General features: G+C 49.3%; 58 protein-coding genes, 1 pseudogene and 2 riboswitches (1 of these 61 only partly in view). Of the genes and pseudogenes, 12 read left to right on the top strand and 47 right to left on the bottom strand.

Annotated features, from left to right (window positions below; all coding sequences use genetic code 11):
* Window positions 1-383: 383 nt before the first annotated feature.
* The 10 genes from argF to FGB90_RS09870 all read right to left on the bottom strand — a co-directional run bounded on the left by argF (window position 384) and on the right by FGB90_RS09870 (window position 11,615).
* A complete protein-coding gene (gene argF / locus FGB90_RS09915; RefSeq protein WP_438502690.1) occupies window positions 384-1,355 on the bottom strand; it encodes an ornithine carbamoyltransferase in 972 nt (323 codons plus the stop codon).
* On the bottom strand, window positions 1,355-4,591 hold the full coding sequence (gene carB / locus FGB90_RS09910; RefSeq protein ID WP_138810652.1) for a carbamoyl-phosphate synthase (glutamine-hydrolyzing) large subunit: 3,237 nt from the start codon (window positions 4,589-4,591) through the stop codon (window positions 1,355-1,357). Before carB ends, argF begins: the two co-directional genes overlap by 1 nt.
* Complete coding sequence (locus FGB90_RS09905) at window positions 4,578-5,651, bottom strand: carbamoyl phosphate synthase small subunit (protein ID WP_138810651.1); 1,074 nt, start codon at window positions 5,649-5,651, stop codon at window positions 4,578-4,580. The genes carB and FGB90_RS09905 overlap by 14 nt, the downstream gene beginning before the upstream one ends.
* Window positions 5,648-6,841, bottom strand: coding sequence for an aspartate aminotransferase family protein (locus tag FGB90_RS09900; protein WP_246056125.1), 1,194 nt, complete (start codon window positions 6,839-6,841; stop codon window positions 5,648-5,650). Before FGB90_RS09900 ends, FGB90_RS09905 begins: the two co-directional genes overlap by 4 nt.
* Window positions 6,834-7,631: an acetylglutamate kinase gene (gene argB, locus FGB90_RS09895; protein WP_138810650.1), complete on the bottom strand. Its 798-nt coding sequence runs from the start codon at window positions 7,629-7,631 to the stop codon at window positions 6,834-6,836. Before argB ends, FGB90_RS09900 begins: the two co-directional genes overlap by 8 nt.
* Window positions 7,632-7,642: 11 nt before the next feature.
* Entirely contained in the window at window positions 7,643-8,869 is a 1,227-nt protein-coding gene (gene argJ, locus FGB90_RS09890; RefSeq protein WP_138810649.1) for a bifunctional ornithine acetyltransferase/N-acetylglutamate synthase, read from the bottom strand.
* Between the two features lie 48 nt (window positions 8,870-8,917).
* Window positions 8,918-9,955: an N-acetyl-gamma-glutamyl-phosphate reductase gene (gene argC, locus FGB90_RS09885; RefSeq protein ID WP_138810648.1), complete on the bottom strand. Its 1,038-nt coding sequence runs from the start codon at window positions 9,953-9,955 to the stop codon at window positions 8,918-8,920.
* A gap of 232 nt (window positions 9,956-10,187) precedes the next feature.
* On the bottom strand, window positions 10,188-11,057 hold the full coding sequence (dapF, locus tag FGB90_RS09880; protein ID WP_138810707.1) for a diaminopimelate epimerase: 870 nt from the start codon (window positions 11,055-11,057) through the stop codon (window positions 10,188-10,190).
* Window positions 11,058-11,068: 11 nt separating this feature from the next.
* On the bottom strand, window positions 11,069-11,314 hold the full coding sequence (locus FGB90_RS09875; RefSeq protein ID WP_138810647.1) for a hypothetical protein: 246 nt from the start codon (window positions 11,312-11,314) through the stop codon (window positions 11,069-11,071).
* Window positions 11,315-11,378: 64 nt separating this feature from the next.
* A complete protein-coding gene (locus FGB90_RS09870; protein WP_138810646.1) occupies window positions 11,379-11,615 on the bottom strand; it encodes a YuzB family protein in 237 nt (78 codons plus the stop codon).
* 451 nt (window positions 11,616-12,066) lie between these two features.
* Between FGB90_RS09870 and FGB90_RS09865 the strand changes: the two genes are divergently transcribed.
* The gene (locus tag FGB90_RS09865; protein WP_138810645.1) at window positions 12,067-13,134 is read left to right on the top strand and encodes an NAD(P)/FAD-dependent oxidoreductase; all 1,068 of its coding nucleotides are present in this window, start codon (window positions 12,067-12,069) and stop codon (window positions 13,132-13,134) included.
* A gap of 150 nt (window positions 13,135-13,284) precedes the next feature.
* On the opposite strand, the gene FGB90_RS09860 is transcribed toward FGB90_RS09865, so the two are convergent.
* Entirely contained in the window at window positions 13,285-13,632 is a 348-nt protein-coding gene (locus tag FGB90_RS09860) for a YuzD family protein (protein WP_138810644.1), read from the bottom strand.
* Between the two features lie 193 nt (window positions 13,633-13,825).
* Here FGB90_RS09860 and FGB90_RS09855 point away from each other — a divergent pair, with 193 nt between their 5' ends.
* Complete coding sequence (locus tag FGB90_RS09855; RefSeq protein ID WP_138810643.1) at window positions 13,826-14,065, top strand: NifU family protein; 240 nt, start codon at window positions 13,826-13,828, stop codon at window positions 14,063-14,065.
* A 222-nt stretch (window positions 14,066-14,287) separates the two neighbouring features.
* Here FGB90_RS09855 and FGB90_RS09850 read toward each other — a convergent pair whose 3' ends face one another.
* Together FGB90_RS09850 and yutH are read right to left on the bottom strand one after the other, a co-directional pair.
* Entirely contained in the window at window positions 14,288-15,265 is a 978-nt protein-coding gene (locus FGB90_RS09850) for a 2-hydroxyacid dehydrogenase (protein WP_138810642.1), read from the bottom strand.
* 71 nt (window positions 15,266-15,336) lie between these two features.
* Window positions 15,337-16,368, bottom strand: coding sequence for a spore coat putative kinase YutH (yutH, locus tag FGB90_RS09845; protein WP_138810641.1), 1,032 nt, complete (start codon window positions 16,366-16,368; stop codon window positions 15,337-15,339).
* Between the two features lie 197 nt (window positions 16,369-16,565).
* Between yutH and FGB90_RS09840 the strand changes: the two genes are divergently transcribed.
* Window positions 16,566-17,069 (top strand): phosphatidylglycerophosphatase A family protein, encoded by a 504-nt coding sequence (locus FGB90_RS09840; protein ID WP_138810640.1) that lies wholly within the window; start codon window positions 16,566-16,568, stop codon window positions 17,067-17,069.
* A 175-nt stretch (window positions 17,070-17,244) separates the two neighbouring features.
* On the opposite strand, the gene FGB90_RS09835 is transcribed toward FGB90_RS09840, so the two are convergent.
* Both FGB90_RS09835 and FGB90_RS09830 read right to left on the bottom strand, forming a co-directional pair.
* Window positions 17,245-18,012 carry a TIGR01457 family HAD-type hydrolase gene (locus FGB90_RS09835; RefSeq protein ID WP_138810639.1) on the bottom strand — a complete coding sequence of 256 codons (768 nt, stop codon included), beginning with the start codon at window positions 18,010-18,012 and terminating at the stop codon, window positions 17,245-17,247.
* Between the two features lie 18 nt (window positions 18,013-18,030).
* Window positions 18,031-18,477, bottom strand: coding sequence for a DUF86 domain-containing protein (locus FGB90_RS09830; protein ID WP_138810638.1), 447 nt, complete (start codon window positions 18,475-18,477; stop codon window positions 18,031-18,033).
* 212 nt (window positions 18,478-18,689) lie between these two features.
* Between FGB90_RS09830 and glpX the strand changes: the two genes are divergently transcribed.
* From glpX to FGB90_RS09815, 3 genes are all read left to right on the top strand, one after another.
* The gene (glpX, locus tag FGB90_RS09825; RefSeq protein WP_138810637.1) at window positions 18,690-19,664 is read left to right on the top strand and encodes a class II fructose-bisphosphatase; all 975 of its coding nucleotides are present in this window, start codon (window positions 18,690-18,692) and stop codon (window positions 19,662-19,664) included.
* Window positions 19,665-19,687: 23 nt separating this feature from the next.
* Window positions 19,688-19,954, top strand: coding sequence for a DUF3055 domain-containing protein (locus tag FGB90_RS09820; RefSeq protein WP_138810636.1), 267 nt, complete (start codon window positions 19,688-19,690; stop codon window positions 19,952-19,954).
* A 64-nt stretch (window positions 19,955-20,018) separates the two neighbouring features.
* Window positions 20,019-20,288, top strand: coding sequence for a hypothetical protein (locus FGB90_RS09815; protein ID WP_138810635.1), 270 nt, complete (start codon window positions 20,019-20,021; stop codon window positions 20,286-20,288).
* Window positions 20,289-20,458: 170 nt separating this feature from the next.
* Here FGB90_RS09815 and FGB90_RS09810 read toward each other — a convergent pair.
* Window positions 20,459-20,731 (bottom strand): annotated as a pseudogene (locus FGB90_RS09810) (YutD family protein); the annotation flags it as partial.
* Between the two features lie 156 nt (window positions 20,732-20,887).
* Here FGB90_RS09810 and FGB90_RS09805 point away from each other — a divergent pair.
* Complete coding sequence (locus FGB90_RS09805) at window positions 20,888-21,547, top strand: YhcN/YlaJ family sporulation lipoprotein (protein WP_138810634.1); 660 nt, start codon at window positions 20,888-20,890, stop codon at window positions 21,545-21,547.
* A 235-nt stretch (window positions 21,548-21,782) separates the two neighbouring features.
* Here the strand turns inward: FGB90_RS09805 and lipA are convergent, their stop codons facing one another.
* Window positions 21,783-22,661: a lipoyl synthase gene (gene lipA, locus FGB90_RS09800; protein ID WP_138810633.1), complete on the bottom strand. Its 879-nt coding sequence runs from the start codon at window positions 22,659-22,661 to the stop codon at window positions 21,783-21,785.
* Between the two features lie 218 nt (window positions 22,662-22,879).
* On the opposite strand from lipA, the gene FGB90_RS09795 reads away from it, so the two are divergent.
* Window positions 22,880-23,896 carry a M23 family metallopeptidase gene (locus FGB90_RS09795; protein WP_281280033.1) on the top strand — a complete coding sequence of 339 codons (1,017 nt, stop codon included), beginning with the start codon at window positions 22,880-22,882 and terminating at the stop codon, window positions 23,894-23,896.
* A gap of 65 nt (window positions 23,897-23,961) precedes the next feature.
* Here the strand turns inward: FGB90_RS09795 and FGB90_RS09790 are convergent, their stop codons facing one another.
* A complete protein-coding gene (locus FGB90_RS09790) occupies window positions 23,962-25,311 on the bottom strand; it encodes a sodium-dependent transporter (RefSeq protein WP_138810631.1) in 1,350 nt (449 codons plus the stop codon).
* Window positions 25,312-25,590: 279 nt separating this feature from the next.
* On the opposite strand from FGB90_RS09790, the gene FGB90_RS09785 reads away from it, so the two are divergent.
* Window positions 25,591-26,169 (top strand): cupin domain-containing protein, encoded by a 579-nt coding sequence (locus tag FGB90_RS09785; protein WP_138810630.1) that lies wholly within the window; start codon window positions 25,591-25,593, stop codon window positions 26,167-26,169.
* Between the two features lie 126 nt (window positions 26,170-26,295).
* Here FGB90_RS09785 and FGB90_RS09780 read toward each other — a convergent pair whose 3' ends face one another.
* From FGB90_RS09780 to FGB90_RS09745, 8 genes are all read right to left on the bottom strand, one after another.
* A complete protein-coding gene (locus FGB90_RS09780) occupies window positions 26,296-27,858 on the bottom strand; it encodes a Na+/H+ antiporter NhaC family protein (protein WP_138810629.1) in 1,563 nt (520 codons plus the stop codon).
* Between the two features lie 225 nt (window positions 27,859-28,083).
* A riboswitch (Lysine riboswitch) is annotated at window positions 28,084-28,259 on the bottom strand.
* Window positions 28,260-28,345: 86 nt separating this feature from the next.
* Window positions 28,346-29,161 (bottom strand): sporulation protein YunB, encoded by an 816-nt coding sequence (gene yunB, locus FGB90_RS09775; RefSeq protein ID WP_246056124.1) that lies wholly within the window; start codon window positions 29,159-29,161, stop codon window positions 28,346-28,348.
* Between the two features lie 588 nt (window positions 29,162-29,749).
* The gene (locus FGB90_RS09770; protein ID WP_138810627.1) at window positions 29,750-30,235 is read right to left on the bottom strand and encodes a dihydrofolate reductase; all 486 of its coding nucleotides are present in this window, start codon (window positions 30,233-30,235) and stop codon (window positions 29,750-29,752) included.
* Window positions 30,232-31,026: a thymidylate synthase gene (locus tag FGB90_RS09765; RefSeq protein ID WP_138810626.1), complete on the bottom strand. Its 795-nt coding sequence runs from the start codon at window positions 31,024-31,026 to the stop codon at window positions 30,232-30,234. Before FGB90_RS09765 ends, FGB90_RS09770 begins: the two co-directional genes overlap by 4 nt.
* Window positions 31,027-31,144: 118 nt before the next feature.
* Window positions 31,145-31,429 (bottom strand): YunC family protein, encoded by a 285-nt coding sequence (locus tag FGB90_RS09760; RefSeq protein WP_438502689.1) that lies wholly within the window; start codon window positions 31,427-31,429, stop codon window positions 31,145-31,147.
* Between the two features lie 137 nt (window positions 31,430-31,566).
* The gene (locus FGB90_RS09755; RefSeq protein ID WP_138810624.1) at window positions 31,567-32,958 is read right to left on the bottom strand and encodes a bifunctional metallophosphatase/5'-nucleotidase; all 1,392 of its coding nucleotides are present in this window, start codon (window positions 32,956-32,958) and stop codon (window positions 31,567-31,569) included.
* Window positions 32,959-32,976: 18 nt separating this feature from the next.
* A complete protein-coding gene (locus FGB90_RS09750; protein ID WP_138810623.1) occupies window positions 32,977-33,804 on the bottom strand; it encodes a sulfite exporter TauE/SafE family protein in 828 nt (275 codons plus the stop codon).
* 166 nt (window positions 33,805-33,970) lie between these two features.
* Window positions 33,971-34,822, bottom strand: coding sequence for a DUF72 domain-containing protein (locus FGB90_RS09745; protein WP_138810622.1), 852 nt, complete (start codon window positions 34,820-34,822; stop codon window positions 33,971-33,973).
* Window positions 34,823-35,143: 321 nt separating this feature from the next.
* On the opposite strand from FGB90_RS09745, the gene ymaG reads away from it, so the two are divergent.
* Window positions 35,144-35,419, top strand: coding sequence for an inner spore coat protein YmaG (gene ymaG, locus FGB90_RS09740; RefSeq protein ID WP_138810621.1), 276 nt, complete (start codon window positions 35,144-35,146; stop codon window positions 35,417-35,419).
* A gap of 79 nt (window positions 35,420-35,498) precedes the next feature.
* Here the strand turns inward: ymaG and sufB are convergent, their stop codons facing one another.
* The 20 genes from sufB to FGB90_RS09655 all read right to left on the bottom strand — a co-directional run bounded on the left by sufB (window position 35,499) and on the right by FGB90_RS09655 (window position 55,510).
* Window positions 35,499-36,896 (bottom strand): Fe-S cluster assembly protein SufB, encoded by a 1,398-nt coding sequence (gene sufB, locus FGB90_RS09735; RefSeq protein WP_138810620.1) that lies wholly within the window; start codon window positions 36,894-36,896, stop codon window positions 35,499-35,501.
* 332 nt (window positions 36,897-37,228) lie between these two features.
* On the bottom strand, window positions 37,229-37,675 hold the full coding sequence (gene sufU / locus FGB90_RS09730; protein WP_138810619.1) for a Fe-S cluster assembly sulfur transfer protein SufU: 447 nt from the start codon (window positions 37,673-37,675) through the stop codon (window positions 37,229-37,231).
* Entirely contained in the window at window positions 37,662-38,885 is a 1,224-nt protein-coding gene (locus FGB90_RS09725) for a cysteine desulfurase (protein ID WP_138810618.1), read from the bottom strand. Before FGB90_RS09725 ends, sufU begins: the two co-directional genes overlap by 14 nt.
* On the bottom strand, window positions 38,885-40,189 hold the full coding sequence (gene sufD / locus FGB90_RS09720; RefSeq protein WP_138810617.1) for a Fe-S cluster assembly protein SufD: 1,305 nt from the start codon (window positions 40,187-40,189) through the stop codon (window positions 38,885-38,887). Before sufD ends, FGB90_RS09725 begins: the two co-directional genes overlap by 1 nt.
* A gap of 29 nt (window positions 40,190-40,218) precedes the next feature.
* Window positions 40,219-41,001 carry a Fe-S cluster assembly ATPase SufC gene (gene sufC / locus FGB90_RS09715; RefSeq protein ID WP_138810616.1) on the bottom strand — a complete coding sequence of 261 codons (783 nt, stop codon included), beginning with the start codon at window positions 40,999-41,001 and terminating at the stop codon, window positions 40,219-40,221.
* A 335-nt stretch (window positions 41,002-41,336) separates the two neighbouring features.
* On the bottom strand, window positions 41,337-41,477 hold the full coding sequence (locus FGB90_RS20120) for a YuzK family famiily protein (RefSeq protein ID WP_497706972.1): 141 nt from the start codon (window positions 41,475-41,477) through the stop codon (window positions 41,337-41,339).
* Window positions 41,478-41,819: 342 nt separating this feature from the next.
* A complete protein-coding gene (locus FGB90_RS09710; RefSeq protein ID WP_138810615.1) occupies window positions 41,820-42,197 on the bottom strand; it encodes a carboxymuconolactone decarboxylase family protein in 378 nt (125 codons plus the stop codon).
* A 345-nt stretch (window positions 42,198-42,542) separates the two neighbouring features.
* A complete protein-coding gene (locus FGB90_RS20115; protein ID WP_281280032.1) occupies window positions 42,543-42,674 on the bottom strand; it encodes a hypothetical protein in 132 nt (43 codons plus the stop codon).
* A 38-nt stretch (window positions 42,675-42,712) separates the two neighbouring features.
* Window positions 42,713-43,540 carry a MetQ/NlpA family ABC transporter substrate-binding protein gene (locus tag FGB90_RS09705; protein ID WP_138810614.1) on the bottom strand — a complete coding sequence of 276 codons (828 nt, stop codon included), beginning with the start codon at window positions 43,538-43,540 and terminating at the stop codon, window positions 42,713-42,715.
* 362 nt (window positions 43,541-43,902) lie between these two features.
* Window positions 43,903-44,571: a methionine ABC transporter permease gene (locus FGB90_RS09700; RefSeq protein ID WP_138810613.1), complete on the bottom strand. Its 669-nt coding sequence runs from the start codon at window positions 44,569-44,571 to the stop codon at window positions 43,903-43,905.
* Entirely contained in the window at window positions 44,564-45,589 is a 1,026-nt protein-coding gene (locus tag FGB90_RS09695; protein ID WP_138810612.1) for a methionine ABC transporter ATP-binding protein, read from the bottom strand. Before FGB90_RS09695 ends, FGB90_RS09700 begins: the two co-directional genes overlap by 8 nt.
* A gap of 190 nt (window positions 45,590-45,779) precedes the next feature.
* Window positions 45,780-45,887, bottom strand: a riboswitch (SAM riboswitch).
* A 90-nt stretch (window positions 45,888-45,977) separates the two neighbouring features.
* Entirely contained in the window at window positions 45,978-46,322 is a 345-nt protein-coding gene (locus FGB90_RS09690) for a hypothetical protein (RefSeq protein WP_138810611.1), read from the bottom strand.
* A gap of 58 nt (window positions 46,323-46,380) precedes the next feature.
* Entirely contained in the window at window positions 46,381-47,649 is a 1,269-nt protein-coding gene (locus FGB90_RS09685) for an MFS transporter (protein ID WP_138810705.1), read from the bottom strand.
* A gap of 316 nt (window positions 47,650-47,965) precedes the next feature.
* Window positions 47,966-48,286 (bottom strand): DUF2553 family protein, encoded by a 321-nt coding sequence (locus tag FGB90_RS09680; protein WP_138810610.1) that lies wholly within the window; start codon window positions 48,284-48,286, stop codon window positions 47,966-47,968.
* A gap of 359 nt (window positions 48,287-48,645) precedes the next feature.
* On the bottom strand, window positions 48,646-49,029 hold the full coding sequence (gene gcvH / locus FGB90_RS09675) for a glycine cleavage system protein GcvH (RefSeq protein ID WP_138810609.1): 384 nt from the start codon (window positions 49,027-49,029) through the stop codon (window positions 48,646-48,648).
* 123 nt (window positions 49,030-49,152) lie between these two features.
* On the bottom strand, window positions 49,153-49,512 hold the full coding sequence (locus FGB90_RS09670; protein WP_138810608.1) for an arsenate reductase family protein: 360 nt from the start codon (window positions 49,510-49,512) through the stop codon (window positions 49,153-49,155).
* Window positions 49,513-49,619: 107 nt separating this feature from the next.
* Window positions 49,620-49,775 (bottom strand): hypothetical protein, encoded by a 156-nt coding sequence (locus FGB90_RS19655; protein ID WP_171051769.1) that lies wholly within the window; start codon window positions 49,773-49,775, stop codon window positions 49,620-49,622.
* A gap of 187 nt (window positions 49,776-49,962) precedes the next feature.
* Window positions 49,963-51,744, bottom strand: coding sequence for an acyl-CoA dehydrogenase FadE (locus FGB90_RS09665; RefSeq protein ID WP_138810607.1), 1,782 nt, complete (start codon window positions 51,742-51,744; stop codon window positions 49,963-49,965).
* A gap of 180 nt (window positions 51,745-51,924) precedes the next feature.
* On the bottom strand, window positions 51,925-53,103 hold the full coding sequence (locus FGB90_RS09660) for an acetyl-CoA C-acetyltransferase (protein WP_138810606.1): 1,179 nt from the start codon (window positions 53,101-53,103) through the stop codon (window positions 51,925-51,927).
* 16 nt (window positions 53,104-53,119) lie between these two features.
* Window positions 53,120-55,510, bottom strand: coding sequence for a 3-hydroxyacyl-CoA dehydrogenase/enoyl-CoA hydratase family protein (locus tag FGB90_RS09655; protein ID WP_138810605.1), 2,391 nt, complete (start codon window positions 55,508-55,510; stop codon window positions 53,120-53,122).
* Between the two features lie 295 nt (window positions 55,511-55,805).
* Between FGB90_RS09655 and FGB90_RS09650 the strand changes: the two genes are divergently transcribed.
* Entirely contained in the window at window positions 55,806-56,066 is a 261-nt protein-coding gene (locus tag FGB90_RS09650) for a hypothetical protein (RefSeq protein WP_138810604.1), read from the top strand.
* A gap of 19 nt (window positions 56,067-56,085) precedes the next feature.
* Window positions 56,086-56,436: a spore coat protein gene (locus tag FGB90_RS09645; protein ID WP_138810603.1), complete on the top strand. Its 351-nt coding sequence runs from the start codon at window positions 56,086-56,088 to the stop codon at window positions 56,434-56,436.
* 126 nt (window positions 56,437-56,562) lie between these two features.
* On the opposite strand, the gene FGB90_RS09640 is transcribed toward FGB90_RS09645, so the two are convergent.
* Window positions 56,563-57,276, bottom strand: the 3' portion of a protein-coding gene (locus FGB90_RS09640) for a sodium:solute symporter family protein (protein ID WP_138810602.1). It continues 939 nt past the right edge of the window; only the last 714 of its 1,653 coding nucleotides appear in the window; its start codon lies off the right edge, out of view — the gene reads right to left on this strand; the stop codon is at window positions 56,563-56,565.

Below are 57,276 nucleotides of genomic sequence, written 5' to 3'. Positions count from 1 at the left end.
AGCCTGTTGGCCGGTATACTTTTTCAAGTTCCCCGCCATAGGGCAAATCCTCCTTCACGTTTTTTGTTGATTGTCCAAAAATCACGAGACGCCTGCGGGAAAAGCAAGAGCTGCGAGCGTTTACATCCTGTAAATACTTCGAGCTGCTTCGACGCAGACAGCTTCGAAGAGCTACTTGCAGAGAAAGAAGCAGAAGTGCCCCCGGTTAGCTGAAGCCTTGCCCGCGGCAGCGAGTGTATTTTTGAACAATCAAACATTAAAATACTGTATACAAAAAAGAGCTCTCACCGCTGGTGAGGGCCCTTCTTATAAGCTGGTTTTGGTCCCAGCCCCTTTCTTTATTTTCATCACGCTGGATTACTGCAGAAACTTCTGCTTTGAAATCAGTCACACAGGAGCATTTTCAAAAGAGCCTTCTGGGCGTGCAGCCTGTTCCCGGCTTCCTCGAAAACCACTGAATGGGGACCATCGATAATCTCGCCGGTTACTTCCTCCCCGCGGTGTGCGGGCAGGCAATGAAGGAAAATGTAATCGCGGTCTGCCAGCCGGCACAGTTCACGATTTACCTGATACGGACGGAATGCATCCATCCGCTCTGCCTTCTCGGCCTCCTGCCCCATGCTGGTCCACACATCAGTGACGAGTACGTCTGCGCCTGCTGCGGCTTCCTCAGGACTGCGTGTAAGTGAGAGTTTCCCTCCGGACTCGTCTGCAAGGGCTTGGGCCCTGCTGAAAACAGCCTGGTCAGGTTCATATCCTTCTGGCGCTGCCAGAGTCATATTCATCCCTGTCAGGGCGGCCCCTTCCAGAAGGGAATGGGCAACATTGCTGCTTCCGTCTCCGACCCAGCCCAGTTTAATTCCTTTCAGTTTTCCTTTCTTTTCTTTTATCGTCAGTAGATCTGCCAGGGTCTGAGCGGGGTGGTGGAGATCTGTCAGACCATTAATAACCGGTATTGACGCATATGCTGCCAGCTCCTCCACTGTGGCGTGGGCAAATGTCCTGATCATAATCGTATCAGCGTACTCCGATAATACTCTGGCTGTATCTGAAAGGGACTCGCCTCTTCCCAGCTGTAAATCTTTTGAGTTCAGGAAAATCGCATGTCCTCCCAGTTGCGTCATGCCTAATTCAAAGCTGATCCGGGTTCGCGTGGATGATTTTTCAAAAATCATTGCAAGTGATTTCCCCCGGGCATACTCGTGTGCAATTCCCTGTTTCTGTTTTCTTTTTAAATCAGCAGCTTCATCGAGGAGAGAGTGAAGCTGTGCCGTCCCCAAATCGGCTAAAGTCAGAAAATCCCGTAATTCACTCTGCGTAACCATGGATGCCGCTTTCTGTTTCAAATCTGTCATTACCATGCCATCACTCCATTCTTCATTTCTGCTGAATTTCTGTATTCACTCATCCGCCGGGGGGTTAGCGGCGTCTTCGGTTTTTGAGCTCCGAAACGCTGCCAGAACCGTGCAGTATCGAGGTTCGTAAAGTAAGGAACATTATATTTGACCGCACATGATCTAAGGGCAAACCCGAACGTTTCTCTGGACTGCCCCTTTCCGGCGGTACAGATCACGGCGTGCGGCTGTTCTTTTCTGAAGAGATGTTCAAGCAGCTCCTCATTATCCGGAATTACCCCCGTATCGATCCCGGCTCCCCAAAGCATACGGGCCGTTCCAACTGTGGCCTTGACAGTCCACCCGAGATTGGACAGCTCTTTTATCAGGGGAATACTTTCCTCTTTCTCATGATCCGCAATGGAGCAGAGCAGTACAGATTCATCTGCCGGATCTTCCTTCACCGCGATTACCTTCTGTACGGCTTCTTCAAGAGATCTGCCGCAGCCGAGAATTTCTCCTGTGGATTTCATTTCAGGTCCCAGAACGGTATCTGCTCCGGGCAGACTTGAAGCGGAGAAAACCGGTGATTTGACTGTATAGAATCCCGGTTCATCCATCAGTCCCTCTATGTCTGAAACATCTTTCAGTTTTTCACCAAGCTGGATCCGCACTGCCCATTCAATCATCGGAACACCAGTCACCTTGCTCATAATCGGTACGGTTCTGGAGGCTCTCGGATTGACCTCCAGTACATATACAGTCCCGCCGTGAATCACAAACTGGATGTTCATTATTCCTTTAACCGGAGCGGTCGTGGCAATTTTACCAGCGTATTCGGTCATCGTCTGTTTCTCCTCATCAGTGAGACTGAAGGGCGGAAAAAGTGCCGTGCTGTCTCCCGAGTGCACCCCTGCACGCTCCACATGCTCAAAGATTCCCGGCACAGCAATGGAAGATCCGTCGCTGATCACATCCATTTCACATTCCCGACCCGGAATAAAGGAATCCAGAAGAAGCGGCCAGGTGCGTTTGTCCTCTGTCTCCATGAATCTGTCAACATACCTGTGCAGATCTGCCGGAGTATAACAGACCTCCATTCTGCTCCCTCCGATAACATAGGAAGGTCTCACCACTACCGGATAACCGGTCTTTTCGGCTTTTTCATACAGCTCCTCCCTGTTATGAACGGTCTCGCCTGGGATATGAGGGATGTGAAGGTCATTAAGCAATGCGTAAAAGCCTTCCCGGTCCTCCAGTGTGTCAATTGCTTCAAGGGACGTACCCAGAATGGGAATTCCTTCATCAGCAAGATCCTGCGCTGTATTAACGGCAGTCTGACCGCCGAACTGGACAAGTACCCCGGTGACTTTTTCCTTTTTTGCAACAGCCAGAATATCCTCTACCGCCAGAGGTTCAAAGTAAAGACGGTCTGCAGCGGAAAAGTCGGTGCTTACCGTTTCCGGATTATTGTTCATCACGACCGCCTCAAAGCCTTTTTGTTTCACAGCCTCTGCCGCCTGCACAGAACAGTAGTCAAACTCGATGCCCTGCCCAATACGGATTGGCCCCGAACCGACGACGAGGATCTTTTCCGATTTCGATTCCATGACTTCGTCCTCACCCTGCCAGGTGGAATAGTAATACGGCGTAACTGCATCAAACTCGGCTGCACACGTATCCACCAGTTTAAATCCGGGAGCAAGATCAGCAGTTTCAAGCTTTCTTCGTACGCTCTTTTCGTCTGTACCGGCAAGCGCTGCGAGCCGGCGGTCGCTGATATTCATTCTTTTCGCTTTCCTGAGGACATTGTACGGAAGCCGTTCCCAGGAGTAGGCGGCAACCTCATTTTCACAGTCCACAATGTTTTTTACCTTCCTGAGGAACCAGCTGCTGATGTCCGTGGTATCTGCTGCTTTTTGGACGGTCCACCCTCTTCTGAAAGCCTCGGCTATGGCATAAAGGCGAAGATCAGAAGGGTTTTGCACAGCTTCCGTTAGATCCTCATCCGCCATACCGAGGCACGCAGGATGCTGGAGGCTGTACACACTGTTTTCCATTGACCGCAGGGCTTTGTTCAGAGCTCCTTCGAACGAGCGGTCAATCGCCATCACTTCCCCGGTTGCTTTCATCTGCGTCCCCAGCGTGCGGTCAGCCTCAGGGAATTTGTCAGATGGAAACCTTGGGAGTTTGACAACAGTGTAATCGAGAGCCGGCTCAAAAGAAGCAAACGTAGTACCGGTAATCGGGTTTATAATTTCATCCAGCCGGTACCCAACTGCACACTTGGCAGCGATTCTTGCAATCGGATATCCCGTCGCTTTTGATGCGAGAGCTGACGAACGGCTCACCCGTGGATTCACTTCGATCACGCAGTACTCCCCGGTCTGCGGATGAAGAGCAAACTGGACGTTGCATCCCCCGATCACGTTGAGAGCACGGATAATTTTCAGAGAAGCATCCCTCAGCTTCTGATACTGAACATCGGACAATGTCTGTGACGGAGCAGTAACAATGGAATCCCCCGTATGAACCCCAACCGGATCCATGTTTTCCATATTGCAGACGATCGTACATGTGTCATTTTCGTCCCGCATCACTTCGTATTCGATTTCCTTCCACCCTTTAATGCTTCTTTCGGCCAGCACCTGGTGGATCGGACTCATGGAAAGGCCCCGCTGAAGCACCGTTTCGAATTCCGCCATATCATAGGCAAACCCGCCCCCGGCACCGCCGAGGGTATAGGCCGGCCTGATGATGACGGGAAAACCGGACTCTTCTGCAAAGATAACGCCTTCCTCAAGACTTTCAACTGTCCGTGATTCCGGTACCGGTTCCCCGATGTCGAACATCAGGCTTCTGAACAGATTCCGATCCTCCCCTTTCTGAATGGAGGCTGCGGAAGTTCCAAGCAGCTCAACACCGAACTGATCGAGGATCCCTTTTTCATACAGGGCAATCGTCAGGTTGAGCCCTGTCTGTCCTCCGAGAGTTCCAATCATTCCGTCCGGTTTTTCCTTTGCTATAATGGCCGTGACCGTCTCTGTGGTCAGCGGTTCAATATAAATATGGTCTGCCACCGTTTCATCAGTCATAATTGTTGCGGGATTACTGTTTACAAGAACAACCTCAATCCCTTCCTCTTTCAGCGAAAGACAGGCCTGGGTTCCAGCATAGTCAAACTCTGCTGCCTGACCGATCACGATAGGTCCTGACCCGATGACCAGTACTTTCTTCAGATCGTTACGCTTTGGCATAGCGGATTCCTCCTGCCTCTTTCATCTGTCTGACAAATACATTAAACAGGTAATCAGTGTCACTCGGACCGGGATGGGCTTCAGGATGAAACTGCACAGATGAAACCGGAAGCGAATTATGGCAAAGGCCTTCAACTGTACCGTCATTGACATTGCGGTAGGTTACATGGAAGCCTTTTCCAGTTATCCCATTCTCCCTGACAACGTAACCGTGGTTCTGGGAGGTAATATGAACTTTCCCCGTGAGAAGTTCCTTTACAGGGTGGTTGCTCCCTCTATGGCCGTTTTGCTGCTTTTCCGTCCCGCCTCCAAAGGCAAGCGCCAGCAGCTGGTGACCAAGACAGATCCCGAAAGTGGGCCATTTTTCTGCCATAAGTCTGATTTTCAGAAACTCTCCTTCAAGCTGTGTGGGATCGCCCGGGCCATTACTGAGAAGGATGCCGTCCGGATTAAGCATTTCCACCTCGTCAAACGGCGTTGTATACGGCAGCACCGTAACAGCACACCCACGTTTAAGCAAAGCGTGAAGGATGGATTTTTTATAACCGTAATCAATGAGAACCACGTGGGGACCGTCATTCGGAAAGTACTCTGCGCTCTCTACAGCTACCTGGTCGACAAGGAGTCCTTCCCTGGCCGGCTGCACCGGTCCGGTGACTGGATCAGCAGCGATCCAGCCGGTGACTGTCGGATACTTCCGGATCTTTTTAACAAGAGCTCTTGTATCCACTCCCATAAGCCCCGGGACCCCGGCTTCTTTCAGCTGATCCGGGAAACTGCCCGTATGCAGGTACTCTTCAGCGTCATCCCACACTTCTCCCGTAACTACGCCTGATACTGCTGTGTTTTTACTTTCATTTGCATTTTTGTCTAAACCATAGTTGCCGATAAGAGGGTAACAGAACACAAGAATCTGTCCTGCATAGGACGGATCCGTGCTCATCTCCTGATAACCTGTCATACTCGTAGTGAAGACAACCTCTCCCGTTCCGGGGAAATCGGCACCAATCAGTTCTCCCTCAAAGATGTCTCCGGTATCGAGTGTTAAATACCCTTTCATACTGCTGTAGCCTCCCGTCTTCTAAAAATATCTTCCAGTACGGAAACTGCTCTGTCGGCTTCTTCCGGTGAAATCGTAAGTGGAGGCAGAAGCCGCAGTACGTTCTTTCCTGCTGTTAGAACGAGAAGGCCGTTTTCCCTTGCTTCTGTTACAATGTCCGCTGCTTCAACTTCCAGTTCCAGTCCGAGTAGCAGGCCCTTCCCCCTCACTTCGGTTACTTCAGTCAGTTCTTCAGCCAGTCTGTTGAGCTTCTCCTTCACTCGGTTTCCGCAAGCCATCGCTTTTTCCGGTATTCCTTTCTCTATCATTTCCTCTATTGTCGCTATACCCGCTGTACACGCCAGAGGGTTTCCCCCGAATGTCGTCCCGTGAGTTCCGGGCCCGAAACTGGCCGCTGCTTTACTTCCTGCAACAACAGCACCGATCGGAAAACCCGAGCCGAGCCCTTTGGCAAGTGTCATGACGTCAGGCGTAATGCCGTACTGTTCATAGGCAAATAAACTTCCCGTTCTTCCCACCCCCGTCTGCACCTCATCTGTCATGAGAAGAATGTTATGCTTCCGGCAGAACTCCTCCAGCTCCCTGATCCAGGCAGGGTCTGACGGAATCACCCCGCCTTCTCCCTGTACAGGCTCCAGCAGAACCGCTGCTGTTTTTTCAACGTCGATACCTTTCAGGGACTCGGAACAGTTAAAGGGGATATGACTGAACCCTTCCGGAAGAGGTGAGAAGCCTTCTTTTACATGATCCTGGCCGGTAGCGGTCATCGCCCCCATCGTCCGGCCATGGAAGGAACGTGTAAAGGTGACAATCTCCGTGGCACCGGCTCCCTTGACTTCCCGGGCATGTTTTCTGGCCAGTTTGACCGCTGCCTCATTCGCCTCGGCACCACTGTTACAGAAAAACACCTGATCCCCGAAGCTGTTCTCCGCAAGCAGGGAGGCGAGCTTTTCCTGGGCCGGAATATGGAACAGGTTGGAACAGTGCCACAGCTCTTCAAGCTGGGAGGCAACTGCTGTTTTCACACGATCCGGAACATGCCCCAGGCTGCAGGTGCCGATCCCGGAGGTGAGATCGAGATATTTTCTCCCCGTCTCATCCCAGACGTAACTCCCTCTGCCACGGGTAATCGTAAGGGGAATTCGTTTATAGGTGTTCATAAGAGGCTGAAAAACTGCTGTTTCAGACACGGGCAGTCACCTCCCCGGCAGTAATGCGCGTTCCCGGGATCTGGGTATTTTGAAGAAGCGCCCTGAGAGCACTGGAATCCAGACCATTGATGACAGAGACTTCAGGAACGCCGCTCTTCAGACCTTCTACGGCCGCTTTGAGTTTTGGTACCATTCCCCCTGTCACTTCTTTCTTTTCAAGCAGACTTTCCGCTTCCGGAACGGTTAAATGTTCAAACCATCCTCCGCCCCCGCTCCGGTATATTCCGGGGATATCGCTGATAAAACTGAGCGGCGCCCCGAGGGCCTCTGCCACAGCTGCAGCAGCCGTATCACCGTTAATGTTGTATTTCTGCCCTGTTGAAGGGTCTGCACTCACAGGGGAAATGACCGGGATCTGGCCTCTCGAGAGAATTCCCCTGACGACTTCTGTATCCACTTTACAGATTTCCCCTACAAAACCGAGACTGTTTCCGGCAGGTTCTGCTGCCATGAAATAACCGTCCGCACCACTCAGGCCGAAAGCATTTCCGCCGGCAAGCTGAATTCTGTTCACCAGCTGTTTATTGACCGAACCGCTCAGAACCATTTCCACTACTTTAAGAACATCTCCGGTTGTTTTACGGAGTCCGTTTACAAATTCCGTTTTCACACCGGTCTGTTCGAGCAATTTGGAAATAAGAGGTCCTCCACCGTGAACAATCACCGGACTGCAGACACCCTGTTCATGGGAATGGACCAAATCCACGAAAAACTCCTCCGGCAGCTCTTCCAGACTGCTGCCGCCGCATTTTATAACGATTTCTCTCATACTTACACTCCCTATGTCCGGTAGGATGCATTGATTTTGACGTAGTCGTAGGTCAGGTCACATCCCCAGGCAGTTGCTTCGGCTTCACCCTGACCCAGATCAAGAAAAATCCGGATGGTATCCTGTTTTAAATACTCAGCTCCTTCCGCCTCATCAAAGGGGAGAGGCATTCCCTCTCTTACAAGTGGAAGATCTCCAAGTTTTACGCTGATTTTTTCAGGTTCCACAGATTCCCCACTGTAACCTGCAGCACAGACAATTCTCCCCCAGTTCGGATCAGCTCCGAACACCGCTGTTTTTACGAGATTGGAGGAGATAACGGCCTTGGCTGCCCGCCTCGCCGCCTCCTCTGTTAAAGCTCCTGATACCGTCGTTTCAATGAGTTTTGTTGCCCCTTCTCCGTCCCTTGCGATCTGTTTAGCAAGCATCATACAGACCTCCTCCAGAGCAGAGACAAAAGTTTCCCAGTCCGGGTGCTCTTCGTGAAGCTGAATGTTTCCTGCTCTTCCATTTGCCATAACAAGCACCATATCATTCGTACTTGAGTCGCCATCCACCGTAATCATGTTAAATGTCCGGTTAACAGTTTCCCTGAGCGCCTTCTGAAGTGCCTCCGCACAAATGTCAGCATCTGTTGTGAGAAAGCCCAGCATTGTAGCCATATCCGGATGGACCATGCCCGACCCTTTGGCCGCTCCGCCAACCGTGATCACCCGGCCACCTGTTTCAAACTGGACCGCCGCTTTTTTTTCGCAGGTGTCAGTCGTCTGTATCGCGGTTTCAAAACGGCCGGATATATGATTGGCCGCCTCACCGTAACCTTTGATTCCTTCTTTTATGTTTTCCAGTGGGAGCAGGGGCCCGATGACTCCTGTTGACCCTACAGCCACAAGGTGCTCCTCAATACCCAGCACTTCGGAAAAAGCCCTTCGCATCTGCCGCGCATCTTCCAGCCCCCGATTTCCCGTACATGCATTGGCCACTCCCGAATTTACCAGAACAGCCTGAAGCTTCTGTTCGTACCCGATACTTTCCCGGGTTACGGAAAGCGGTGCTGCCCTGAAACGGTTTGTTGTGTATACACCAGCTGCTGCGGCCGGTGTTTCTGTGAAAAGCCAGCCAAGGTCGAGCTTTTTCCTGCGAATCCCGCAGTGAACGCCTCCCGCCCTGTAGCCCGCAGGCGAAGTTACGCTTCCGTCGTGAAGCACGGAAATTCCGCTGTTAACTGCTGTCTTCATCCTGTTCCTCCCTCTATCACGTTTTTTTTCGGTACAATTTTCAACTTTTTATGGATATACCGGTACCTGGATCAGGCCGGTCCTCTCATCCCAGCCGCACAGGACGTTGATATTCTGAATGGCCTGACCTGCAGCTCCTTTACCGAGGTTATCGATGGCACTTACAATCGTCAGCCTTCCGGTTCGTTCATCGGCGTAAAGTCCGATGTCGCAGAAGTTGGTACCGTAGACGTTTTTCGTCGATGGAAAACAGCCTTCATCCATCACTCTTACAAATGGATCTTCACTGTAGAATGACCGGTAGTAATTGATCACCTGACTGGTACTGACTGCTTCCTGAAGAACAAGTGAGACTGTGCACATTAACCCGCGCGTCATTGGAACAAGGTGAGTGGTAAATGAAACCGTTACGTCTTTCCCGTGTTCTCTGCTCAGGACCTGTTCAATTTCCGGGATATGCTGATGTTTTCCAACTTTGTAGGCTTTCACATTTTCGTTTGCCTCACTGTAATGGGCATTGAGTGAAAGCCCCCTTCCCGCTCCGCTGAGACCTGACTTACCATCTATGACGATGGAGGAAGGATCGGCCCAGCCGTTTTTTATTACCGGTACCGTACCAAGCAATGCCGCCGTCGGATAACATCCGGGATTGGCAATGATCCTGCTTTCACAAATCTCATCTTTGTAAAGTTCCGTCAGTCCGTATGCTGCCTGGGATGCAGCATGTTCCGGAGGCGGTTCCTGGTTATACCACCTGCGGTTCACTTCTTTTCCCTCAAGCCTGAAGTCCCCGGACAGATCCACGCACAAAAGACCTGCTTCAATGCACCGGGGAATCAGATCCTTACTCACACCAGAAGGTGCCGCAAACAGGACAACATCTGCCTCCTTCTGTATTTTTTGAATATCATATACATCCATTGTATAGGAAACAATTTCTGATAAATGAGGGAACACGTCTTCAACCGGTATTCCGCTCTGTGATTTTGATATAACAGAAACAAGTTCAATACAGGGGTGTTGCTGGATAATCCGAATTAGTTCGATCGCTCCGTATCCCGTTCCACCTACTACTGCAGCTTTCATTCATGATTCCCTCCATTCCCGAATTAATTAATTATTATACTTAAAGTTAAATTTTTATTCAACAGTGAATTTTAATTTTATCAAAAAAATGCGGAATTCAGCATCACACCACCAGGGAGGATCATGAAAAAAGTTTCAGACGGAGCTTTCTGATGCAGGCTTCCCTGAAAAAATGAACAAAAAAAGAACCTGAAAATCGGGTTGATTTTCAGGTCCTGGTTAATCGTTATATTTATCTGTCATCCCGGGGTGTATAAACACCGTCACAAATAACTTCTGCCGGTCCGGTCATCCATACTTCCCCCTGCTCATCCCAGCGGATGCTCAGATCCCCGCCCGCAAGATGAACGGTTATTTCTTCATTTCTGCTACTGAATCCGTTCAGGACGGAAGCGACTGCCGCGGCGCACGCCCCCGTACCGCATGCCTGGGTAATGCCCGATCCTCTCTCCCAGACACGGAAATTCAACTCTTTTGAACTCACTACTTCCACAAACTCGGCATTGACCCAGTCAGGAAATCTCCTGTCTTTTTCAACTACCGGCCCAAGCGTGGTAAGAGGGGCATCCTCAATCTGGTCAACAAAAAAAACGGCATGAGGGTTGCCCATGGAAACAGCGGTCACATAAAGTTTCTCCCCGTCTGCCTCAAACTCCTCATTTACTACCAGCTCTGTATCAGGTCCGGCCATGGGAATCTGGCCACGCCTGAGAATCGGCTGCCCCATATTCACAGTGATATCTGCTACTGCATCACCGTCGAGGTGTATTTCAGCTGTGACATTTCCGCTTTTGGTTTCTATTGTCATCGCTGTTTTGGAGCCGGCAAGCCCTCGCTCATAAGCAAATCTTGCCACGCAGCGAAGTCCGTTCCCGCAGTTTTTCGCCTCGGATCCGTCATTGTTGAAAATACGCATCCGAACATCGGCGGATTCCGAAGGCCCAATCAGGATCATCCCGTCTGATCCGATTCCCCGGTGCTGATCAGCCAGCTCGATCGCCAAGGGTGCGAGCTTCTCTTCCGGCAGAGGGGTTTCAAATTCATTAATGTATATATAATTATTTCCCAGTCCGTGCATTTTCGTAAATGGTATTTTCATTATGTGTCCTCCGTTCATCGCTGCTGTCTGAGCGGCTCATCTGTCCAGAAGTAATCATCATCCGCTTCAAGAATGACCATCGTCTTATTGCAGCACGGCATATGAAGCCTGAATTTCACATGCTCCTTCGCCCGCTTCAGATCTCTTGTTTTCATGTTCGTCAAGACGTTTTCCTCCCCGCAGTACGGGCATTCGGATACGTAAATATCACCCATCTGCAGCTCGTAGGGCCACGTATTTTCAAAAGGGATCATTTTCATTGTATTCCCTCCACGTTTATGTTGTAAAAAACCTTACTCCTTCGCTGCGGAGTAAGGTCTCATGTTAAAACATCGGGTTTTCCTCCAGATGTTTGTAGATATTATCATATAACTCATCGTTCGTGCCGCCGGTGACAATGTCTCCGTTTACCAGAGCGAAGCGTGTACGGGCACACTGTCCGCAGAAACTCAGGCAGCCATACTCAATCACGTCCAGATTCGGATCCTGTTCCAGGCGCTCACGAACTTCCTGTGTTCCGCTGGCCAGATTACTGACACAGAACTCGATAATCGGTTTCATTCGTGCATCACCTCTTTTTGGTCATTCATAATCCTATCGTCTCACTAAATCCCTGTCAACATTCCTGCCTGAAACAGAAGGTAATTATTCTTAAAAATGTTGTTATTTCGACAAAAAGTTGATAGAATTTAAGGGGTACTAAAACGTTTACATATGCATTGTACTGCCGTTGGATTTACCCTGCGGCATACGATATATTCTTATTTAAAATGGCTTTTTTTCGTATAAATGGCTGCTTTTTATATGGAAACATATGGAGCGATAGGCAGCAGCTTCTGCAGTAGAAGCATTGACCGAAGACCTGTCGGGAATGGTTTTTAACCGATGAGGCTGAAGTGGCATCCGCGAAATGCGGCCGCCTGCAGCGGTCATTTTTTTAACGGCAGCAGCATTTACGGAAAGAGCGCTAAAAAAGATAGAATCGCGCCACATCAAAGAGGAGGCTGATCGTGTGAGAGAGTTAGTAGTATTGGGCGGCGGCTACGGCGGGCTGAGGATTATTCAGCGGCTGCTGGCAGCAAAAGACCTGAAGGATGTCCGGATTACCCTGATAGAAAGAGAAGCCTATCACAGCCTGAAAACCGAGTTTTATGCTCTTGCAGCCGGGACCGTTGCTGATAAAAATCTTCGCGTCAGTTTTCCGAATGATAACCGGCTTGTAATGAAATATGAGACCGTTACAGCCATCAGCCTTGAAGATCAGCAAGTGAAACTTTCTTCAGGTGAAACGGTCCCCTATGATGACCTTGTCATCGGACTCGGATGTGAAGATAAATACCACGGAGTCCCTGGTGCCGATCAGTACACACTCAGTATCCAGTCCATGAGACGTGCCCGGAAAACAAATCAGGTGATCCAGGCAATCCGAAACAACGGCACGGTAGCTATTGTGGGCGGCGGTCTGAGTGGTGTGGAAGTGGCAAGCGAGCTGCGCGAAAGCCGTCCGGACCTGAACGTGAAACTGTTTGACCGCGGTGAAACAATCCTCAGCATGTTCCCGCCAAAGCTCTACAACTACGTTACAGAGTGGCTTCAGGACAATGACGTCGATATTATCAATAAAGCAAACATCACAAAAGTGGAAGAGAATATTCTGTACAACCATGATGACCCGGTCCATACTGATGCAATTATCTGGACAGCAGGCATTCAGGCAAACAAAGTGGTTCGCGGTCTCGACGTGCCCCAGGATAATCAGGGGCGTGTGAAAGTGACCCACCACCATCACGTTCCGGGATATGAAAATGTTTTTGTTGTCGGTGACTGTGCCCGTCTCGACCAGGCGCCTTCTGCACAGCTGGCAGAAGCACAGGGTGAGCAGATCGCCATGCTTCTTCAGCAGAAATGGAACGGTGAGTCGTGGCCTGAAAAACTGCCGCGAATTAAACTTAAAGGTGTTCTCGGCTCACTTGGCAAAAAGCACGGCTTCGGACTCATGGGTGAAAAACCCCTCACCGGCCGCGTGCCGCGTGTCCTGAAATCAGGTGTACTGTGGATGTACAAATATCATTCAGGGTAATAGAGTGCATACTATTTCGCCGTCCGGCTGCCGGGCGGTTTTTTTGTGTGCAACAGGTACAGCAGGCTGGTCTTTCACGCTCTGCCGGTCTGGTCATGAGAAAACCTCCGCAGCACCCTTACAGCAGGCACTCCGGAGGCTCATTCATTTTCAGGCACGGGCCTGACCAGTACCGGCCGCCCCGGTCTGTTCAGCCAGCAGCTGTTCTATTTTTCTGTATATGACCGGCAGACGCGGATCCCCTTCTGCCGTTACTTCCCCGTTAACGACAACGAGCGGGTAAAAATATTCGTCATTCAGAATGAGTTCAGCAAATTTCTCCTGTTCTTCTCCTTCAGGTGCTTCAATGTCACAGTAAGCAAATGATACCGGTTCTTCAGGAAATTTCCTGGCCACTGCTGCTTCAAGCCATTCTTTTGTTTCAAGGGCTGATGGAAGATTAATACAGCTTGCACATTTTTCCTCTGCCCCGTATACGGTAATTAAAATTCGAGACATCCGATCCCCTCCCTGGGGTTAAGCGTTTTCTTTCTGCCCCCTTATTTTATCATAGATTTATGTTATACTCGGGGTGAATCCCGTGACCGGGAGATGTAAAGAAACCCAATTGCAGAAAATGAAGCACGTTCATGGATTTTTCCGAGTATGGATATTATAATGAAACATAAGGATATTGAAAGGAGTGTTTTACATGGCTACAGAAACAACCATGGAAGAACAAGTACAGGAAGTCCTCGATAAACTCCGCCCGTTCCTTCTTCGTGACGGAGGAGACGTTGAGCTTGTAGGAATCGACGAAGGTGTCGTAAAAGTACGCCTTATGGGTGCATGCGGCTCCTGCCCAAGTTCCACAATCACTCTTAAAGCCGGGATCGAGCGCGCCCTGCTTGAAGAAGTACCAGGCGTCACAGAACTCGAACAGGTATTTTAAGCAGCTTACAGCTAAACCCTCTGCCGAAATCGGCAGAGGGTTTTTTGCATCTTTTCTGTTTGGGTGTTTTCCTAAAGATTGCTGTTACAAAAATTATTGATGGAGCAGAAGGCGTGCCTCCTGCGGAAAATGCAGCAACCGAAGACTTTGCAGGACGGTTTTTTCCAAAGGAGGCTGAAGTGAGGTCTTCGGAAAGAGTGAAAGTACCTTCCGCATGACGGGTCACTCCACCCGGTTCACAATCGCTTTTGGCCGGTAGCCCTTCAGGACATGGGCAATATTCCTGCTCGCCATGCGGGCCATCTCTTTTCGGGTATCCACCGAGGCACTGCCGATATGAGGAAGTACTGTCACGTTTGGAAATGAGAGGAGCGGGTGTCCGGGATCGATTGGCTCTTCCTCGAACACGTCCAGACCGGCCCCTGCGATCTGTCTCTCTTCCAGCGCTTTAACGAGGCCTTTCTCATACACAAGCCCGCCGCGGGAAGCATTGATAAAAAATGCCGTTTCTTTCATTCTGCGGAACTGCTCATATGAAAACATCCGCTTCGTTTCTTCTGTCAATGGCGCAAGACACACTACAAAATCCGATTCCTGCAGCAGTTCTTCCAGCTCAACCCACGACGCACCGGTGACGGACTCCGTTTCCTTTTTCCTCGTCCGGTTGTGGTAAAGAATGTTCATGTTAAATCCGGAAGCCCGTTTGGCTACAGCCGTTCCGATTCTTCCCATTCCAACGATACCGAGTGTTTTCCCGTATACGTCGCGGCCTGCCATGAGCATCGGTCCCCATTCCTGCCAGCTGCCGCTTCTTACGAGCTCACTTGCCTCAGTAATCCTCCTTGCAGAGGCCAGGAGCAGTGCAAACGTTAAATCCGCAGTCGTTTCCGTCAGGATGTCCGGCGTGTTGCAGACAAGAATGCCAAGTTCATTTGCTGCTTCAAGATCCACGTTGTCGTAGCCGACCCCCATGTTGGATACCACTCTTAGATTAGGTGCTCCTTCAAGAAGTTCTCTGTCCACCGGATCACTGACCATCGTCAAAAGAGCATCAGCTTCAGCGGCTTCCACTTCAAGGCGCCTGCGTGTGACAGGCCTGTCCGACTCCTCCCACATGGAGACCCGCGCGAGGTCCAGAAGCGGTTCAATCGTACTGTCCGGCAGTTCCCGGGTAATAAATACATAAGGTTTTCTTCTCATTTACAAAACCTCCGTTCGTTCTGCTGGTTCTTATGTAGAAAAAGAACAGTCCGGTTATTACTGTTCTTTTTTCATCCTATCCAGACGGGCATCCTCATTCTTGTACGTTCATCGAGCAGGTAGTGCTGCAGTTCCGCGACCCGCTTCTCGTAAAAGTCACTGCCGTTCTGAATCATAATAAATTCATCTGCGTACATCTGCTTCTTCTTCTCATCCACTGTCTGATAATAATTTTCAACTGTATCAAAATAGTGCACCGGAAACATAAGCCTGGCAACCATCAGCTTTCTATCCACAGCTGTCAGGGGACGCTCCTGTTCATAGTCGGCAAGGAAAGTGTAAAAGTCGGTCTGCCTCTGCAGGGAAACGGCATTTTGTACAGCTTCCCTGAATCGTTCCGTAAGATCCCTTGAAAAGTGATCGTATACAAACTCTCCGGGAACTTTGATGGCTGAAGGGTATCTGTGATCAACCGTCAGCCAGGTGCCTTCCCTGAATCTGCGGTGACAGATTGTATTGCCCTGATCCATCGCAGCATACCCGTCGTCCATTCCGATATCGTTCATGAGCTGTATGGCATTCTCGCTCATCCCCATAAAGTAGGAATAGGTTATAAGAAAAGACTCATCAAAAGGACTTTTAAAGCGCTCGTTCCTGATATGGGTGTACCACGATTCCATCTGATCGAGTCTTTTTTCCCACTTTCCCTTCCAGTACTGCGCACCGTTTTCACCTTTTCTATTCCCTGCCGAGGGATAATACATGCCTCGCTGATGAAAAACAGCGAGCTTTTTTCCGGGTGACAGTTCAGAAGCTTCGCGAAGCTGTCCTGCTGCAGGTAAATGGTAAAGAGCCATTGTAGTACCGTCTATATCAACAAATGATTTACCATGATCGGTCCGGACCAGTTCCGGAACCCCTTCCTCTCCCTGCGAACGGAGCCACTGTGCCATTTCGGACTGTCCCTGAACCCGGCTCTGGTCAGAGGGCACAGGCATTAAAAGGTACGTTTCCCCGCCTGCTTCTATGACCGTCAGCTCATAGGCATGCATCACATTTTCCGCATAAAGGCGGTAGTGATCAAACAGCGATCGTTCAAGCATCCGACTTCCTCCTCGTAAGACTGTCGTAACAGATTATGCAGGCGGGAGCGGAAGGGTGAAAATACCCGGAGACCTTATTCCGGTTTTTCCTCTGCGTCTAAATCGGCTCAATCCTGGATATGACTAGTAGGACACAGTACACATAACCGGCTGGAAAGACATATGATACCCCAAAGGAAATGAAGGTGATGAAGCATATGAGCGAAAATGAAAAAGATATTACGGAGCAGACAGCACGGGAATGGCTTACAAACAGAGGCGTGAAGATCGAGGATATAGCAGAACTCGTCTACTACCTCCAGGTAAAGTATTATCCGGACCTTACGATGGACCTCTGCATCAAAAACGTAAACAGGGTTCTCTCCAAGCGGGAAGTGCAGAATGCGATACTTACCGGCATTCAGCTCGACAAACTTGGAGAGGAAGGAAAGCTCGAGCAGCCGCTTCAGGGAATTATTGAACGGGACGAAGGTCTTTACGGAGTAGATGAAATTGTTGCCCTTTCTATAGTAAACGTCTACGGATCCATCGGCTTTACAAACTACGGATACATTGACAAGGAAAAACCCGGAATTTTAAAGTATCTTAACGATAAAGACAACGGATGCCATACGTTTCTTGACGACATTGTCGGGGCAATTGCCGCCGCTGCCTCAAGTCGTCTGGCCCACAGTGCGGAAGCTGCGGAAGCCGGGGACTGAATAGCTGAAAAAGGATGCTCCCTACATTTGGCAGCATCCTTTTCTTTTTCCCTGTTCAGAAATTATCGACTGATATCAGGAACAGCAGCGTTTTTCCCAGGAGGCTGAAGCGATGCCCGCGCAAAGCGTCCGCCTGCAGCGGAATAAAACAATAATCTTTCCAAAAACAGCTTTTTTATATAAACTTCCATTCATCCAGTCCGTCTATGGAAAACGTCGGCTGGATTTCCTTTTTCCCCAGGTGCTCTTTCGGAGTCACCCCGGTATGTACAATCACCGTATCCAGTCCGCCGTGAATGCCGGCAAGAATATCCGTGTCATAATTGTCCCCGATCATGACCGTATCTTCTTTTGCAGTGCCGAGCACCTCAAGCGCGCCATCGATAATGACCGCTTCCGGCTTGCCGATAAACCTGGGCTTTACACCGGTGGAAACAGTGACTACAGAAGTGAGGGAACCGTTCCCCGGCAGGAGACCGCGTTCTGCAGGGATTGCCACATCCCCATTTGTGGAAACAAACGATGCACCGTTCCGGACAGCAAGACAGGCGGTACTGAATTTCTCATAGGATATCTTTCGGTCGATCCCCATCACCACGTAATCGGCCTCCTCCCCTCCACGAACGAGTCCTTCTTCCTCAAGGGCACGGGCGAGCCCTTCCTCTCCGATCATATAAACCGAGGCTCCCGGCTTTTGTCCGGCAATGTAGCCCGCTGTTGCCATGCTCGTCGTATATACGTGTCCGGGAGTGGATGGAATGCCCATGGAGACGAGCTTCGCTGACACCTGCTCCGGCGTCCGGGACGAATTGTTCGTCACAAACAGATACGGAAGCTCTCTTCGTGAAAGTTCATTAACAAATTCAACCGCTTCGGCAATTCTTTCAGCCCCGCGGTACATTGTTCCATCAAGATCAATCAGATAGCCTTTGTAATTTTTCACAGTGGTCCCTCCGGTCATTCAGTCGGTTTTGTGCGGCAGAAAGGCCGAAACCGGCCCCAGTTCGTTTTCCAGATACATACGGATTTTTCCCGGAAAACGGAGGAGATACGGCATTTCCTTTTCATAGGCAGTTTTAAGTTTCTGATGATCAATTGCCGTATACTCCTGTAAGAGGGTTTTTCTCCACGGCAGCAGACGCTTAATGGCCTGCCCCTCCTCGTCAGAGACGACCTTCTCATCGAGAAGGATATCTACAATGTCCTCAAAACTCCCCGGATCCCGCATAATGAATCCGTCGATCATCTGGTTCGACGTATCCATCATAGCCTCAATAATCATGTGGCCTGTCCGCTCAAGTACAAGTTTTGAATCCTCTTCCTCCCCGGTCTGCTCAGCCATCCTTCCAAGCAGCTTTTCCAGGTAAGCCAGCCTCTTTTCAATCAGTTCACGGTCTACAAAATACACATTTCTCACCTTCTCAAAACAAAATAGTATAACACATTAAAAACAGGAATATACATCCTTTCACAAATTACCGTTTATTTAGTACGTAATATTTGTTATTATGATGAAGGATTTACGGTACCACCGAACGTTGTCCTTCGGGTCATATTATACAGCTTTTATCTTCATTTGGCATTTTATCACTTCATAAATACAACTGGGGGAATCTACACATGGATCGCGAATTAGCACTAGAAATTGTACGGGTAACAGAAGCAGCAGCACTTGCATCGGCACAGTGGATGGGGCGCGGCCTCAAAAACGAAGCAGACGATGCAGCCACAACCGCCATGCGCACGATGTTTGACTCAGTTAACATGCAGGGTACCGTCGTGATTGGAGAAGGCGAACTTGACGAGGCTCCCATGCTTTATATTGGGGAAGAGCTCGGCTCCGGTGCGGGCCCTGAAGTGGACATCGCCGTGGATCCTCTCGAAGGGACGAGCATCGTGGCCAAAGGCCATCCGAATGCAATGGCTGTCATTGCCATTGCGGATCGGGGGACTCTCCTCCATGCACCTGACATGTACATGGAAAAACTTGTTGTAGGCCCTGAAGCAGCAGGCCTCGTCCGCCTTGACGATCCGATCGAAAAAACGATCGACATCGTAGCCAAAATGAACAATAAACGGGTACGTGACGTCACCGTTATCATCCAGGAGCGTGAGCGTCATCAGGAGCTTGTGGACCGGATCCGCGCCAAAGGAGCCCGCGTAACACTCTTTGGTGACGGAGATGTTGGCGCGTCGATAGCAACGGCCATGCCCCGCACAGGAATTGACCTGTTTGTTGGAACAGGCGGAGCTCCAGAGGGTGTGATTTCGGCTGCAGCGATTAAATCACTGGGCGGAGACATGCAGGCACGTCTTGTGCCGATGAACGATGAAGAAGAGGAGCGCTGCCGCAAAATGGGTGTAGAAGATACGAGCAGAGTGCTCCAGCTTAACGATCTTGTAAGAAGTGACGACGCAATCTTTGCTGCAACCGGAGTATCCACCGGTGAACTTCTTGAAGGTGTCCGTTTTCTCAGCGGAGATCACGTGGAAACCGACTCCATCGTCATGCGTGCAAAAACCGGTACAGTACGGTATATTAAGGCACAGCACCGTCTGAACCAGAAACCTCACCTTCAGCAGGATCAGGGGTAAAGATCAGGGAAGGAAGGATGAGCATGTCCGAACGTTTCTACCTTTACGACGACACGGAGGAAACCAGAACCCGTTTCGTAAGTTTTATGGGAGAGGAACAGCGATTTGATCTCGCTATAACCACGTCCTCCCGCTATTACGGAAAAAAACTCGTCCTGAACACACTGTCCAACCGCTTCGCCATCATTGGCCCGGATGACCTTGAGGAGCCCGGTTATCTGGAACAGGCCTTCAGCCTTGAAGCAGCGGAAGCCGAAGAACTCCGTCAGTTTTTATATGAAGTGATCTGATAATATCTTCCTGAACGAAAACACCTCCCTGAAGGCATACTAAGTGCCGGGGAGGTGTTTTATTATGTCTGAAAAAGACAAAAGGAAATACTCGGATTTTACTGTTGTGGAAAACAACCGTAATTACGTTCTGCCCGAAATTACGCCCGAGGGTCCATACGGATCTCCAATCGAGCGGCCACTGGGAAAAAGCTCAGCGTGGCATGAAGGCCAGCGCTCATACAGCGCCTTTAACTACGAATACAAGAACCTTCACGAAGGGCTCGACCGGAAAGTCCCCGGTTCCCACCCCACTCATGATGACAAACGTTATAACGGCGGAGGCAGACAGTGATGACTGCAGGTATCCACTGAATCCCCCCGGTTATTCCTCACGGGAATGCGAAAGGCCGCCTGCAGGTTTGCAGCAGGCGGCCTTTTTCATGTATATCATTTACCTTGCAGTAGCTTCCTGCCCGGTTTGTTTCTTTTCTTTTTGTTCTTTCGTGTCCTTTGTGTCTTTTTTTCTTTCACTTTTTTAATCACAAAGTAAGGACAGCCGAAATTACAGTATTCATAGAGATACTCCGGAAGAGAACTGATCTTTGATTCGAACGGGGCTTTCCGGTGCTGATCCTCAAAGAATCCTTTGAGCCTGAGCTGGTTATAGCCCCAGTCCCCGACAATATAGTCATATTTATTCAGAACGTCACTGTAGCGGGACTTGAAATCCTCTTCCACGAATCCGCCTTTGACATCCTCAAGGATCTCATACTGATTCCCCTGAACACGGATCATCGTTACCACCTCTCTTTACTTCTTTTATCTTGCCTTATTTTTAGGAAAAATTCAATATTTTCACCGGGGTTTACCGTCTCTTAAGCAAAAACGGCACAAATTACCGCTCCTAGGAACAGCTAAAACGGTAAAACCTATACGCAGGAGGTGGAAAAAATGAAACGTATGATTGCAGCATCACTGCTTTTAACCGCCGCCCTGGCCGGCTGCGGAGGAGAAATGGAAAACCTGACAAGTCCATATGGACAGGGTCAGCAGAATGATGGCAAAGCTCACGGTCAATGGACCCCGATGGGTACGGGTAACACCCAGGAAGGGTACAATGTCATTAACCGTGAAGGCGGCGCCAATCACGACGAATTCAACCGGTTCGGGTTTGTTACCGAGACCAAGGAATCCGCCAGTGCGAAAGAAGCACCGGGCTACGCTGTTTATGACAGAGAGCTTCTGGCAGATTCCATCAGTGAAATGGCTGCGGTAATCCCTTCAGTTAACGGATGCTCAACACTCGTGACAGACGAGCAGGTGCTTATGGTTTACGACCGTGACGAAAACTCTGACAAAAGCCGGGATGAAGTAGCTGACCAGGTACGAAAAACAGCGCTCTCAGTCGTTCCGTCCTATTACGAAGTATACGTAAGTGACGACACAGCACTCGTTGAGGACATCGAACGTTTCGCCGACCTTTCACCGGAGGGTGAAGAGTATGACGAAACAATGGATCAGACAATTGAGCAGTTTAAAGCCTACCCGCAGGGTGAGCCGATCAGTGAAGACGAAATGCATTCAGACAACGACGACTATAAAATGAACTGACTTTCTTAGCAGGGTAAAGCAGGAGGAAACTTTTGCGGTACCCTCTTTTTTTGTTTTAGGGGTGCATCGTGTGCAGATTTTTACTGTTCTTAATTTGAAGTTATCTGTACTTAGCGGGGAACTTACTTGTGCTTAATTACTACTTCCACTCGGCCCGGCAGCACAACGGGCGGTTATCGTAATCCCGACACAGGCCGAAAAAACGGCTCCCCTTTGCGGGGAAGCCGTTTTACAGTCAGGACTGGGCTGCATTGACCTGCTCGTCCGCGTGGTACGAGGAACGGACAAGAGGGCCGGATTCACAGTGCTTGAATCCTTTGCTGAGTGCAATCTCCTTAAGTTCGGCAAATTCCTCAGGGCTCCAGTACTTTTTAATTTTAAGGTGTTTTTTCGTCGGCTGCAGGTACTGGCCGATCGTCATAATATCCACATTGGCTGCGCGGAGGTCATCCATCGTTTCGATGATCTCTTCCTTCGTTTCACCAAGGCCGATCATCAGACTTGATTTGGTCGGAATGTTCGGGTTCATTTCCTTGGCACGCTTGAGGAATTCAAGCGTACGGTCGTATGTAGCACGTGCACGAACCCGTGGAGTAAGACTGCGTACCGTCTCAATATTATGGTTCATAATATCAGGCTTCGCATCCATAAGTGTTTCCAGGTTCTCATAACGGCCCATCATGTCGGATGGAAGAACTTCCACCGATGTGAATGGGCTTTTTCTGCGGATCGCACGCACAGTTTCCGCAAATACCGCTGCTCCACCGTCTTTCAGATCGTCACGGGCTACAGCTGTAATAACGGCGTGCTTAAGCCCCATAAGTTTCACCGAGTCTGCCACTCGTTCAGGCTCGTCCCAGTCCAGTTCAGACGGGAGTCCGGTTTTAACTGCACAGAAACGGCATGCCCGTGTACAGATATCTCCCAGAATCATAAATGTAGCCGTCTTACGTTCTGCCCAGCACTCATGAATGTTTGGACAGCGTGCTTCTTCACATACAGTGTGAAGTTTCTTCTCACGCATCATTTTTTTAAGTCCTGTATAGGACTCGTTTGTATTCAATTTAATTTTCAGCCAGTCCGGCTTGCGGATATGTTCTTCTTTTTTTGCCATAAGGTTCACTCTCCCGGTCCGTATTCCTTAACCCATTGACACTGCTGTTTTAAGTATGTTTTCTGACTTACATAATCATTAGTAACTTTAACACGAAAACGTGTTTTTCTCAAAGTGCCGGCCTGCTGGAAGGATTTTTCCCGAATGGTTTTTAAAGCGTCTTCAAACACTACCTGTAACCCATGTAACGAGACCGTTTATAGAAAGGAGGAATGAAGGTGAAAAAAACGGCAATTTTGACTCTCACTGTATTGTGTACGGTGTTTTTCCTCGCATTTCACCCTGCCCATGGCAATGCTTCCGTGCTTGAAGAACTGTCTGCGGAAGAGATTTTCCAGGGCCGAATGGCACTTTACAGAAAAACAGAAGCAATCACCGGAATTCCCTGGTATTACCTTGCAGGCGTTGACAGCTATGAAAGAGGGCTGCGCCGGGCCCGGAACGATCTCCCTGACGAAGAAGGCTTTATCGGCATTTATTTTCCCCCGGATAAATGGACGGGGGCGGAAAACCCGGACAAGGAAGACAATGACCCACTGGCCATCTCACTGTTTAACGGAATGGGGCTTGACGGAAACGGAGACGGTCTGGCCGATCAGAACAACGATGAAGATGTCCTCTTCACTTTTGCCTCCTATCTTGCTTCCTACGGTACAGACAACGACAATTTCCGGATCGGGCTGTGGAATTATTACCAGCGGGATAAGGCAGTTGAACTGATTACAGGGCATTCAAAGGTCTATCAGAAATTCGATACACTCGACCTCAGTAAGCGGATGTTCCCTCTTCCCCTGCAGTACAATTACAGCTACCAGAGTACATGGGGGCACAGCCGCGGATGGGGAGGACGCCGAATGCACGAAGGTACCGATCTGTTTGCCGGTTACGGTACCCCGGTGCGCTCCACCACATTTGGCATTGTAGAGCTGAAGGGGTGGAACAAGTTCGGAGGTTGGCGGATCGGAATCCGCGATACGAATAACGTCTACCATTATTACGCTCACCTGACCGGTTTTGAAAAGGGTGTGGAGCGGGGCACGATCGTTGAACCGGGCACAGTCGTCGGCTATGTGGGCAGCTCAGGCTATGGAAAACCCGGGACCCAGGGAAAGTTCCCACCACACCTCCATTACGGAATGTATAAGGATAACGGATACTTTGAATGGTCATTCGACCCGTTCCCTTCACTTAGAGCATGGGAACGTATGGAACGGCAGGCCCGAAGAAAAGGGTGATTACGCATCCTGCCCAGACAAAAACCGCTCCGGCTGTAACCGGAACGGTTTTTTTGTCATCGGTATTAACCTAAGATATTCAACAGAAGGATTCCGAGGATACCAAGAGGAGATACGATACGAAGGAACCAGATCCAGATGGCTCCGACTGCTGTATCGGTCAGGCCTGTTTCCTTAAGTGCATCAACTTTATTCCATCCCCAACCTACAAACAGGGCAATGACAAAGCCGCCGAGAGGAAGGAAGTACTGATCCGTAATCGTGTCCATCAGATCAAGGAACGGCAGTCCGAAAACGGTGTATTCCGTGAGCGGGCCTCCCTGACTGAGTGCGGAAGGAATCCCGAAAAGTGTTACAACCGTACCTACTGCAACAGCAGCAAAACGGCGTGACCAGTTAAACTTTCTCATCACATAGGCTACACTCACCTCGAGCAGGGAAATCGCAGAAGACAGAGCCGCTACTGCAACGAGGAAGAAGAACAGTATACCGAACATCGTGCCGGTACCGCCCATGGCGTTAAACACTTCCGGAAGCGTAATAAACACCAGACCCGGACCTGCATCAGCCACATCAAACTGAGCAAAAGTAAATACTGCCGGGAAGATCATGATTCCCACAACTACGGCAAACAGCGTGTCCAGTGTAACGACGGTTCCCGCTGCACTCGGCAGCTTCGTTTCCTTAGGCAGATAGCTGGCGTAGGTAATCATCGCCCCCATACCGAGTGACAGTGTAAAGAACGCCTGCCCGATCGCTGCTGCGTAGATTTCAGGGTTTCCAAATGCCGAGAATTCCGGTCTGAACAGGAAGGCAAGCCCTTCTGCCGCCCCGTCAAGAGTCAGGGCGTAGGCAGCGAGGAATAAAAGGATCGCTGCGAGTAAAGGCATAAACAATTTGTTGGAAAGCTCAATTCCCTTTTTAACACCGAAGAATACAATCGCTGTCGTAACAGCCATAAACAGTACCTGCCAGAACACAGGACCTGCTGCCCCTCCGATAAATCCTCCGAAGAAATCTGCATATTCCCCCGTGCCTACATTGGCTGTGGCTCCACTTAAATAACTGTAAAGGAAGTAAACGACCCAGCCGGCAATAACACCATAAAAAGATAAAATAATGAATGCTGAAGCAACTCCGAGTATACCGCCAATAGCCCATGGCTTCTGCGGGGCAATGGCATTAAAGGAGCCGACTACGTCCTGCTGGCCTCTGCGGCCGATTGAAAATTCCGCAAGAAGTACCGGAAGTCCAATCAGGAAAATACACAGCAGGTAAACAAGCAGAAATGCTGCCCCTCCATTCTCACCGGCTACATAGGAAAAACGCCATACGTTACCCAGTCCGACGGCAGAGCCGACAGCAGCCAGAATAAAGCCAAGTTTTGTAGCAAACCTTTCACGGCCATTACTCATGTTTCATTCTCCTTTCTCTCTTTGAATGATCACGCATAGCTAAATGTCATTATTTTCTGACATATAGCTTCTAAAAAAAGAAGCAAACGGAATAGATTGCTCTTTTGACAAAATTCGACGAAACGTGATTACGTTGTCTTATTATAAATAGCCTAGATGAAAAAGTCAAAGGGATTTTCTGAAAATTTTATATAGAAAGACTATCCAGTTTTTCATAGATGCATATTAGAAGTGGTATAATTGAACTAAATATTCAGATAAAAGGAAAGGAGTATATTCATGCAGATTCAGAAAAATGCCAACCGCTCCATCACTCATGTCTATACCGGGGAAGTCATTACATTTCTGGAACGCCCTGAAGAAACAGATGACAGCAGTCTGCTGATTGAAGTTACCCTGCCTCCCGGGGGAAAAGGACCTGACCTTCATTACCACCTGAGATTTGAAGAAGAGTTTGAAAACATCGAAGGCAGCCTGTTCGTTCAGCTTAACAAAGAAGAACACATCCTGGGAATCGGTGAGCGTGTCATAGTTCCCAAAAAAGCCCACCACATGTTCAAAAATGCCTCCGAGTCTGAACCCGTTACATTCCGAGTCCGTCTCAGTCCAGGACACCACTTCGAAGACTCGATGCGGATATTATACGGGCTTATGGAAGACGGCCTTATCTTGAAAGCCGGCAAGTTTAAGAGCCTGTACCACGGTGCGGTAATTCTGGATATGCAGGATACCAAACTTGCCGCTATGCCTGTTTTTCTCCAGAAAGGGATGTTCGGTCTCCTTGCAAAACGTGCCAGGAAAAAAGGGATCGATGAGGAACTTAAAAAGAAATACTGCATCAGGGAAGATGGAGAATAGTGTAAAGCGGTCACAACTATTACAGGGGCAATCAGTCAGGAGGACGGATTATTAAACCTGCCTGCACCTTCGCGAACACAAAAAAGCAGGAGCCCGATTTGAACAGGACTCCTGCTTTTTATATTCCTAGGCCTCTATCGGCTTCACAGTTAACTTGAGAATGGTAATGATCAGTGCGAACGCCACAATGGACGCCAGCAGCGCCAGCATGTAGCTTCCAGTCAGGCCAATAACGAGGAAACCGGCTACGGTCACCACACCCACAAGAAGCGCATACGGAAGCTGCGTATTTACGTGGTCCGTATGATGGCTTCCTGCTCCTGTAGAGGAAAGAATCGTTGTATCCGAGATCGGTGAACAGTGGTCCCCGAAAATCGCACCGGCAAGTACAGCAGCCAGTACAGGCAGAAGCAGCGTCGGATCTGTCTGCACTGCAATTTCACCGGCGATCGGAAGCATGATTCCGAACGTTCCCCATGACGTCCCTGTAGTGAACGCCATGAATCCGGCAATGACAAACAGTACGACCGGCAGAAACGCCAGGTTCATGTTGTTGTTTACAATTTCAGCAAGGTACGCTCCCGTACCCAGCTCTCCGATAATCTCAATAATCGTCCAGGCAAAAATCAGAATGTAGATGGCAGGCAGCATGGATTTCACACCGGCCCATAGACCCAGACCGAATTGTTTTGCCGGAACTTTACGCATAATCGCAGTCACGAATGTTACAGCAAGACTGACGAGACCACCGTAAACGAGTGAGGCAGCAACGTCGGTGTTTTCAAATGTCGCAAGGAGGGTAGTCTGGCCTTCGGTTCCCTGAATGCCTGTAACGATCATGAAGAAAACAGTAGCTGCAATCAGCGTTACGATCGGCCATACAAGATCTCCAACCCTCCCGCTCACAACCGGCTGGGCATCTTCACTCTCACCCGGTACAGGCCCTTTTTCCTTGTCGTACACTTCCCCGGTCTGAATGGCACGGAGCTCGTGTGCACGCATCGGCCCGAAGTCGAGCTTGTAGTACGCAACTGCAAAGACCATCGCAATGGCAAACAGGGCGTAGAAGTTCATTGGCGCGATCATGAGAAATGCCTGAAGCGCACCATACTCCGTTACGCCGTTTTCAAGCAGAACATCGTTTCCAATCAGTGTAATGATGTAGGCACCCCAGCTGGAAAGCGGCACAATCACACACATTGAGGCGGCTGTTGAATCCACCAGATAGGCAAGCTTAGCACGCGAGATCCGATGACGGTCCGTCAGAGGACGGCTCACGTTACCTACCGTAAGACTGTTAAAATAGTCGTCAATAAAAATGATAATACCGAGAAATACCGAAACAAACTGCGCTCCGACCCGTGTTTTCACGCGGCTCAGCGCCCATTCACCAAATGCCCGGCTTCCGCCCGTCATGGTAATGAAAGCGGCAATGATTCCAAGGATGACAAGGAACAGCAGGATGTAGAACTCCCACGTATTAATTCCTTCTCCCGGAACATAAAATATACCTGTTACGATGGCCAGCACCTGGCTCAGTGCTTCGTTCACAAACATGTCTTCATTCTGGTTCACCATTAAGGCTCCAACAATAATCCCGACCCCGAGTGACAGAAGCACCCGGCGTGTAATGATAACCATTACAAGAGCCAGAATTGGCGGCAGTAATGATAATGCACCATGATCCATCTTTGTTTCCTCCCTTTTTATGCCGGTCCGGTCAGCCTTACTGCCCGGCCGTCTGTATGCTGATCAGCTTGATAATTTCTTTATTGCCCTGTGAGGATTTACTGAACTATTCTTCATTATGAACGTCTCTTCCTTCAGACTTGTATGAACGCACAAAAAAAAGACAGCTGTGGACGGATGTCCAGAAACTGTCTTTCAGTCATTTGAACGATCCCCACCAAGAGAAGAGTCAGTAGTTCTCCACTGCGGTTTCCCGAGTGACAGTGCTGTACCTGTTAGATACAGCCCCAGCCGGGCAGCCCCGGCCGGACTGCCTGCTTCGGCGAAGATTCCTTTCTGCATCCGTCAAAGGTGACCGCCTCGAAATGCATACTTTTAAGCTTCGCGCCTCTACCCCACCCACATCGTGATGAGGTATCTGTTAGATTACCGATTCAATTATCAAACCGAGATTGATTGTATCAGACACTCCCGGACGACGCAACCATTAATCACCTTCCAGATTATTCTGTTCGGTTTCGGAAGGTCCTGTCTGCTCCCTTTCAGGTTCATGAATCACAGAGGGCATAATGCCGTTCCCGTAGAATTCCGGTACCTCTCCCGGAATAAATTCCATGGCAACCGGAATCGACGTCCGCACCACTTCCGTATCCGTGGCAAAAGGGATAACAACTTTCACATCCACTTCAATGTCAACAGATACACTGATCCACGTATTATTAATTCCCGTTGCCACGACTTCGTCACGGAGCTGGGATTTTACATCCCCGATTGCCGACAGTCTGACCGGGACTCTTGGCCCCAGGTGGGCAAGAAGGGCATTGTTCGTCGCCTGTCCCAGCGGAATCATGTGAATAATCCCGTCCTCTGTAAACGAAGCCCCTTCCCTCTCTACATCCACATCCGACGGAATCCCGATATCCCTGACTCTTCCATGCTCAATATCGTTCAGATACGACTGCACCCGGTGCGTCGTTTCCTGCAGCACGCGGTTATAAATAACCGGATTAATACTCATGTTGGTAACCTTGCCGTCAGGCCCCATTTCATATTCGATAATGTCTTCCATGTTCGTATTTTCAAGGATTTTTTTCGAGATCGCATCATTAATTGCCAGCGTCCCAATCCGTTGTGTTTCCGTCTTGGCAATTGCGATTATCGTTGGCCTGATGCCTTTCTCAACAATTACGAGCCCCTGGGCTGTCATAAGACTGAAAACGAGGAATGATATTAAAAACACATAACGAAAAGGCAGAGGCCCCTTCCGCCTCTTCGGTTTCCATGTACGAAACCTCCGCTTCACATCAGCTGCCCCCTTTCCCTCTTTCATACCTATGCAAAAAAGAAGGGGGACAGACCAGACAGGCGTGGACTACAGCTTATTTCCCCTGGCGTTTTAGTTCGATTCGGCGTTTTTGGTATTATTACTTTCCGACTGCTGTGCGTTTTAATATGATTCTGCTCTTATCGGGTTAGAACTCCTGTGCTGCTGCGCGTTTTAATTCGATTCCGCTCTTATCGTATTAGAACTTCCTGGCTGCTGCGCATTTTAATATGATTCCGCTCTTTTCGTATTAGAACTGGCTGACTGCTGCGCATTTTAATATGATTCCGCTCTTTTCGTATTAGAACTGGCTGACTGCTGCGCATTTTAATATGATTCCGCTCCTATCGTATTAGAACTTCCTTTGCTTCAACGCGTTTTAATATGATTCTGCTTCTATCGCATTAGAACTCCCCGGCTTGTGCACGTTTTAATTCAATTGGCACCTACTCAAATCAAAATCCTCACTTCTCCTCCTACAGTTCCGCTTCTTTATACGCTGCCCGCTGCCGGCTGAACAAAGAAAAAGAACCGTCTCACGCTTGAGACGATCCTTTGGAACTCCTGCTATTTTTTCCGCTCGTAAACGTAAAAGGTGTGGGCATACTCATTATCAGCGTCCGTTTTCCCATCATACGTCTGCGCCACTTCCCAGATCTGGGCTGATATTGGCGGGAAATAGGTGTCACCCTCAAAGGTGTGGTGGATACGCGTCACATAAAGGCGATCGGCAAAATCAATGAGCTGTTCGAAGATTTTCTGTCCGCCCAGAACCATCACTTCCTCTTCTGTCTGCGAAAACTGCTTGACCTTGTCAAGATCATGCCAGACTTCCACGTCCTCCGCCTCAAAATCCTCGTTGGAAGTCACTACTATATTTTTCCGATTCGGCAGTGCTTTGCCGATTGATTCAAACGTTTTGCGTCCCATTACTACTGTGTGACCGGAGGTGACTCTTTTGAACCATGCCAGGTCGTTCGGAAGATTCCACGGCAGGTCGTTATTTCGGCCAATTACATTATTTTCGTCCATTGCAGCAATCATCGAGATCATACGCTAACCTCTCCTTTAATGTGCGGATGAGGGTCGTATTCCACTAACTCAAAGTCTTCAAACGTGAAGTCTTCCACCCTTTTAACTTCCGGGTTCAGCTTCATCTTCGGCAGGCTGTGGGGCTCCCGTGTCATCTGAAGTTTCACCTGCTCTACGTGATTGTTATAAATATGCACGTCACCGAATGTGTGGATGAATTCACCGTACTCCAGTCCGCATTCCTGGGCAACCATCATTGTGAGGATGGAATAGGAGGCGATGTTAAACGGCACCCCGAGGAACAGATCGGCACTGCGCTGATAGAGCTGACAGGAAAGCTTACCGTCCGCCACGTAAAACTGAAACATGCAGTGGCACGGGGAAAGGGCCATTTTGTCCAGTTCTCCGACGTTCCAGGCATTCACAACGAGCCTGCGGGAATCAGGGTTGTTTTTTATCTCCTCTATGACGTTTCTCAGCTGGTCAATCGTCGTTCCGTCCGGAGCAGGCCAGCTGCGCCACTGTCTGCCGTATACCGGACCGAGGTCACCATTTTCATCTGCCCATTCGTTCCATATTCTCACGTTGTTTTCCTTGAGATAGGCAATATTGGTGTCACCTTTTATAAACCACAGCAGCTCATGAATGATCGCTCTGAGTGAAAGCTTTTTCGTCGTGAGAAGCGGAAAGCCTTCTGCAAGATCAAACCTCATCTGATAACCGAAAGTACTGATTGTTCCCGTTCCGGTTCTGTCGTCTTTTGACGTACCGTTTTCCAGTACGTGTCCGCACAAATCAAGATATTGTCTCATAATAGACAAACCTCCTTCAGATTATGTAATCGTGTCTATTACAGCATGTCCAGTTTATCAACGCCCGGAAGAAGGCTGCCTGCCGTCCCGCTCCAAGCAGAACGGCAATCTGCCCATACTAAGCCATCCGTAAAAGCGCTTCTTTTCCTGTCATGCCTTTATAAATTCCAAGAGCTTCTGCTTCATATGTCACAGATTCAAGCGGTGCCTCCAGCAGCTCCTCAATTGTCCGAACGCCTACAGCGCGGCCAGCAATAATTTTTCTTGCCGCCAGCTTATCATTTAAGAGAGCCACATCAAGCGCTCCGCACATAATATATCCATTTTCATTTGTCACAGCCATAAAGTTTGTTTTTGGAAGCTTTACGGTGACAGCTGTAAACGGTTTTCCTTCAATAAACATCGGCTTTACGTCAATCACAGTTTTCTCCCGCCTCTCTGCCATTATTCGATCGGTTCATTGCCTAATCAGTGCAGAACAGCACGGATGCAGGCTGGTATAGTGTATGACAGAAAGGAACAGAAAGTGAGCCGGTACAGCTACTTTGCGTAACGGGAGAGACTCCAGGCAAGGACATCGCGCAGGAACTCGGGCATGAAGTATTCTTTCTCCTTAAGTGTACTGATCGAAGGGTACAGCCAGCCAAAAGTGAACATATCCACTGTCGCTACTTCATAGACCCGGTCCCTGTCCAGGGGCTGTCCTGATATATACACATCAGACGGCTGCAGCACCTGACTGCTTCGTCTTACCTCAATGCCGTCGTAAACCATGGATCCGAGTATTTTTCCTCGAAAGCCAAAGCCTTTAATCTTTTTTTCGATCATTTCCTCTTTTTCCGCTTCCCGGATAAATTCAAGAAGACGCTCACCCGAAACAGAAACTTTCGCCGGGTTAATGGGGTGCGGACAGATTTCATGGAGTCGTTTTCTCGTAACCGGCCCCTTTTCCAGACCATCAAGGAGTACTCCTGAACTCATCATGGCTGCTTCTGCCGAGCACCATTCCCTCAGTCCACGGACAAGAAGGTCCGACAGAGGAGAATGACTGCGCCAGTCCACCGGCCAGGGTTCAGGAAGTTCGGTGACAACTTCAGACAATTTTTCATCAGCCTGCTGCTTCATTGTTACAAGCATTTCCCCTGTTTTAACGTCTTTTTCAAGTCTTTCCGGATCCACACGGTGCGTGCGTACCTGCATCGTCAGCCCGGCCTCTGCGGCATCTGCTGTTACACTGACTTCACCCAGGTAGGCACCTGATCGTCCACACTGGTGAATCCATGTTCCGTTGACCAGCTTACCATCTTCAAGAACGTGATGGGTATGGGAACCAAGGATCAGATCGATCCCCGGAAAATCCTCGGCCATCCGTTCGTCATCGTGCAGTCCAAGGTGGGAGAGGCAGACAAGCACATCTGCTTTTTCCCTCAGTTCCCGGACCTGCTGTTCAATCAGAGTGAATGGGTCAGCGATCTGCCAGCCCAGTGCCTCATAAAAAAGCTTATACGCAACTGTCACTCCGAACACAGCCACCTTAAGACCGGATGCAGTCGTAAAAATACGGTTCGCTTTTGCCCAGTCCGGAAATGACCCGTCCGGATTTTTCAGGTTCCCTACGAGTACGTTAAAATCAGCCTCCTCATAGAGGCGGTTAAGCTGGTCTTTCGAAAAGGTCATGCCTTCGTTGTTTCCGATTGTAACCGCATCGTACGCAAGTTCGTTCAGAAACGACACATTACCCTTGCCGGACAGACCCTCTGTAACCGGATTTACCCGGTCAGCGTGATCTCCGATATCAAAAAGAAGAACATCCCTCCCTTCTTTTTCCGCTTCTGCTTTAATCTGCCTGATCCGCGTGACCACATATGGCCACTGATCGAGCTGGCTGTGAAGATCATTTGTATGAATAATCGTCAGTTTTTTTGCGTTCATTCTGTCACCGCCTCTGCCTTACAACCCTGTTATACCTTGGTAAATCAGTCTGATTCCGATAATCACGAGCATCAGTCTGAGTAAGTTTACTACTGTATCGCCCTTGAGGCGCCGGTTAATTTTAGCCCCGATAATTCCGCCAAACCAGGCGCCGGGAATGAGGGCTGCCGCATAAAGCCAATCCACGTTTCCAAGTGATATATGTGTCACTGAACTGACCAGCGCAGACAGAAATACAAGGAACATGGATGTTGCCACTGCGATATGTGCGGGAAAACCGAAGAGAAGAAGCATGGCAGGTACCATTAGCGACCCGCCGCCGATGCCAAAGAGTCCGGAGCACATTCCGACCACAAAGGCGATGGCTATGCCTACAGCAGGCTGGTAGCCGTATTCCACCAGTTCCCCTTCTGAATTGATATACGACCTGCGGACACCGCCTTTTTTAGCAAGCCGGATTGGTTTCACATATTTTCTTACCATCAGAATAAACGAAACAAGAATAATAAAGGCACCAAATATAATAAGAAACACGCTTACGTTGATATCTTTATTCAGCCACACCCCAAACAGGGCGCCCGGACCGCTTCCGGCAAAAAAAAGGAGCCCGCTTTTAATATCCACTTTTTTATGCTTAACATATGCAAGGGTGGAGGAAAGACCGGTAAAGATCATAACGACCAGTGAAGTTCCAACGGCCACCTGGGGAGTTATGCCTTCAAGGATGGCTGCGTAACCGCTTAGAACCATCAGGGCCGGTACAATCAGGATCCCGCCCCCAAGTCCCATAATACTGCCCAGAATCGCAGCCACGAGTCCGAGCACGAGTAAAAAAATCCATTCCATATAAATACGCCGCTTTCTGCTGAAAATCCCAGCTGCATTTTTTAGTAAAAGGCTCTGTTAAAGCTTAATGTAGTGTTTTTAGTAGTTGATTGGAGCGAAGTAAGCGATAATCAGTAACAGACTTTAACAGAGCCGGGTAAAGAGCCGAATCAGTCTGTTATTATTATCAGTCAAACAGGTCCAGTTGTCGAGGGGCCAGTCCGCGATAGTCGAGCCCGAGTATGTCGATCATTTTTTTTGCATTTCCGGCTGCGTGACCGCCGGAATTGTTATTAAACAGGACATAGGTATTTTTCACCCTCGCCGATACGTTTCTCACATGTTCAGCAAGTTCCCTGAGTTCCTGTTCCGTGTAGTCATAAAGATAACGAACCTCGCGCCACTCTTCTCCTTTTGACGGTCCCGTCCAGCCCGCTTCATTACGGCCGTGAAAGCGGAACAGGACCTCATCCTGCCCAGCCGGATCCGGTACAAGAGGAATGGACCGCGCTCCGGCCTGAGGTTCATCACAGATACTGTGAATCCAGTTTTCCTCTTTTATAAACGAAAGGGTCTGTTCCCGAAACGGTTCGGCGTACCATGACTGATGCCGGAATTCCAGCGCGCACGAAAAATCCTTAAGGTACTCACGGCACACACGCAGATACTGGACGTTTTCCTTTTTGCACTTGAACCACGGTGGAAACTGGCAGAGAACCATTGCCAGTTTTCCTGCTTCTTTCATTGGCTTCAGTGAATCGGTGAATGCCTCAAACATTTCCTCCCGTGTTTCAAAAGGTATTTCCCCTCTTTCATGGCCCGTCATCCCCTGATAGGCTTTGACGACAAAGCGGAATGCTTCGGGGGTTTCCCGGGTCCACTTCTCCATATTACGCAGGGGCTGAACGGCATAGAAGGTGGAATCCACCTCAACAGTGGGAAAATGACCTGAATAAATCTCCAGCTTATTTGCAGACTGCTTCATTCCTTCATACAGGGTATCATGGTCTCCCCAGCCCGTTAATCCGATATTGATCATCTGTTTCTCCTCTCCTGCCGCCCCATAGGCTCTTCAGATAAAAGTAAAAGGGCGTCCGTATTTTTTCCTATGTAAGAGTTTCTGATCATGGGTGTTTCAGACTGACGTTTATGGTGATTCCGTTACATGATTTAATAAACCGGCACCAGCCCTGAAAACCTGGGATAATGCCTATACGCAATCTATTTTAGTACATATGCTGATGTGTGAATACCCTTTTGCTTTTCCTGCCCCATTTAAGGCAGGAGACGTTAGGGGGCAGACTGGAACAACTCCGGAAAATCCTATGATCGGGGTGTTACATTGAAAGGGGTTAAATGAATGAATCATCAGCCTTATGAAGGAACTTATACACAGTACAGTCCTGACTTCAGCCGCAGACGCCCAGGATGGGGCGGTGGTGGCGGCTGGCATGGTGGCGGCCGGCCGAGACCCGGATGGGGTGGCGGCTGGGGTGGCGGATTCGGCGGCCCGTTCCTGGGAGGGTTTGCAGGAAGCCTTCTCGGAAGTGCGCTGTTCAGCGGACCAGGCTACTATTACCCGCCTTATCCGCCTCCCTTCTACTCTTACCCTCCCTACTACTACTACTACTACTAATGATCCGCTGGGGAGGATGACAAAACGAAGGCCCGGAGAATTACCCCCGGGCCTTCGATTATTGTGTTAACCGTCTGGATTAACCGATTGAACCTTCCATCTCGAACTTGATAAGACGGTTCATCTCAACGGCATATTCCATTGGAAGTTCTTTTGTGAACGGCTCGATGAAGCCCATCACGATCATTTCCGTTGCTTCCTGCTCGGAAACACCGCGGCTCATCAGATAGAAGAGCTGCTCTTCGGAAACTTTCGATACAGTCGCTTCGTGCTCAAGCGTAATGTCGTTGTTGAAGATCTCGTTGTACGGAATCGTATCTGAAGTGGACTCGTTATCCATGATAAGCGTATCACACTCAATCTTGGATTTTGATCCTTCAGACTTACGTCCGAAGTGACAGATTCCGCGATACGTTACTTTACCACCCTGCTTGGAGATGGATTTTGAAACGATCGTGGAGGAGCAATCCGGTGCCAGGTGGTGAACTTTCGCCCCTGCATCCTGGTGCTGTCCTTTACCTGCAATCGCAATGGAAAGGATGTTTCCGCGGGCGCCGCGGCCTTTCATAACGACGGCGGGATATTTCATCGTCAGTTTGGAACCGATGTTACCGTCAACCCACTCCATGTTGGCACCTTCTTCAGCCACCGCACGCTTCGTTACGAGGTTGAATACGTTAGGCGCCCAGTTCTGGATAGTTGTATACCGGCAGTAGGCATTCTTTTTAACAATGATTTCAACAACCGCACTGTGAAGAGAGTTCGTTGTGTAAACCGGAGCCGTACAGCCTTCAACGTAGTGTACAGAGCTGTCTTCATCGGCAATGATCAGTGTACGCTCGAACTGTCCCATGTTTTCGGAGTTAATACGGAAGTAAGCCTGAAGAGGCGTATCCACTTTAATTCCTTTTGGCACGTAGATGAATGATCCACCGGACCATACAGCTGAGTTAAGTGCCGCAAACTTGTTGTCAGAAGGCGGAATCACTTTACCGAAGTGCTCGCGGAAGATTTCCTCATCCTCTTTCAGAGCTGTATCTGTATCTTTAAAAAGTATTCCCTGCTCTGTGAGCTCTTCTTTCATGTTGTGATATACAACCTCGGATTCGTACTGGGCAGATACACCGGCAAGGTATTTCTGCTCTGCTTCAGGAATTCCGAGTTTGTCAAAAGTGTTCTTAATTTCCTCAGGTACTTCATCCCAGGAACGCTCGGACTTTTCAGACGGCTTTACATAGTACGTAATCTCGTCAAAATCGAGCTCGCTGAGGTCACCGCCCCACTGAGGCATTGGCATTTTATAAAACTGTTCAAGAGACTTCAGACGGAAATCGAGCATCCACTGAGGTTCTTCTTTCATACGGGAAATTTCCTCGACGATTTCTTTTGTCAGTCCGCGCTTTGAACGGAAGATCGACACGTCCTTATCGGAAAAACCATACTGATATTCCCCGATTTCAGGCATTTTCTTTGCCATGTAAAATTACCTCCCTTTTTGATTCTGTCAAACAGACCGTGCTTCCTACACCCGACATCACTTGTTCAGTCATAAAGGGAAGCTTTCTTATGACCGGGTCATTTGTTTCTATTTTACACGATAAGGTGCTGTGAGGCTACCCGGGGGGACTGATAAACACCATAAATAAACGCTTCGCTGAACGCCCTCCGCTCGCTTTCCGCGGCGGTGCCGGTGAGCCTCCTCACCTTCGGCTCCGGGGTCTCACCCTGGCCCCCACTGCCGCAGGAGTCTCGCTGCGGGCGTTCAACTGCGCTGTGATTCAGTTCCTAATGATGGATGCACAGGCACGCTTATTCGTTTTCTTCTTCCTTGAGGCCTTTCTCCATTGCTTTCCACGCGAGTGTGGCGCATTTGATTCTGGCCGGGAATTTGGCGACTCCCTGAAGCGCTTCAATATCGCCCAGGTCCATGTCACCGACATCGGGATCCTTTCCGAGCATAATGTCGGAAAAGACACCGGAGAGATTCAGAGCGTCATCGACTGGCAGCCCCTTTACCGCCTGCGTCATCATGGAAGCAGAAGAGAGACTGATGGAACAGCCTTCACCGGTAAACTTGGCTTCGGCGATTTTTCCGTCTTCAACCTTCATCTGAAGCTGAATCCGGTCACCGCACGTAGGGTTGTTCATGTTTACGGTGAGGGTATCTCCGTCGAGTTCGCCCCGGTTTCTCGGGTTTTTGTAATGATCCATGATCACTTGCCGATAGAGTGTATCAAGCTGGTTACCCAAAGACATCTCCGAAATACTCCTTTGTTTTTATTAGCCCTTTGACGAATGTATCCACATCGTCTTTCGTGTTGTACAGATAAAAGCTTGCACGGGCTGTAGCCGTCACATCAAGCCACTTCATGAGCGGTTGTGCACAGTGGTGGCCTGCGCGGACAGCAATGCCGTCTGCGTCGAGTACAGTAGCCACGTCGTGGGGATGAACATCATCACAGTTAAAGGTGACAATGCCTGCACGCTGTTCAGGTCCGTAAACCGTTACACCGTCCACTTCACTCAGCTGCTCGATCGCATACTTTGCCAAATCGTGCTCGTGTTTCTCAATTTGTTCAAGTCCGATATCCTCGAGAAAATCAATTGCGGCACCAAGACCGATTGCACCGGCAATGATTGGTGTACCACCTTCAAATTTCCACGGGAGCTCTTTCCAGGTGGATTCATGAAGGCCGACAAAATCGATCATTTCACCGCCGAATTCCACCGGCTCCATTTTTTCAAGTAGTGCCTTCTTCCCGTACAGGACACCAAACCCTGTCGGTCCGCACATTTTATGAGATGAAAAAGCGAAGAAATCGCAGTCGAGATCCCGTACATCAACCCGCATATGCGGAGTACTCTGGGCACCGTCCACGAGCATGACCGCGCCGTGGCTGTGAGCGGTCTGTGCCAGTTCCTTCACAGGATTGATTGTTCCAAGAACGTTTGACACCTGCATTACAGCCACAATTTTTGTCCGGTCTGTGATCGTTTTCTCCACTTTATCCATATCAATCGTGCCGTCAGGCTTCAGCTCAAGATACTTAAGCGTCGCGCCGGTTGCTTTTGCAAGCTGCTGCCACGGAATGATATTGCTGTGGTGCTCCATTGGTGTAATAACGATCTCATCATCAGGACCTACATTGTCACGGCCGTAACTCTGTGCCACAAGGTTAATCGCCGTTGTCGTTCCACGTGTGAAAATGATTTCCTCCGTGGAGGAGGCATTGATAAAGCTGCGGACTTTTTCACGGGCACCTTCATAGCCGTCTGTTGCCAGAGTCCCCAGGGTATGCACACCCCGGTGAACATTCGAGTTATAGCGGCGGTAATAGTCGTCAAGCGCTTCGATGACCTGTACCGGCTTCTGTGAAGTTGCGGCACTGTCAAGGTAGACAAGGGGCTGACCGTTCACTTCCTGATCGAGAATCGGGAACTGTTTACGGACCGCACTTACATCCATTAGTATACTTTCCTTTCGATTACCTCAATCAGCTGGTCTTTAACAGATTCAATAGGAATCTCGTTAACAACAGGACCGAGGAATCCGTGAATGATCAGACGCTCAGCTTCATGGCGGGAAATTCCGCGGCTCATGAGGTAAAACATCTGAAGCGGATCGATTTTACCGACGGAAGCGGCGTGGCCGGCTGTAACGTCGTCCTCGTCAATCAGAAGGATCGGGTTAGCATCCCCGCGGGCTTTTTCGCTGAGCATAAGCACACGTTCAGTCTGCTCACCATTGGCTTTAGTAGCGCCTTTTTCGATTTTGGAAATTCCGTTGTAGATAGAGCTGGCGGAATCTTTCATTACGCCGTGCTTAAGAATCTGACCGTCGGAATTTTTTCCGTAATGTTTAATAAGTGTAGTGAAGTTCTGGGACTGGTTTCCGCGACCAATGGAAACGGTCTTGGAATCTGCATAGGAACCTTCACCCACCAGGTAAGTCGTGTTGTCGGATACTGTGTTTCCATCGTTCATCTGGCCAAGGGACCAGTATAGTTTGGCATCATGGCCCGTAACCTGTCCTCGGCGGTTCACGTACGTTGTTACTTCAGGTGCAAGGTTATCAACAGCACCGAAGTTTACTGTAGCGTTATCAGCAGCGTACACTTCCGCAACAATGTTGGCTACAGTTTCTTCACTGTTTTCAGATGCATAGTTTTCAAAGTACGTAACGGAGCTGTTTGCTTCAGCCACAATCAGTACGTGGTTAAAGAGGCCTGCGCCGCCTTTCTGTACGTAGATCGCCTGAAGCGGCACGCTTACTTCCACATTTTCCGGCACGTAGATGAACGTTCCTCCGTTTACAAGTGCTGCATGAAGAGCTGTAAGGCGGTTTTCGTCCGCTGTTACCGCTTCTTTCATAAAGTACTTTTCAACAAGGTCGCTGTGCTCTGTTACAGCAGTCTGAAGGTCGGTAAAAATAACACCCTGTTTCTTCAGATCTTCCTGAGTCCGGGAAAAGATCGTCGCCCCGTTTTCCTGTACAAGAATCGTATTGGCGTTTTCCTCTTTACCCACCAGTCCTTTTACTTTATCGGACAGGCTGTCATATGGTGTATCAGCAGTCTCGGCTTTTTCGTGTCTGAAAGACGTAAAATTCCACTTGCTGATGTTCGTTTTATCCGGTTTTGGCAGATCAATTGCCTCTGCTCGCTCTAAAGACGACAGGCGCAGGCTTGTGAGCCACTGAGGCTCCTGGCGGTCTTTAGAGAAGTTCGTCACATATTCCTGATCGAATGGTAGCTTCGTATCCACTGACATACTCTTTTCCTCCTCCTTAAAAACCGCTATTATTCCTGACCTACAGTCTCGTCTTCGATACCGAGCTCATCCTTAATCCAGTCGTAGCCCTGCGCTTCAAGCTTTTCAGCAAGCTCAGGTCCACCGGATTTCACAATGCGGCCCTGCATCATTACGTGAACCTTGTCCGGTTTGATGTAGTTAAGCAGACGCTGGTAGTGGGTGATGATCAGGCAGCCGAAATCGTCGCTGCGCATGTCATTGATTCCTTTTGCAACAACTTTCAGTGCGTCGATGTCAAGACCGGAGTCAATTTCGTCAAGAATGGCAATTTTCGGCTCAAGCATAAGCAGCTGAAGAATTTCGTTACGCTTCTTCTCACCGCCTGAAAAACCTTCGTTCAGATAACGGTGCTGGAATGATTCATCAATTTCAAGCGTTCCCATTTTATCATCCATCTTACGGATGAATTTCATAAGGGAGATTTCGTCGCCTTCTTCTTTGCCCGCGTTAATGGCGGAACGGATGAAGTCTGCATTAGTAACACCGCTGATTTCAGACGGATACTGCATCGCAAGGAAAAGCCCTGCGCGAGCACGCTCGTCAACTTCCATTTCAAATAGGTCTTCTCCATTGAAAGATGCCTTACCGCTTGTTACTTCATATTTAGGATGTCCCATCAGAGCAGAAGCAAGGGTGGATTTACCGGTACCGTTAGGTCCCATGATCGCATGGATCTCGCCGCCTTTAACTTCAATTCCAAATCCTTTCAGGATCTCTTTCTCTTCAATGGATACATGAAGATCTTCAACTTTTAAGTTTGGTGCAGTCATTTGCTCTAACCTCCATTTATTTTTTCATGGCCGCGCTGATTTACGCACCATGGACGGATGAACGTGTGTAAGAATGCATTAGACCCATTCTCAGTTTATTCTCATTACAATTTTAAATCAAATGAAAAGTGAGTTCAAGGGCAAACGACACCCTGTCCTATATTCAAACATATTTAGCGAAGGTTATTCAATTCAGCGGCAATCTTTAAGTATTTTTCCATCGAATGGACGGTTCATACCTTATACTGAACTCAAAACCTGAAAGGCCGGTATGCTTAAGCTGCATACCGGCCCTTTTTAGTCCCTTTATGTTGGTTGTTGATTATGATTTATGTTCAGGTCTTCAGCTGGCCAAGGTGCTCCTGGACGATCTTATTGCTCTCTTTATGATCCTTCTCACGCTTCAGTTCCACCTTCATTACGTTATCAAGGGTTCTCCCGTATTCCGCGTAACTCATACCGTGTGCCTGCTGCATTCCTTTTTCCATCTCGCTCGTGTGATTCATCTGAATCTGATGGATAATAAATCAATCCTTTCAAATTTTTTGGTCAGAAGATCTGACAAGGTACAACTACCACATTAGGTATTGCTGTAAACTTGTTTTTTTGATCTCCATTGTTTGTGACCTTCTTAACACATCATATTGTATCACGGTATCCCCTGTGCACCAACGAGGGTAATCAGGGCTCTCGCCTTGAATTGACTGAAAATTCGGTGCCCATTTTCCTCACCACCCTCACACCTACAATATCCCTTAAATGCATAAAAAAACACCGGATCCCTCGAATAGGACCCGGTGAATGGCATGTCAGCGTGATTAATGCGTCTGCTGGTCAAGCTCTGTCAGGCACTGTTCCACAAGGGTAAAGGCCTGGCTCATGGCTGCACCACCGCCAAAGGCACCGGTAACCGCCACAGCTTCAAGAATTTCCTCCTGCGTACATCCCTGATCCAGACATCCTTTTGTGTGGTAAATGATGCAGTACTCATCCTGTGAGTAAATGCCGATTCCGAGAGCGATGAGCTGCTTTTCCTTTTGCGTCAGCTTCCCCTCCTCGAAGCATGCTTCTGTGAACTCCGCGTATTTATGGGCAATTTCAGGCATCTGTCTGCTGAACTGTCCGAATCCCGCCTTGTAGTCGTGAAGGGCTTCCTGAATGTACGAGCCTGTCTCTTTGTGCTGCTGATGTTCCATGGGTTCATCTCTCCTTCTTTTCATTTCACAGCGTTTAGTCTTTGCAGAGAGCGTGATGATTATGCCGGCTTACTTTTTTGTGTGTGAGCGTCATGGTAAGGAATGTGCGGGCCGGACAGGACGGAGGTTTATCAGCTTTTATCAGGATTTTCTGTTCTTAGCGGGAAGCTGTTTTCGGAAAGATTGTTGTTTTATTCCGCTGCAGGCGGACGCTTTCCGCGGGCATCGCTTCAGCCCGCAACAGATGTTAGCGTGCTTCTTCCTCTTCCAGTTTCGCTTCGAAGTGTCTGCGTCGAAGCAGCTCGAAGTGGATTCACGATGTAAACGCTCGTCCCTGCGGGGTCTTCACCTGATGCTATTCCCGCAGGAGTCGCCGCCTTTCGCTGCATAATTAATTTGGTCAATAACAACAATGTATACGAACACACCCTGGCGGGAAATATCCATGTACTCCGTACCAGCAGGTTTTTCAGGCAAAAAACGCCCTCCCGAAAAGGGGAGAGCATAAAAATACATTATTCACCTGCCGGTACAACCGCACCGTTGTACTCTTCCTCGATAAAGTCCCTCACTTCTTCAGAGCGGAGAACGTCAACAAGGGTCTGAATCTGTTCGTTATCTTCATCGCCACTTCGTACAGTAATGATGTTTACGTACGGGTTATCAAGATCGGATGTTTCGATCGCGATGGAATCCTCATTTGGATCAAGGTTCGCTTCAAGTGCGAAGTTGGAGTTAATCAGTACAGCATCCCCTTCTCCGTTCTCATAGGCTGTTGGAAGAAGAGCAGCTTCGAAATTCGGCTGGAAGTCAAGGTTTTTCGGGTTGTCCACGATATCATCGAGTGTTGCGCCTGTGCCTGCACCTTCCTCAAGTGTAATGACACCTTCGTCCTCAAGCATGAGAAGGATTCGGCCGTGATCAGATGGGGCGTCACTCATAAGAATTTCCGCTCCATCAGGAAGTTCGTCCAGAGTAGCGTACTCCTGGCTGTATACACCGATCGGCTCGATATGGACACCGCCTGCGTTGACAAAGTCATATTCCTCGTTCGCTTCCATCTGATCTTCAAGATACGGCACGTGCTGGAAGTAGTTCGCATCAAGCTCACCGTTTGCAAGGGCACGATTTGGCATAACGTAATCATTGAAAACTTCAATTTGAAGGTCGATTCCTTCTTCTTCAAGAAGCGGCTCGGCAAATTCGAGAATTTCGGAGTGGGGGATGTTTGTCGCCCCGACTACGAGCGTGCTGTCGTCCCCGTCTCCCCCGTTTCCGCCTCCACAGGCGGCAAGAATTCCTGCTGTTGCTGCAAAAGTACCAAATGTAAGTGTTTTTTTCATTGTAATCAAATCCCCTTTTTGTAGTTTACTCTCTTAAAATTATCTTCTCGTTTTTCTCTTCTCATAAAATTGATGTTATATTCCGCTGCAGGAGGTCGCTTTCACCACAGGCACAAGTGCGACATCCGTTCATGCTTCACGGTGTCTTCTATGCCGCGGACATCGCTTCAGCCAGCAGAGTAGTTACCATGCTTCTTCCTCTGCCCGAATCGCTCCGGAGCACCTGCGTCGAAGCAGCTCGAAGCAAACTCACGATGTAAACGCTCGTCCCTGCGGGGTCTTCATCTGATGCTATTCCCGCAGGAGACGCCACCCTCCACTCCATAATTTATATAGAAAACAGCAATCTATCCAAAAACAGCTTATCGTTTATCCAGCACCCGGGTGAGCCGGTCGCCGATGATCTGAACGATAAAGACGACGATCAGAATGGCGATTGTTGCTGCCAGCGTAACGTCATCGTTATAACGCTGGAAACCTTCACGGTAGGCAAAGTCCCCGAGTCCGCCGGCACCGATGACACCGGCCATCGCTGTATAGCTGATCAGGGCAATCGCCGTTACGGTAATACCTGAAATAAGTGCCGGCATGGATTCAGGAAGCAGCACCTTGAAGATAATCTGGCTTTGCGTTGCCCCCATTGAACGGGAGGCTTCTATAACACCCTTGTCCACCTCGCGCAGGGCAATTTCCACCATTCTGGCATAGAACGGTGCTGCTCCGAAAATAAGTGCCGGAAGGGCAGCTGACGGCCCAAGCATTGTACCGATCAGGGCATTCGTAAACGGAATCAGCAGGACAAGCAGAATAATAAACGGAATGGACCGGAACAGGTTAACAAACCCTGCTGTGACTCCATTAACGGCTGCATTCTGCCATAGGTTGCCTTTCGCTGTCAGAAACAGAACAAGCCCCAGGGCAATACCGAGAATAAAGGTAAAAAAGACCGAAACTGCCGACATATATATCGTTTCAAGTGTGGCATCCCACAGGCGTACCCAGTTTACATTCGGAAAGATCTGATCAATCACTGTGGATCACCTCCACTTCAACCTGCTGCTCTTTCACAAAGGCAATGGCACGGTCCATTTCCTCCGTCTCCCCATCAAGACCGATAAAGAGAGAGCCGTAGGAACCGTTCTGGGTAGTTGAGATTTTCCCCTGAAGAATATTCACATTGACGTTAAAGTTCCTGATCACATCTGTAATGACGTGTTTTTTTGCATCACTGCCCGTAAAGGTCAGCTGAAGTACACGGCTGATGCCTTCTTCACCGAACAGGTGGGCAAGTGCCTGTTCCGTTTCCTCCGGCTCGGTCACCTGTTTGACGAACTCCTTCGTCATTTCCTCGCGGGGACGGCTGAAGACGTTTAGGACATCTCCCTCTTCTACAACCTGACCCTGTTCCATCACAGCAACCCGGTGACAGATTTTCCGAATCACGTGCATTTCGTGAGTAATAAGTACGATTGTCAGCCCGAGCTTTTCATTAATATCCACAAGAAGATCGAGGATGGAATCTGTCGTTTTCGGGTCCAGTGCGGATGTGGCTTCATCACACAGCAGGACGTCCGGGTTATTGGCCAGAGCTCTTGCGATTCCGACACGCTGCTTCTGTCCGCCGCTGAGCTGGGAAGGGTATGAACCACCGCGCCCTTCCAGTCCTACAAGCTTGATGAGCTCTTCCACCCGTTCATTTCTTTTCTTCTTTGAAACCCCTGCAATCTCAAGGGGAAAAGCAATATTATCTTTCACCGTTCTGGACCAGAGAAGGTTAAAATGCTGAAAGATCATGCCGATTCCCTGGCGTGCCAGGCGGAGCTCACTTTTGGAAAGGTCCCCCATATCCCTTTCCTCAATTTCAACCTGGCCGGAAGTTGGACGTTCAAGCATATTGAGCATCCGGATCAGGGTACTTTTACCGGCTCCGCTGTAGCCGATCACGCCGAAAATTTCGCCTTTTTCGATCGTGAGGTTTACATTATCCACAGCTGTCACCTGACCATCACGGGTCTGAAACAGCTTTTGAAGATTATTTAGACGAATCATTTCGGTACGCCTCCAATCAAAGAGGAATTAGTATCGGAAAAAGTTCAGACTTTCACGTTAGTATACGCCGTGGCTTGTGCCTTGATGAGCATAGCTTCAGACCCCCGGTAAGCGGGTCAGTTGCACATACAATATAAAAAAACCTTCCTGCTGTTTTGAAAGCAGAAAGGTTTGCGTTTTAAAGAAACCTCTCTCATCTTCCAAAGCCGCAACTTTGCAGGATTTGGCACCTTCTGACACGTCCGTCAGCGGTTGCCGGGCTTCATCGGGCCAGTCCCTCCACCACTCTTGATAAGAGTTTTATTATATTTATTTATTCTGTCATCATCACTTTACCGTAACACTGTAATGAATGGTAGCACGCCGTGTCGGAATGTGTCAACAACTTTTAACTGCTCTTTAAACCCCTGCTCAGATACCAGAGTGATTCCAGCAGGAGAATATGCTTCAGCCTGCCGCTCACTGCAAGGTCCCCCCGCTTTTTCATGGAAAGGAGAAAATCATCTCCCATGAACAGGCTGTGCATGGCTTCCTGTTCGCCGGTAATTGTTACCTCGCTTTTCTCATCCTCGTAAGGTGCTATGGAAATGGTGTCGCCGTTTAAAGAGAGGAGCCAGCTTTCCTCCTCGCAGACCAGACAGACGTCGAGTGTCGTTTCGTCCAGAAGCCGAAGCAGGTTTTCTGTCTTTCTCATGCGCTTGATCGATGATGTAAGGACATTTCTCATGGACATGCACCGCCTCTTTTTTCTGTCCTGTTGTCCCTATTCGGGAGGGATTGAATTAATACCTCTAAGCTGACAGATTTTGCTGTTCGTTTTTCGATTTGTCCGGCCGCTCACGGAAAACGAAGAAGAAATAAACCGTACCGAGGATGTACAGTGCACATGTGATGGAAAAAACGACAGCATAGCCAGTATAAGCTCCGTACATGAGGACGATTCCTGTAGACACCGGTCCCATAACCGCCCATCCGAGCTGAAAGACTGCCTGCCCCACCGAGTTTGCCAGCCCTTTCATATTGTCGTTCACACTTCGCATCATGAGTGACATCTGAATCGGATTGCCGGCATTCATAAGTGCCTGACGGAACAGAAAACCGAATACGGCAAACCAGATATTTTCCGTAAAAGCAGTGATAAGCAGAAACGGGATCGATGCCAGCTGAAGGATTACCACCGCCATGACTTCGCCGTACTTTTTCACCACTGCCGGTCCTATCATAAGGGCGATGGCCGTCATAAGCTGGCCGGCAGAGAGAATAAGTCCGACCATAGAGTGGGAAACGGCGAACCGGTCGACAAAATACAGGTTTAGATAAGGGATCACAAGTCCGGAACCGAAACCGATAATCAGCTGGGCACCGGCAAATAAAAGAATTATTTTCAGGCTGGACCGGTGCGTGGTAAACAGCTTTTTCAGGGACTTCTCCCTGTCCTTCTGTTCTGTGAGTTTGTTTTCCTCACGGATTTTCAGTACCGGAATCAGTGAAGCAATAAAAAACGCAGAGCCTGCCAGTAGGGTAATTCGGATGCTCCAGAGAGGGCTCAGGCCCCCAAAGTGGGTAAGCACATCGCTCATCGTTCCTCCGAGGAGATTTCCGATGACATTAGCAAGCATAATCATGGCAAAGTTCAGGCTGAACAGGTGAACACGCTCTTTTTCCGTTGAGTTTTCCGCGAGAAGCGGGATGGCGGACACCTGGATAAATGACATGAACATCCCAGTCATAAAGGCGGTGGCGAGAAGAAGTTCCTCCACCGCGAGCACAGATCGCAGGAATAGACTGAGCGCAGCAAAGACCGCCCCGATCAGAATGATCTTTTTTCTGCCGAAGCGGTCGCTGAGAAGTCCGGCAGGAAGAAGCAGGAGGGCTGTCGCCATGGACTGCATCGCAATCACCCTGCCGTTGACACTGTCATCAAAACCAAGTTCACGTATGTAATAGTTGTATATAATCAGAAAGACGCCCATTCCGATGTTCGCCAGTACAGAGGCGAGCAGAAACAGACGGATATTCCGGTTGTAAAGCCGGAACTGAGTGAGCCATTCCGAGATCATTCCGGCCACTGTACCCCACCTCTGTTTTGTTGTTTTCAAAATTTCGAGTCTCTAATAAATATAGTCGAGTTTGAGTCATTTGAGAAGAGGAATTACAGGGAAGTTTCATGTTAGTTATGAGCGGGGAGGGGCGAATCTTCTCGCTTGGTCGATATCTGACAGGCGGTGGTTGATACTTGCTGATCGAAGGTTGATATATAGAAATGAAGGTCGATATCCGGTCTTTCTATTGCCATCCGCTTAATATCGCTTCCAAATAACGAGACCTCCCGGTAAACCCGGAAGGTCTCAGAGGTCTCATAATTAATTACTGGATTCAGCACCAGCCCATGTCGCAGCCGTCCACGTAGGATTTTGCCGCTTCCTGCTGTCCGGGCCCGGCTGGATCTTCCGTTCTTTCACCGGCTCCGGCGGTAAATTCACTGGAGAACTCTTCTTCGTACCCTTCTACAGGCAGGCGCCCGATCTTCTGCTGGTCCATATAAAGTGTAATGTAGCCTTCTTTATCAAGCTGCGCCCTCACACGATTTGTGACATCAATATAGGACGACTCCTGATTGAAAGTCGCATTTTCCTTTTTAATTTCAACATTGTTTACGTTCAGACGCTTCTGACGGTCTGCATTTGTAGGATTCATATGTGCCACCCTTTCGGAGCATTTACCCTTTAGCCTCTCCCGGCCGGATGGAAATGATACATCTCCCGGTATTAGACACAAGCTGGTCAGCGGGCTGCGGAGAAAGGATGGCAGGCATAAATATAAAAAGCTGTTTTCGGAAAGATTGTTGCTTTACTCCGCTGCAGGCGGACGCTTTCCGCGGGCATCACTTCAGCCTCCTCGGAAAAAACGCCCTGCGGGGTCTTCAGCTGATGCTATTCCCGCTGGAGTCGCCGCCTTTCGCTGCATAAATAATTTGGTCAATAACAACAACCTATACGAACACAGCCATATAAAAGGACTTCCTCTGTAAAAGAGAAAGTCCCTGAGCTTCGTCTCTACTCTTCGCTGATCATTTCCTCGTACTGATCCGCTGTCATAAGCTTGTCCTGTTCGGACGGATCGGATGGCTCCACTACGATCATCCATGCTTTTTCATATGGTGATTCGTTTACAAATTCCGGAGAGTCTTCAAGATCTTCGTTTACTTCCACTACTTTTCCGCTCAAAGGTGCGTAAAGCTCTGACACGGTTTTAACGGACTCAACGCTTCCAAACGGCTCGTTGGCTTCCACTTCGTCACCGACTTCAGGCAGCTCCACGAAAACAATGTCGCCAAGCTCTGACTGGGCGAAATCCGTAATTCCGATTCGGACCCGCTCGCCTTCATCCTTAACCCATTCGTGCTCATCTGAATACTTGAATTCTTTCGGTAAACTCATGTGTGCTTCCCTCCAAATTAAAAGTGGATCATGCGGCACAAAACCGGTATGTACAAATGTGCCGGTAATCAATCGTTCTGACTTAACTATAATACATTGTTGATCACACAGGCAAGAAAAGGATTACCTTCCCCACGTTTCCTCGAAAACGCCTTCATTGAACCCGACTGTGACTTTTTTGCCGTCAGTCGTTATTGGCCTCTTGATCAGCATTCCGTCGGAAGCAAGAATTTCAAGAAGCTCCTCATCATCTGCCGTTTTAACCTTGTCCTTAAGGCCTAGTTCGCGGTATTTCTTTCCGCTTGTATTGAAGAACTTTTTCAGTTCCAGACCGCTTTTTTCATGATAATCCCGAAGCTGTTCTTTGGATGGCGGGTTCCGGGTGATATCAATTTCCTCGAAGGTCACGTCATGATCGTCAAGCCATTTCTTTGCTTTTCTGCACGTTCCGCATTTTGCATAATGGTAAAACGTCACACTCACTGTATTCAGCCTCCCTTTGATGGTTCATTTATAATTATGAAGGAAACAGCGGCGGAATTAAAGTGGAAAGCGGCAGCAGAAGCCGCTGCTTCTGCTCCGCCTGCCTGCTACTGACGACGGTCGGGTGACTTTGTCCCCATCGTCCACATTTCCCGGATAGCTTCACCTGCATCACGGGCTTCCTGTACTGTCAGTTCTTTTGAAAACTCCTCCGTTGCTTCGATCCGCTGTCCGGGCAGAAATTCTTTTTCCGGCTTTTTCACAGTCATTCCTCCTCTCCTGTTTAGTATTTCCTGAGGGGAGAGTGCTTTTCCCTGTAAACAGATGTAAAGAGCCCCGGAAAACGGGACTCTTAAGAGAGGAGAATGTCCTTCCTTTAGAAAGGAGGATTATTTTAATTTCGGGGCATTGGGGAAAATGCCCCAAATCTGATAACAGTGATCATTCTTTTTACAGTACGTAACGCTCAGCCTCAATGATACCCTGAGCAAGTTCACGCTTCTTGGCAACAACGTTAACCGGTGTATGGCGTGTCAGCTTTTTCAGGATAGCGAGCATCGTGCGGAGGCTGTCGCCTTCCTCAAGTGCAACGAGAGATTCTTTTGCGACTGCTTCGATGCGGTTAATCGCTTCCTGGGTGAACACTTCAGTCATGAGAAGCTTCTGCTTCGACTTTTCCAGACCGTTTTTACCGATTGCTTTTTCAGTACGGAGGACACAGGACTCGATGGAGAAGATGTCCGAAACGATATCAGCTACGTTGGCAAGCAGCTCCTGCTCCTTCTGAAGTTTTTCACCGTACTTCTGCGCGGCTGTGCCGGCAACCATCATAAAGATCTTCTTCGCGTTTTCAAGCAGATATTTTTCCTGTTCAAGCGGCTCGTCGCCCACTTCCTGAGGCATCATCATCATGAGTTCTTCCTGAAGGTTTCCTGCCTGCTCAAGAAGCGGCAGTTCACCTTTCATGGCTTTACGCATAATTGTGGCCGGTACGAGCATACGGTTGATTTCGTTAGTACCTTCAAAAATCCGGTTGATCCGCGAGTTCCGGTACATTGTCTCCACTTCGTACTCACTCATGAAGCCGTATCCGCCGTGAATCTGAACTGCTTCGTCCACGACGAAATCAAGAACTTCGGAACCGAACACCTTATTAAGGGAGCACTCAATCGCATACTCGGCAATTGCCTTTCCTACCGCGTTCCCTTCTTTCTGTTCTTCATCGCTGAGAGCATTAAACGCTTCATCGATCAGTCCGCCGGTACGGTAAATTGAACTCTCGGCAGCATACGTTTTTGCGGCCATTTCGGCAAGTTTCTTCTGAATAAGAGTAAACTTCGAAATTGGAATCTTAAACTGCTTACGCTCGTTCGCGTATTTTGCGGATACTTCGATGGCACGTTTCGCGCCGCCGACACAGCCTACGCCGAGTTTGTAACGGCCGACGTTGAGGATGTTAAAGGCAATTACGTGTCCTTTCCCGATCTCACCAAGGACGTTTTCTTTTGGTACAAGAGCGTCGTTAAGGATCAGGGTACGGGTGGATGAGCCTTTGATCCCCATTTTCTTTTCTTCCGGGCCAACCGAAACGCCTTCGTAATCGCGCTCAACGATAAAGGCGGAGAATTTGTCGCCGTCAATTTTGGCGTAAACAACGAACACATCGGCAAAACCGGCGTTTGTGATCCACTGTTTCTCACCATTCAGTACGTAGTGGGTGCCCGCATCGTTAAGCTTTGCCGTTGTTTTGGCACCAAGTGCATCTGAACCTGAGCTCGGCTCGGTAAGAGCATAGGCTGCAATCTTTTCACCGCTTGCCAGTTCCGGAAGGTATTGTTTCTTCTGCTCGTCAGTTCCGAAAAAGACGATCGGAAGTGACCCGATTCCCACGTGTGCGCCGTAGGAAAGGGAGAATGAGCCTGCCAGGGCAAATTTCTCTGTAATGAGGGAGGAGCTGATTTTATCAAGGCCAATCCCGCCGTATTCCTCTGGTACATCTGCACCAAGAAGGCCCAGTTCACCGGCTTCTTTCAGCAGTCGGACACTGATGTCAAACTGGTGCTCTTCGATTTTGTCGATTTCCGGAACTACCTGGTTGACACAGAAATCCTCGGTTGTTTTTGCAATCATGACGTGCTCATCAGAAAAGTCTTCGGGTGTGAACATACGGTCAGCTTCGATTGATTCGAGAAGAAAGCTGCCGCCTTTCAGCGTTTTATCAGCAGTTGCCATAGTCGTACCTCCTGTAAAATAATTTTATTCGATACTGCTTTATGAAGGATTGGACCGCTTCCCCGGGGAATCGGACCACACTTTTCAAAAATTGAACGCTACTTGAAGTTATTTAGACCACATTCGAGGAGAATTGGACCTTACCTTTCAATGATTGGACCAAATACTCCTGAAAATCGATTACACGAGCTCAAAGACTCCCGCTGCGCCCATTCCGCCGCCGATACACATAGTGACAACACCAAACTGCTCGCCGCGGCGTCTCATTTCGTGAATGAGGCTGAGTGTGAGCTTCGTTCCGGAACAGCCGAGCGGATGGCCAAGAGCAATTCCGCCCCCGTTCACGTTCACTTTGTCGTGATCAAGTCCCAGCGTTCTGATAACCTGAAGCGCCTGGGAGGCGAATGCTTCATTCAGCTCGAACAGACCGATATCGGACTGCTCAAGTCCTGCCAGTTTCAGCGCTTTCGGGATCGCTTCCACCGGCCCGATGCCCATTACTTCCGGGGCAACGCCCGCTACGGCAAAGGAACGGAATTTCACGAGAGGTGTAAGACCGTCTGCTTCCGCCACTTCCCGGTCCATGACAAGAACCGAGGCGGCACCGTCACTCATCTGTGAGGCGTTACCGGCTGTAACAGTACCCTTAACATGAAAGGCCGGGCGCAGTTTTGCCAGCGCCTCCACAGTGGAACCCGGACGGACACCTTCATCCTTCGTGAACATCACTTCTTTTTCCACAAGCTTATGCTTACTGTCCACACTCCGGTGCGTTACCGGAACAGAAACGATTTCGTCGTCAAATTTACCTTCTTCAATCGCTTTCGCTGCACGGCGGTGACTCTCCACCGCGAAAGCATCCTGGTCCTCACGGCTCACTTCAAACCGCTTTGCCACTTCCTCTGCTGTATGGCCCATTCCCATGTAGTACTCGGGTGCGTTTTCCACGAGGTTCGGATTAAGCGCGATAACGTGCCCGCCCATCGGGATCATACTCATGGATTCTGCGCCGCCGGCAAGAATCGCTTCCGAGTGGCCGAGCATAATCCGCTCTGCCCCGTAGGCAATACTCTGCAGACCTGAGGAGCAGTATCGGTTAATCGTAATGCCCGGTACGGAATCAGGGAGTCCAGCAAGGCCGGCAATGTTTCTCGCCATGTTCATGCCCTGCTCTGCTTCCGGCATGGCGCACCCCATAATGACGTCTTCAATTCGGCCAGGGTCGAAATCCCCTGCACGTTTGAGTGTTTCCTTTACTGTCAAAGCCCCTAAATCATCCGGTCTGACGTGGGCCAGTGTGCCTTTTTTTGCTTTTCCGACAGGTGTTCTCGCACCTGCTACAATAACGGCTTCCTTCACAGACTGTCCCCTCCTTTTAGTTGCGTAATGGCTTTCCTTTTGTAAGCATGTGCTGCATGCGCTGCTGCGTTTTCGGCTCGGCTACGAGACTAACAAATGCTTCACGTTCGAGATCGAGCAGATATTGTTCATCAACTTCTGTTCCTTTTGGTACGCGTCCACCGGCAAGAACAAAAGCGAGCTTCTGTGCAATTTTGAGGTCGTGGTCACTGATATAACCGCCAAAGTGCATTGTTTTTGCACCCTGAAGCATCGTGGCGTAACCTGTTTCCCCGACAACCGGTATCTTCCGGCGTTTCGGCGGCTGATAGCCTCCATCAGCAAGGTGAAGTACTTTCTGCTTCGCATCGTGAAGCAGGTGATCTCCATTTACGCTGATGCCGTCCTGAGGGCGGATGTAGCCCAGTTCCGCTGCTTCCTGGGCACTCGTGCCGACTTTTGCCATGGCGATCGATTCGAACACCTGGTTGGCGACACCCTGAAGGTCAATCTGGGCTCCTTCAGGCAGACGTTCAAGCTGACGAAGGTAAAGCTCCTTGTTTCCGCCTCCGCCAGGGATCAGGCCGACGCCTACTTCCACAAGTCCCATATACGTTTCCTGGGAAGCCTGGATACTCGCTGCCGGCATGGAAATTTCCGCACCGCCCCCGAGTGTCATACCGAACGTCCCTGCCACCACAGGCTTCTGTGAGTAACGGATTTTTGCCATCGTCTGCTGGAACTGACGGACAACAAGATCGATTTCAGGGTAGTTCATGTCCTGTGCTTCCATGAGGATCATCATCAGGTTGGCGCCGACACAGAAGTTTTTGCCCTGGTTGTTAATAACAAGGCCTTTGTAGTTCTTTTCCACCTCGTCAATCGACTTCGTGACCATCTGCATCACATCAAGGCCAATTGAATTGTTTGGTGAGTGAAACTCCAGGTTTGCCACACCGTCACCGAGATCGATGAGAGAGGCCCCTGCATTTTTCATGATGACGTTCGATTCATCTTTCTTGAGCGTCTTCAGGTTAATGACTTTTGGGTTAATATCCGGTGTCACCATGTCGCCACGGTCATAAAAAGCCCCGTCTTCGTTATAGAAGGACGCTGTTCCCGAGTTGAGCATTTCCTTTACCCAGGAAGGAACGGTGTCGCCGTCAGCTTCCATTTTTTCAACGGACTTCTCAACGCCGATGGCATCCCACGTTTCAAACGGGCCAAGCTCCCAGCCGAAGCCCCATTTCATGGCGTCGTCCACTGCTTTTACGTTATCTGAGATTTCGTACACCTTTTCCGCCGAATAAATCAGTACCGGCTTCAAAAGATTCCAGACGAGCTCACCGGCTCGGTCATCAGCGTATACGAGCGCTTTCAGTTTTGCTGCTTTCCCTTTTGCCTGTTTGCTCTGCTGAACGGATGCGGCTTTCAGCTTTTTCCGTGGACCGTATTCCATCCTCTCGTAATCAAGCTCAAGGATTTCGCTCCCGTTTTCACCTTTCTGCTTCAGGTAGAAGCCCTGGCCGGACTTGCTTCCGAGCCATCCCTTATCCCCCATGTCTTTCATAAAGGCAGGCGGGTCGAATACATCTTTTTCGTATCCTTCAACCTGGTCGTACACGTTTTTCGCTACGTGAAGGAATGTATCGAGACCTACTACATCAAGGGTGCGGAATGTGGCACTTTTCGGTCTGCCGAGTGCAGGACCGGTAACGGAGTCCACTTCCCCTACAGAATAGCCGCCTTTCATCATTTCACGCACAGTGACGAGCAGGCCGTACGTGCCGATCCGGTTGGCGATGAAATTCGGTGTGTCCTTTGCTTCCACGACACCTTTACCGAGGATATCCTCGCCGAACACTTTCATATATTCAAAGACTTCAGGTTTCGTATCTTTCGTAGGAATCACTTCGAGCAACTTCAGATAGCGCGGCGGATTGAAGAAATGGGTGCCGAGAAAATGGGCACGGAAATCGTCGGAGCGCCCTTCCGCCATGGCTTCTATTGAAATTCCGGAAGTATTGGAACTCACAACCGTTCCCGGCCTGCGGTACTGTTCCACCTTTTCATACACAGACTTTTTCACATCAAGGTTCTCTACAACCACTTCAATGATCCAGTCCACATCCGCAAGCTTATTCATGTCATCTTCCATGTTGCCCGGTGTAATCAGATCAGCGTTGCTCTTTTTTGCAAGAGGCGCAGGTTTCTGCTTTTTAAGCTTCTCAATTGCCGTGGCTGCCATCCGGTTCCGGACAGCCTGATCTTCAAGTGTAAGTCCTTTTTTCTCTTCTGCTTCCGTCAGTTCTTTTGGCACGATGTCCAGAAGAAGGGACGGAATCCCGATGTTGGCCAGGTGGGCAGCAATCCCCGACCCCATAACGCCGGAGCCTAACACCGCAACTTTACCGATTTTCCCAATCATGAAGGACCTCCTCATTTCTTTCTTATTTTGAATGAATACTCATTCATTTTTTCCTCAAAAAAATATTCGCGTTCCATATTTGCGCGTATGTTTACGGTTACATGTCAACTATATAAAAAATCCGCCCATTCTGCAACAGTAATGACAGAAAATTTTCTTTATTTCCACTCTATGCCCCACCATCTGTCACGATGCCTCCTCTCTTTGTCCTTTTTTCCTGCAGGGTTTGTATACTTCAGAAAAGATGACAGAAACTATATCATGTTCCATTTTAAGAAGATCAGGAGGGATTCGTATGCAGCAGCAGCCGCAAAGCCAGCAGGGGCAGAATATCATGCCCCAGCCCCCGGAAGTGGTTACAACAAAAGACCATCTTTATATCTGTGACATGCTTTCGTGGAATCTGATGGCTATGAAAAAAGCTCATCAGAGTGCACAGCAGTGCAGTGACCAGGACATCAAAAACGCACTGGACGAAGCAGGACGCATGCATTACATGCATTATCAGAAACTGCTGACCCATCTACAGGGCCAGAACAACCAGATGCAGCAGTAAAAAAAGGAGTGAAATCAGCATGAACCAGGGAAATCAGCAGTCTAAAATCCAGAACCCGGAAACAACCATTCCGAAGACGCCGCAGATGAACGACCGTGACTTCATCAATGATATGCTTGCCACCGAAAAGTACTTAACCGAATCGTACTGCACGGCGCTTAACGAAGCCAGTCATGAGGGGCTTTATAAAGATGTGCAGGCAATCTTTAATGAAACCCAGGACTGCCAGCGCAATCTCTTTAACAAAATGTTTGAAAAAGGCTGGTACTCTTTTGAAGCAGTACAGCAGCAGACGCTGGACCAGTCCCACCAGCAGTTTTCCGGCTACAGTACCCAGTTTCCGTATAACCAGAACAACCCGGTTTCCTAAGAAGGCTGAAGCGATTGCCGGCAGAAAGTGTCTGCATGCAGCGCAGGAACATAGCAATCCGGAAAGAGCCGGACAAAAAGCATCCCGCGAATCTCACTCATCGCGGGATGCTTTTTCAATTTCTCCTTACTTGTTAATCCACACATCGCCATCCTTGTACGTCATCTGTTCCGGATAACGGAGATCCACCACTTCCTCCTGAATTTTCTGTGAAGGAGCCTTGGTGAGAAGCGATACAACAACAATGGCAATAATCGCTGAAGCGGCTCCAAAAACGCCGGCCCCTGTATCGTTGATCCCGGCAATCTGGAATCCTGCCTGGGCGGCAAAGATATAAGCGAGTGTAACAGTCAGCCCTGTGAGCATACCGGCGATAACGCCCGGTCCGTTCGCCCGCTTCCACCAGACACCGAGGAGCAGTGCCGGGAAGAATGTTCCTGCTGCCAGGCCGAATGCCCACGCGACAATCTGCGTAATCACACCCGGAGGATCAAGAGCGATGACCCCGGCGAGAACGGTGGCAGCTACAATCGTGATCCGTCCCACTGCCAGCCGGTTACGGTCTGAGGCATGAGGGCGAAGTACACGGTAATATATATCGTGTGCAAAAGAAGACGAGATCGAAATCATGAGACCGCCGGCGGTAGACAGTGCTGCAGCCATGGCACCCGCTGCCATCAGGCCGATTACAAATACTCCGAGATTGGCGATCTCAGGAGTGGCCATTACAACGATGTCCGCGTTAATCATCAGTTCGTTCCACTGAAGTACGCCGTCACCATTCGAATCGGCAATCTGAAGCAGCCCCGTGTTGATCCATGTCTCCGTCCATGCCGGAAG

This window comes from Alteribacter natronophilus (genome assembly GCF_006007885.1).
In the GTDB taxonomy this organism is placed as follows: Bacteria; Bacillota; Bacilli; order Bacillales; family Salisediminibacteriaceae; genus Alteribacter; species Alteribacter natronophilus.
This window is presented reverse-complemented; position numbering and strand designations above follow the sequence as displayed.

Excerpts from the sequence above, each read along its gene's own strand:
- argF (WP_438502690.1), bottom strand. The coding sequence starts at position 1,355 with ATGACAGATTTGAAACAGAAAGCGGCATCCATGGTTACGCAGAGTGAA.
- carB (WP_138810652.1), bottom strand. The coding sequence starts at position 4,591 with ATGCCAAAGCGTAACGATCTGAAGAAAGTACTGGTCATCGGGTCAGGA.
- FGB90_RS09905 (WP_138810651.1), bottom strand. The coding sequence starts at position 5,651 with ATGAAAGGGTATTTAACACTCGATACCGGAGACATCTTTGAGGGAGAA.
- argB (WP_138810650.1), bottom strand. The coding sequence starts at position 7,631 with ATGAGAGAAATCGTTATAAAATGCGGCGGCAGCAGTCTGGAAGAGCTG.
- argJ (WP_138810649.1), bottom strand. The coding sequence starts at position 8,869 with ATGAAGACAGCAGTTAACAGCGGAATTTCCGTGCTTCACGACGGAAGC.
- argC (WP_138810648.1), bottom strand. The coding sequence starts at position 9,955 with ATGAAAGCTGCAGTAGTAGGTGGAACGGGATACGGAGCGATCGAACTA.
- FGB90_RS09875 (WP_138810647.1), bottom strand. The coding sequence starts at position 11,314 with ATGAAAATGATCCCTTTTGAAAATACGTGGCCCTACGAGCTGCAGATG.
- FGB90_RS09870 (WP_138810646.1), bottom strand. The coding sequence starts at position 11,615 with ATGAAACCGATTATCGAGTTCTGTGTCAGTAATCTGGCCAGCGGAACA.
- FGB90_RS09860 (WP_138810644.1), bottom strand. The coding sequence starts at position 13,632 with ATGTCTCGAATTTTAATTACCGTATACGGGGCAGAGGAAAAATGTGCA.
- FGB90_RS09855 (WP_138810643.1), top strand. The coding sequence starts at position 13,826 with ATGGCTACAGAAACAACCATGGAAGAACAAGTACAGGAAGTCCTCGAT.
- FGB90_RS09850 (WP_138810642.1), bottom strand. The coding sequence starts at position 15,265 with ATGAGAAGAAAACCTTATGTATTTATTACCCGGGAACTGCCGGACAGT.
- yutH (WP_138810641.1), bottom strand. The coding sequence starts at position 16,368 with ATGCTTGAACGATCGCTGTTTGATCACTACCGCCTTTATGCGGAAAAT.
- FGB90_RS09840 (WP_138810640.1), top strand. The coding sequence starts at position 16,566 with ATGAGCGAAAATGAAAAAGATATTACGGAGCAGACAGCACGGGAATGG.
- glpX (WP_138810637.1), top strand. The coding sequence starts at position 18,690 with ATGGATCGCGAATTAGCACTAGAAATTGTACGGGTAACAGAAGCAGCA.
- FGB90_RS09820 (WP_138810636.1), top strand. The coding sequence starts at position 19,688 with ATGTCCGAACGTTTCTACCTTTACGACGACACGGAGGAAACCAGAACC.
- FGB90_RS09815 (WP_138810635.1), top strand. The coding sequence starts at position 20,019 with ATGTCTGAAAAAGACAAAAGGAAATACTCGGATTTTACTGTTGTGGAA.
- FGB90_RS09805 (WP_138810634.1), top strand. The coding sequence starts at position 20,888 with ATGAAACGTATGATTGCAGCATCACTGCTTTTAACCGCCGCCCTGGCC.
- lipA (WP_138810633.1), bottom strand. The coding sequence starts at position 22,661 with ATGGCAAAAAAAGAAGAACATATCCGCAAGCCGGACTGGCTGAAAATT.
- FGB90_RS09790 (WP_138810631.1), bottom strand. The coding sequence starts at position 25,311 with ATGAGTAATGGCCGTGAAAGGTTTGCTACAAAACTTGGCTTTATTCTG.
- FGB90_RS09785 (WP_138810630.1), top strand. The coding sequence starts at position 25,591 with ATGCAGATTCAGAAAAATGCCAACCGCTCCATCACTCATGTCTATACC.
- FGB90_RS09780 (WP_138810629.1), bottom strand. The coding sequence starts at position 27,858 with ATGGATCATGGTGCATTATCATTACTGCCGCCAATTCTGGCTCTTGTA.
- FGB90_RS09770 (WP_138810627.1), bottom strand. The coding sequence starts at position 30,235 with ATGATCTCGATGATTGCTGCAATGGACGAAAATAATGTAATTGGCCGA.
- FGB90_RS09765 (WP_138810626.1), bottom strand. The coding sequence starts at position 31,026 with ATGAGACAATATCTTGATTTGTGCGGACACGTACTGGAAAACGGTACG.
- FGB90_RS09760 (WP_438502689.1), bottom strand. The coding sequence starts at position 31,429 with ATGTTTATTGAAGGAAAACCGTTTACAGCTGTCACCGTAAAGCTTCCA.
- FGB90_RS09755 (WP_138810624.1), bottom strand. The coding sequence starts at position 32,958 with ATGAACGCAAAAAAACTGACGATTATTCATACAAATGATCTTCACAGC.
- FGB90_RS09750 (WP_138810623.1), bottom strand. The coding sequence starts at position 33,804 with ATGGAATGGATTTTTTTACTCGTGCTCGGACTCGTGGCTGCGATTCTG.
- FGB90_RS09745 (WP_138810622.1), bottom strand. The coding sequence starts at position 34,822 with ATGATCAATATCGGATTAACGGGCTGGGGAGACCATGATACCCTGTAT.
- ymaG (WP_138810621.1), top strand. The coding sequence starts at position 35,144 with ATGAATCATCAGCCTTATGAAGGAACTTATACACAGTACAGTCCTGAC.
- sufB (WP_138810620.1), bottom strand. The coding sequence starts at position 36,896 with ATGGCAAAGAAAATGCCTGAAATCGGGGAATATCAGTATGGTTTTTCC.
- sufU (WP_138810619.1), bottom strand. The coding sequence starts at position 37,675 with ATGTCTTTGGGTAACCAGCTTGATACACTCTATCGGCAAGTGATCATG.
- FGB90_RS09725 (WP_138810618.1), bottom strand. The coding sequence starts at position 38,885 with ATGGATGTAAGTGCGGTCCGTAAACAGTTCCCGATTCTCGATCAGGAA.
- sufD (WP_138810617.1), bottom strand. The coding sequence starts at position 40,189 with ATGTCAGTGGATACGAAGCTACCATTCGATCAGGAATATGTGACGAAC.
- sufC (WP_138810616.1), bottom strand. The coding sequence starts at position 41,001 with ATGACTGCACCAAACTTAAAAGTTGAAGATCTTCATGTATCCATTGAA.
- FGB90_RS20120 (WP_497706972.1), bottom strand. The coding sequence starts at position 41,477 with ATGCAGCAGGCACACGGTATGAGTTACGCGGAATACGGGAGAACCCTT.
- FGB90_RS09710 (WP_138810615.1), bottom strand. The coding sequence starts at position 42,197 with ATGGAACATCAGCAGCACAAAGAGACAGGCTCGTACATTCAGGAAGCC.
- FGB90_RS09705 (WP_138810614.1), bottom strand. The coding sequence starts at position 43,540 with ATGAAAAAAACACTTACATTTGGTACTTTTGCAGCAACAGCAGGAATT.
- FGB90_RS09695 (WP_138810612.1), bottom strand. The coding sequence starts at position 45,589 with ATGATTCGTCTAAATAATCTTCAAAAGCTGTTTCAGACCCGTGATGGT.
- FGB90_RS09690 (WP_138810611.1), bottom strand. The coding sequence starts at position 46,322 with ATGTCCATGAGAAATGTCCTTACATCATCGATCAAGCGCATGAGAAAG.
- FGB90_RS09685 (WP_138810705.1), bottom strand. The coding sequence starts at position 47,649 with ATGATCTCGGAATGGCTCACTCAGTTCCGGCTTTACAACCGGAATATC.
- FGB90_RS09680 (WP_138810610.1), bottom strand. The coding sequence starts at position 48,286 with ATGAATCCTACAAATGCAGACCGTCAGAAGCGTCTGAACGTAAACAAT.
- gcvH (WP_138810609.1), bottom strand. The coding sequence starts at position 49,029 with ATGAGTTTACCGAAAGAATTCAAGTATTCAGATGAGCACGAATGGGTT.
- FGB90_RS09665 (WP_138810607.1), bottom strand. The coding sequence starts at position 51,744 with ATGGCAACTGCTGATAAAACGCTGAAAGGCGGCAGCTTTCTTCTCGAA.
- FGB90_RS09655 (WP_138810605.1), bottom strand. The coding sequence starts at position 55,510 with ATGATTGGGAAAATCGGTAAAGTTGCGGTGTTAGGCTCCGGCGTTATG.
- FGB90_RS09650 (WP_138810604.1), top strand. The coding sequence starts at position 55,806 with ATGCAGCAGCAGCCGCAAAGCCAGCAGGGGCAGAATATCATGCCCCAG.
- FGB90_RS09645 (WP_138810603.1), top strand. The coding sequence starts at position 56,086 with ATGAACCAGGGAAATCAGCAGTCTAAAATCCAGAACCCGGAAACAACC.